The organism is Microbacterium sp. EB106-03-03-XG65 (genome assembly GCF_058791955.1).
Map to the genome: position 1 here is coordinate 2006877 of NZ_JBYTEB010000001.1, position 56513 is coordinate 2063389.

Here is a 56513-nt window from a genome sequence, read left to right on the forward strand (position 1 = left end):
CACCCGCCGCGCTGGTGCTGGTCGGTTTCGGCGGCTACGGAGTGCTCGAGCTCCTCCGGGCGCCCATCACGCAGACGCACGCGCGGAATGCCCCGCTGCCGCAGGGTGCCCGATGGGGCACCGTGCTCGTGGGGGTCGCCCTCGCGCTGCTGACCATGCTCGCCGCTGCGCCCGAAGGAGCGCTCAGCACGACTCTGCTGCTTCTGGTCGTGTTGATGATCGTCGCCTGGATCGCCGCAGCGCGGAGCGACATGGGCCTTCCGCAGGTCGGCGCTGCGTGGCGCTGGCCGCATCTGGCGGTGTTCGGTGTGTCGGCGGGCGCCCTGATGCTGCTCTCGCTGCTCGACGGGCTTCCCTCGCTGCTCGGTGTTCTCTCCGGTGCGGGCATGATCCTGCTCTTCGTCGCCGTGTCATTCGTCCGGGGGCATGGTCCGCGTGGCTGAGAGGCCGACCACTCCGCATCCGCGGACGCGGCTCGACGACAACTTCGCGTCTCCGATCCGTTTCTCGCTCATGGCGTCGCTCGGCGACGGTATCGACCTGGACTTCGCGACTCTCCGGGAGATCCTGCAGTGCGGCGACTCGCCTCTGAGCAAGGCGATCACGCATCTGCAGGCCGCGGGCTACGTCGTGGCGCGCAAGGGGAGCATCGGCAGTCGTCCGCGGACCTGGGTGTACTCGACGGCGGCAGGTCGAGAGGCGTTCGCGGGCCACCTCCAGGCGCTGCGAGAGATCGTCGCGCTCGGAGGGGGCCCCGCGTTATGACTCGAGTCAGGCTTTCGCGCCGACGAGGTCGGGGTGATGGATGGCCGCGACGTCGGGGTGTGCACGCAGACGCGACTTCATGGCGTTCTCACCGTACGTCGCGTGGATGGGGTTGCTCGGATCCTCGGTGACGCCTGTCGCCTCGGCCGCGAGGTCAGCCGGAAGGTCGAGGAGCGGCAGCTGCTGGTCGAGCGCGGGATTGAAGAAGAACGGGATCGAGATGCGCTCCTCGGGGGCCCGGGGAGAGATGACTCGGTGGTTCGTGGCTTTGAGGTAGCCGCCGGTCGCGTACTCCAGCAGCTCCCCGATGTTGACGACGAACGCGCCCGGGACGGGGGGAGCTGACACCCACTCGCCGTCTCGCTCGACCTGCAGCCCGCCCTTGCCCGGCTCGACCCAGAGCAGGGTGAGCACGCCGGAATCCTTGTGGGCGCCGACGCCCTGCTGGGGTTCCGGCTCATGGGTGCCCGGGTACCGCACGATCTTGATCAACGTCGAAGGGTCACGGAAAGGCTCGTCGAAGTACGTCTCGTCCGCGCCGAGGGTCGTGGCCCACGCGCGCAGCAGCTTGTGCGCGATCTCCGTCAGCGTGTCGTGCCATTCGGTGACGACCGCCTTGAGTTCCGGCTGCGCGGCCGGCCACAGGTTCGGACCGACCAGGCGATTGAAGGCGGGACCGCCCTCGATGGGCTCGCGCTCCGGGCCGATGTCGATCTGCTCGCGCCAATCGACCTTCCCCTGCGTCCGTTCGCCGCCGATTCTCGTGTAGCCGCGGAAGTGCGGGCTGTTCACGTTCTCGATCGCGAGCTTCTCCTCCTCGGGCAGCGCGAAGAAGTCGAGCGCCGCTCGGTGCAGCCGCGCCTCGAGCTCGGGCGAGATGCCGGTGCCGGTGAGGTAGAAGAATCCGACGTCGTGGGTCGCAGCGCGCAGATCATCGCGGAACCGTGCGGCGGCTTCGGGGCCGGCGTCGAGCTGAGACAGGTCGAGGATGGGGAGCGAGAGATCAGCCATGTCCCGAGCGTAAATCGGGTCTGGGGGAGTTCGGCGCAGTGTTGCGTCGGATTACCGTCGCCGGCGGATCGCGGGTGTCCGTGACAAGGGTCGGCCGAGTGCTATTCTCGGTGCGGTAAGGAATGCCTTACCTCACTTGTCTCAGAGGGTTCTCGCTCCGTGCTCGCCACTTTTCTCATCGGTCTTCGCGAAGGCCTCGAAGCCGCGCTCGTCGTCGGCATCCTCGTCGCATATCTGCGCAGGCTCGGTCGCGGTGACGCGCTGCCCAGGCTCTGGGCCGGGGTCGGCCTGGCGGTCGCTCTCGCACTCGGCATCGGCGCGATCCTGACCTTCGGCGCGTACTCGCTGACCTTCGAGGCGCAGGAACTGATCGGCGGGCTGCTGTCGTTGCTCGCGGTGGGCATGGTGACCTGGATGATCTTCTGGATGCAGAAGGCCGGGCGCACGATGAAGGCGACCCTCGAGGGCGGTCTCGACCGCGCGCTCACACAGGGCGGCATCTGGGCATTGATCGCGATCGGTTTCGTCTCGGTGGCGCGAGAGGGGATCGAGACGACCCTCCTGCTGTGGTCCATGGTGCAGTCCTTCGGCGATGCGCCGTCGGCGCTGCTCGGCGCTGTGCTCGGACTTCTCGCCGCGGTGGTGATCGGCTGGCTGCTCGCCCGTGGAGCAGTCCGCCTCGACCTTCGGCGCTTCTTCACGTGGACCAGCGGGTTCCTCGTCATCGTGGCGGCAGGGGTGCTCGCATACGCGGTCATGGACCTCCAGGAGGCAGGTGCGCTTCCGGGACCGTTCACCGCAGCGGCGCCGCTCGACGCAGCAACCGGGGCCGTCGCTCTGGGCTGGGCCGCCTTCCCCTTCGGGTGGGCCTTCGACGTCACGAATGTGATCGCGCCGGACAGCATCTGGGCGACGGTCCTGCAGGCGACCGTCGGCTTCATGCCCCGCATGACATGGCTCCAGGTCGGGGCATGGACGGCGTACATCGTCGTCGTCGGGCTCTTCTTCATCCGGGGGCTCCGGTCGCATCGGTCCGCCTCCCCGTACACGCAGCCGTCTCCCGGCCGGGAGGCGTCGGCATCCACTCTCACCCAGCAAGGAGCAGTATGACCACCTCTCGCCGAATCCTCGGTGCCGTCGCCGCAGCAGGCGCGGCCGCCCTCGTTCTCAGCGGCTGCGTCGCCAAGAGCGACGTCGCTGCGGGCGGAGCCTTCGACGTCTCGTCGACCGACTCCGAGTGCGCCGTGTCTGCGGCGACCGCCAAGAGCGGCACGCTCACGTTCGACGTGAAGAACGACAGCGCGCAGACCTCGGAGTTCTATCTGCTCGCCGAAGACGGCCTCCGCATCGTCGGTGAGGTCGAGAACATCGCACCCTCAGCGTCGCGGACCCTCACCGTGGTCGCGCAGCCGGGGCAGTACTTCACGCTGTGCAAGCCGGGCATGATCGGTGAGGGCGTCGGCAAGTCGGCGTTCACCGTGACCGGCGACCGGGTCGCCGTCGAGGGTGAGGATGCGGACCAGAAGCAGCAGGCCGTCGACCTGTACGCCGCCTTCGTGAAGGACCAGGTCGGTCAGCTCGTTCCGTCGGTCGACGAGTTCGTCGCCGCCTACGAGTCCGGCGATGATGAGGCCGCGCGGGCGCTGTTCCCCCAGACGCGCGCATACTACGAGCGCATCGAGCCCGTCGCCGAAGCGCTCGGTACGCTCGACCCCCGCATCGACTACCGCGAGGTCGACGCGGTGGCGGAGGGCCTCGACTGGACGGGCTTCCACCGCATCGAGAAGGACCTCTGGGTGCCGGCCGAGGATGCCCTCAACGCCGACGGCGAGACGCCCGCCTGGCAGGACTGGGCGCCGTCGACGACCGAGGAGCGCGTCGAGTACGGTGACCAGCTGACCGCCGACGTGCAGGAGCTCTACGACTACGTGCACTCGGACGACTTCACCGCGACGCTGGACGACCAGGGGATCGGCGGCATCTCGAACGGCGCCATCGCCCTGCTCGACGAGGTGGCGACGGGCAAGATCTCGGGCGAGGAGGACTGGTGGTCCGGCACCGACCTCTACGACTTCGCCGCGAACGTCGAAGGGTCGAAGATGGCGTTCTCGCTCGTGCAGAACTTCGCCACGGCGCAGGGCGATGAGGGTGCGGCGCTCGTGACCGAGATCGAGGGCGGCTACTCCGCACTCGAGGAATCGCTGGCGGCGCACGGCTCGCTCGCCGACGGCTTCGTGGGCTACGCCGAGCTCACGGATGCCGACAAGCGCGAGTTCACCGACCTCATCAATGCCCTCGCGGAGCCTCTCTCGCAGCTCACCGGCACCGTCCTCGACTGATCCGACGGACGCGGTCTCGCACATGAACGACAGCTCGAAGGATGCTGCACCTGCCGACTCCCCTGCGGAGTCGACAGGTGCAGCATCCTCGTCCACGGGTCTGAGTCGGCGGGGGCTCCTCGGACTGGCGCTCGGCGGCGGGGTCGCCTCCCTCGCGGTCGGAGTCGGAGCCGGGCTGTCGGCGGGTGTCGCGCTCGGCCGAGACAGGGCCGCAGCAGACGCTCAGCATGCGTATGACTTCTTCGGCACGCACCAGGCCGGGATCACGACTCCCGTGCAGGAACATCTGCACTTCGCCTCGTTCGACATGATGCCTCGCACCAGCCGTGAGGACCTGGTCTCGCTGCTTCAGGACTGGACCTACGCGGCGTCGCGGATGACGCAGGGGCTCGAGGTGAGCGCCACCGGTGCAGTCGGCGGCGACACGGAGGTGCCGCCGGACGACACGGGCGAGGCCCTCGGGCTGACCGCAGCCGGCCTCACGATCACTTTCGGCTTCGGCCCCACCCTGTTCGAGGACGACGAGGGAGACCGATACGGCATCGCGGCGCTGCGTCCAGATCGGCTCGAGAGGCTTCCCTCCTTCCTCGGCGACGATCTCGACCCGCAGGCCTCGCACGGCGATCTGTGCATCCAGGCGTGCGCGGATGATCCGCAGGTCGCCGTGCACGCGATCCGCAACCTGAGCCGCATCGCCTTCGGCCGTGCCAAGCTGCGCTGGTCTCAGCTCGGATTCGGCAAGACGTCACGCACGACCTCGACGCAGGCGACGCCACGCAACCTCTTCGGCTTCAAGGACGGAACCGCGAACATCCTCGCCGACGACTCCGCCGCCCTCGATGAGAGCGTCTGGCTCGGCCCTGAGGACGAGCCGGAGTGGATGGCCGGTGGCTCGTATCTCGTGGCGCGCAAGATCGCGATGCGGATCGAGACCTGGGATCGCGTACGTCTCTCCGAGCAGAACGCCATCGTCGGGCGCGACAAGGGGGAGGGCGCCCCGCTCTCCGGCGGCGACGAGTTCACCGCACCGGACTTCGGCACGTCGGCGATCGATCCGAACGCGCACGTGCGTCTTGCTCATCCGGATCAGAACGACGGCATCCGGATCCTGCGGCGTGGATTCAACTACGTCAACGGCAACAACGATCTCGGGCGACTGGACGCCGGGCTCTTCTTCCTGTCGTACCAAAGGGATCCCGCACAGTTCATCTCGTTGCAGCGTCGCCTGTCGACGGATCGGATGAACGAGTACGTCACGCACGTCGGGTCAGGGATCTGGGCGATCCCCGGTGGCTCGAAGCCGGGGTCGTTCGTCGGCGCCGATCTCTTCACCTGATGCGTGTCAGGGTCAGGACCGAAGGGTCTCCGCGACGAAGGTCGCGTATGCATCCGCGCCGAAGTGGTCGTCGGCGGTGATCGTGACGACTGCATCCTCGCTGAAGATCAGGAGCTGTCCGTACGCCCCGTGCAGACGCCACGCCCGGCCGGGGCCGTCCCAGCCCGCCAGCGCATAGCGCTCGTAGCCGGGGTTCTGGCCGGCGACGACCCAGCCGGAGTGCATCGCGTCGATGACCTCGGTCGGCACGAGTCGTCGGCCCTGCCATTCGCCACGATCACGGATCAGCCGACCGAGGCGTGCCATCTCCTCGGTGCGCAGCGAGATGCCGCTTCCGGCGACGATGCGTCCTCGAGGGCAGCGCTCCCACTCGATGTCGTCGAGACCGAGGGGGCTCAGGAGTCGGGGGCGCAGGTACTCGACGACGTCACCGGTTCGCGTCGCCAGGATCGCCATCGCGGTGTAGGTGCTGGCGTTCGAGTACTGGAAGACGTGGCCGCGCGACGGGCGCGACAGGAACTCGCGTGCGAGATCGGGCCAGTCGGTCATCATGGTCTCGGACCAGGCGAGGTCGATGCCGCTCGACATCGTGAGCAACCGCCGCAGCGTGAGGCGCTCGACGCCGTCTCCGAGGGTGAGGTCCGGTGCGTACTCGGCGATCGGCGCATCGAGTGAGACGAGTCCCTCCGCGGCGGCGATCCCGGCCGCGAAAACGCACACGCCCTTCGCCACGGAGTGGATCTCCTCGCGGACGTCGGAGGTCCACCGGTGCTCTGCGACGTCGGAGCCCGCGAGCACATGGAGCCCGTGAATCCCGAACCCGGACGCACCCGCGTGCTCCACGAGGCGGCCGCGGATCGTCTGGGCTCTCGTCACTCCTTCAGGCTAGCCGCTGCGTTGTGGCGGGGCCGACGAGAGCCGGTCGGGTCGCTGCGGTGACCCTCGCGTCGAGCGAGCTCGGGGTCCCGGAAGAGCCAGGAAGGGCGGGGTTCCACCAGCGGGCGGAAGAGCGAGCGCACGGGCTTGGTGGCGAGCGCCAGAGCCAGCACCACCGACAGCAGGGTCACGAGCGGCAGCCACAGCCACGTCGGGTCGAGGTCGCGCAGCACGCCGGTCTCGCGGAAAGGGTAGAGCACGAACGAGTGGAGCAGGAACACATACATCGTGTACTGGCCGAACCTCGTCCACCAGTATGTTCCGCGAGGGATGAGAGCGAAGAAGGCGGCACTCAGAATGACCGCCAGCAACATGAGCGCCACACGGACGCCTCCGGCCCACCATTGCTCTCCGCCGAGGTCTGCATACGCGTCCTCGTAGAACAGCCAGTGGCGCAGGTCGATCTTCTCCCAGACGTCGATCCAGCGCCAGGCTGCGAATCCCGCCGCGGCGAGGAGTGCGACGCTCACGACGCGGATCCACCACGGGCGGATCTCGAGGAGGCGGAGGCGGTTGACGATGTCGCGCTCGCGGAGCCACCAGCCGAGGGCGAAGAACGGCAGGAGCCCCAGCGTGCGAGAGAGCGAGAAGGTGCTGTCGACATTGGGCAGGTAGCCCACGCCGATCGAGATGATCACAGTCCACAGCAGCGGCCACCGCAGCAGTGCGAGGTAGGGGAGCACCAGACGGAAGATGCCGAGCGCCAACAGGAACCAGAGGGTCCAGGACGGTTTGGTGAAGTTCGGGTCGGCCTGACCCTCGACGAGCCATTTCGTGAGGGTCCACAGGAACTCGAAGATCACGTACGGCAGCAGGATGTCGGTGATGACCCTGGCCATCTGCACACGTGTCGGTGATCCGGACTTCGAGAAGTAACCGGAGATGATCGCGAACGCCGGCATATGGAAGGCGTACAGGGCGAGATAGGCCGCGAGCGCGATGTCGGAGTCGTAGGTGAGTCGCTGGATCGCATGACCGAGCACGACGAGCACGATGCACGCATACCGCGCGTTGTCCCAGAACGGGACGCGCGTGCGGGGCTTCTGGACGGATCCGGTGGCGGGGTTCGTCGTGTCGGCTCCGGCACTGTTCATCCTCTGAGGCTACTCGGGGAATAATGTTGCTCGCATCGCGTTGACTCAGATACATTCAAATGAATAGAACCGGATGCAGGGCACCCGATTCGGAGAAGACGGAGCAATCATGAGTGAGCAGGCAGGCGTCCCGGTGCAGTTCGGAATCATGTCGGTCAGCGACATCACCCGCGACCCGACCACCGGCGAGACGCCGAGTGAGCAGGAGCGGATCAAGGCGACCCTCGCGATCGCCAAGCACAGCGAGGAGGTCGGCCTCGACGTCTTCGCGATCGGCGAGCACCACAACCCTCCCTTCTGGTCCTCGAGCCCCACGACGTTCCTCGCCGCGCTCGCGGCTCAGACCGAGCGTCTGATCGTCTCGACGTCGACCACCCTGATCACGACCAACGACCCCGTACGCATCGCCGAGGAGTACGCGATGCTGCAGCACGTCTCGGACGGACGCATGGACCTCATGCTCGGCCGCGGCAACACGGGCCCGGTCTATCCCTGGTTCGGGCAGGACATCAGGCAGGGGCTCCCGCTCGCGATCGAGAACTACGCCCTGCTGCACAAGCTGTGGCGTGAGGACGTCGTGAACTGGGAAGGCAAGTTCCGCACCCCGCTGCAGGGCTTCACCTCGACGCCGCGCCCCCTCGACGGCGTCGCTCCGTTCGTGTGGCACGGATCGATCCGCACCCCGGAGATCGCCGAGCAGGCCGCCTATTACGGTGACGGCTTCTTCGCGAACAACATCTTCTGGCCCAAGGAGCACTACCAGCGTCTGATCGAGCTGTACCGCCAGCGCTACGCGCACTACGGACACGGCACGCCCGAGCAGGCGATCGTCGGACTCGGCGGCCAGGTGTTCATGGCTGCGAAGTCGCAGGATGCGGTCAACCAGTTCCGTCCGTACTTCGACAACGCCCCGGTGTACGGTCACGGGCCGAGCATGGAGGACTTCACCGAGATGACCCCGCTGACCGTGGGTTCGCCTCAGCAGGTCATCGACCGCTATGCCGCGATGCGCGAGCACTACGGCGACTACCAGCGTCAGCTGTTCCTGATCGATCACGCCGGACTTCCGCTCAAGACCGTGCTCGAGCAGCTCGACATCCTCGGTGCCGAGGTCGTGCCGGTGCTGCGCAAGGAGATGGCGAAGGATCGCCCGGCCTCGGTGCCGGATGCTCCGACGCACGGTGCCCGGGTGAAGGCCGAGTTCGGTGACGGCCCCACGCGCCAGGCTCGTCCGGGTGCGAACCGCGGTGACAATCTGACGGGTGACTCGCCCTACCAGGACTCTCCCGCCCCCGCGGGAGCAGCGTTCGGACTCAGCCGGAAGGGGGCCTGAGATGACCACTCGTCGAATCGCCGTCGTGTCCGCCGGGCTCTCGAACCCGTCGTCCACGCGCATGCTGGCGGATCGCCTCGCAGCGGAGACCGTGAAGGCCCTCGCGGGCCACGACATCGAGGCGAGCGTCGACGTGATCGAGCTGCGCGACTACGCCCACGACATCACGAACAATCTGCTCACCGGATTCGCGCCGCCCGCACTCGAGACCGCGATCAACACCGTGGTCTCGGCCGACGCTCTCATCGCCGTCACGCCGATCTTCTCGACGAGCTACAACGGGCTCTTCAAGTCGTTCATCGACGTGCTCGACCCGGACGCGCTCACGGGCAAGCCGGTGCTGATCGGAGCGAACGCCGGCACTGCTCGTCACTCGCTCGCGATCGACTACGCGATTCGTCCGCTCTTCGCCTACCTGCACGCCGACGCCGTCTCGACGGGCGTGTTCGCCGCGTCGAGCGACTGGGGTGGATCCGGCGACGACGTCGCACCACTCGCCAAGCGCGTCGAGAAGGGTGCGCGCGAGCTGGCCGAAGCGATCGCCAAGCGTGAGGTGGCTGCGATCGACGACCCGTACGACCCCGCCACGTATCTCGGGGAGGGCCGCTCGTTCGGCCACATGCTCGGCGGTCTCGCCGGAGAGTAGACCGGCGGCCCGGCTCGCGGGCCTCACGATGGGCCATGACGCCATCGACAATGTCCCTGGGGCATCGTACGGTGACGGCATGGCCCATCTGTCTGTGCTGGATGCTGCGCGACGAGCGCTGCGCGGATCCCTCCTCCTTCCGGGCGACGAGTCGTTCGAGGCTGCTCGCCGACCATGGAATCTCGCGATCGAACAGCATCCGGTCGGGGTCGCCGTCCCGGTCGATGTCGACGATCTGCGCATCCTCCTCGGCGCAGCGCGTGATGCGGGCGTCACGATCGCGGTGCAACCCTCCGGACACGGCGCATCCGGCGACCTCTCCGGTGCCGTGATCCTGCGGATGGCGGCATTCGACGAACTCGAGGTCGACCTCGAAGCCGGAACCGTGCGAGTCGGCAGCGGTGTCCGCTGGGGAGCCGTGGTCGAGGCGCTCGAGGGAACGGGCTGGGTCGCCCCGGCGGGAACGAGCCCGGTCGTCAGCGTCGCGGGCTTCACCCTCGGCGGCGGCCACTCGTGGTTCAGCCGCACAGCCGGGCTGGGGTCCGACAATCTGCGCGCGGTGTGGATGCTGCGCAGCGACGGCGTGCATGATCGCGTCGATGACGACACCGATCCGGAGGTCATGTGGGCGCTGCGGGGCGCGGGCGGGGTCGTGGGCATCGTCACCGCGCTCGAGATCGACCTGGTGCCCGCACCCGCCGTGTGGGGAGCCGAGTTCACCTTCGACGCCGCCGACGCGGGCGCGGTGATGCGGGCTGTCCGCGACCTCGCCGTCGACGCGCCCTCCGCACTCAACGTGTTCGTGAACTCGATGCGGATGCCCGATGTCCCGCAGCTGCCGGAGGAGATCCGCGGTCGCAGCTTCCTCACCGTGCAGGCGCTGTCGACGAACGGCCCGTCCGATGATCTGCTCGACGGAGTCAGGAGAGCCGGTGCGGTGCGCCGCGAGGTCTCCGGGGCCACGTCGCCGCGCACCGTCGCCGCGTCGAGCGGGGAACCCACCGATCCGGCCCCCGGACGGGGTGTGTCGGCCGCGCTCTCCTCGCTCGACGACGAGACGATCGATGAGTTGATGCGCTTCCGCGAGCAACCGGACCAGTGGCCGATCATGGGCATCGACATCCGGATGCTCGGCGGAGCGCTGGAGAATCCGAGACGCGCGGGGTTCGCGACGCTTCAGGGAGTCGAGTGGCTGATGCACGCTCTGGTGCCGGTCTTCCCGGGAGCACCGAGCGAGCCGGGGGACGTCAGCATCGCGGGGTTCAGTGAGGTGCTCGCGCGGGCGACGGCGCCGCAGACGATCCCCACCTTCCTGGGCCCGGGGCAGACCCTGGAGCGCTGCTCCGAGGCGGCGTCGGTCGCCCGCCTCCGTCGCGCTCGCGCGATCGCCGACCCTGGAGCCGTGCTGCACGAGGGACGCCTCCCGCGCTGACGGCGTGGACGGCGGGCTGCGACGAGGAGCGCGGAGAGCGGCCGCCGACGATCCGGAGCTCAGTCGGACCCGTCGGAGCGCCGATTCCACTCGTACTCCGTCTCGGGACGTCCGCGAGCGCCATAGCGGGCGCTGCGGAGGACGATTCCCGATGCAGCGAGATGCTCGAGATAGCGGCGTAGGGACACCCTCGACATCCCGAGTCGCTGAGCTGCTTCACTCGCGGAGAGAGCGCCGGCCGTGCGGAGCTCGGTGGTGACCTTCTGCAGCGTCGATTCGGAGAGCCCCTTCGGGAGCGGTATCGCTCGGGTCGTGCGACCGAGCAGTGCGTCGATCTCCGCCTGGGTCGCCTCACCGTCCGTGGATCGCGCCTTCTCGCGGTGCGCTCGGTAGGCCGTGAGACGTTCGTCGAACACCGCGAAGGAGAACGGCTTGACGAGATACTGATACACGCCGAGGGCGACCATCTGCCGCACGGTCTCCGCGTCCCGGACGCCGGTGATCGCGATCACATCGACCGACGCCGCACGGGCACGGAGCGCACGGAGCACGTCGATGCCCGAGCCGTCAGGCATCGTGATGTCGAGAAGGATGAGATCGAAGGGTTGTTCACGCGGTTGCTCGAGCACGGCGCTCACCGCGGCACGCGCTCGGGTGCTTTCGCCGGCCACGATGAAGCCGTCGATCCTCTCGAGGTACGAGCGGTGGAGCTCCAGCGTCAGAGCGTCGTCGTCGACGATCAGTGTGCGGATCACGGTGCGCGCCTCTTTCGCGTCGGGGGCAGAACGACTCGGAATGTCGTCGGGTCGCTCTCGACGTCCACGGTCCCGCCGGCCCCGAGAACGACGGATCGCACGAGTGCGAGTCCGACCCCACGCCCCTGGGAGCCTCCCGGTTTCGTCGAGAACCCATGCATGAAGATCCTCGCCCTCAGTTCGGGGGCGATCCCCGGCCCGCTGTCCGCGACGGCGAGCACGATGCCGCCGTCGATCGACGGCGCGAGCATCACCTGAACCCATCGTTCGGCTCCTGCGGATGCGGCATCCATGGCGTTGTCGATCAGATTGCCGAGAACGGCCACACTGTCGACGGGTGAGAGCGGCGATCGGGGAGTATCGGGATCGATCTGCAACCGCCAATCGATCCCACGCTCCCTGGCCTGCGAGGCTTTGCCGAGCAGAAGCGCGCCCACCGTGGGGTCACCGGCCTGTCGCGCAGTGACCTGATCGACGAGCGATTGACTCTGCCGTGACGTCTCGGTCAGTATCCCGATCGCCTCGTCGGCGCGTCCCAGCTCGAGCAGAGCGACCGCGGTGTGCATGCGGTTGCCGTGCTCGTGCGTCTGCGCCCGTAGGGCATCGCCCAGGGTCCGCAGTGATTCGTACGACGAGACGGCATCGCGCACCTGCCCCGGCGGGAGATCGCCCGCGATGCGCCGCGTGAACCGGCGGGCGGCCCAGGCGCCGAGCGCGCCGAGAGCGACGAGGCCGACGGTGATGCCGAGTGACAGGGGGAGGCGACGGATCAGGGTCTCGGAGATGGTCTCGGTCGTCACCCCGGCCGAGACCCAGCCGACCGGGTCGCCGTCGGATGCGAGCACAGGAACGATCGTGCGCACCGAGGGGCCGAGAGTGCCGGTGAAGACCTCCGTGAAGGTCCGGGGCGTGTCGGGGATCGTGCCGAGGTATCTCTCGCCGATCTGCTGCAGGTCGGGGTGGGTCACCCGGGTGCCATCCGGCGTCATGATCGTCACGAAGTCGAGATCGGCGCCGACGATGACGTCGAGTGCGTAGGGCTCGAGATTCCGAGTGGCCGCGTCGAGGTCGCCGGACTCCAGCGACTCGGTCACCAGCGGTGACGCGGCGAGTGTCACGGCCGCTGCCGCCGTGACGCGCTCGGCCTCTGCATGCGTGGTGCGCTGTGCATCGATGACCAGGAAGACGGCCACCAGGCCGCCGACGGCGATCGCCGCGACCAGAAGCACGGCGAACACCCGTGAGGCGATGCTGCGGGCGGGTCTCATCGCATCCTTCCGATCGGCGGTGATCGCGGAGGCCGACATATCGGTGGTGACCAATACGACCACAAATGGCGCTGCCGGGTGAAGTCCGCGACGGTGAGCTTACCGAAGGCGAGGACGCCCGAGGGCATGCGACGAAGACGTTCATGATCAAGGAGGAAAACATGGCCATCACGACAGGTTTCTCGCTTCCCGGTTTCCATTGGCGGCGCGGCAAGCACGCGTGGGACAGGCATACGTGGCTCTACGTCTCCGTGATCATCGCCGTGGTGCTCGGAGCCGCGGTCGGCCTCATCTGGCCCGAGGTCGGGCAGAGCCTCGAGCCGATCGGCAAGGGCTTCGTCTCGCTCATCAAGATGATGATCGCGCCGATCATCTTCTGCACGATCGTGGTGGGTGTCGGCTCGATCGCCAAGGCCGCGACCGTCGGCAAGATCGGCGGACTCGCGCTGCTCTACTTCATGGTCATGTCGACGTTCGCGCTGGCGATCGGCCTGGTGGTCGGCAACATCATCCACCCGGGTGCGGGCCTCGATATGGCGAACTCCACCTACGACGCGACCGAGACCGAGGCGAAGACCACCACGGAGTTCATCCTCGGCATCATCCCCACGACGTTCTTCTCCGCCTTCACCGGCGAGAGCGTGCTCCAGGTGCTCTTCATCGCCCTGCTCGTCGGCTTCGCGCTCCAGGGGCTCGGAGAGAAGGGGGCCCCGATCATGGATGCGGTCAAGAACCTCCAGAAGCTGGTGTTCCGCATCCTCGGGATGATCCTGTGGTTGGCCCCTCTCGGCGCCTTCGGTGCGATCGCGGCGGTCGTCGGGAAGACGGGCATCGCCGCCATCTGGAGTCTCGGCGTGCTGATGATCGCGTTCTACATCACCTGCTTCCTCTTCATCGTCGTGGTGCTGGGGACCCTGCTGTTCGCGGTGACCCGGGTGAACATCTTCAGCCTCGTGAAGTACCTCGCCCGCGAGTACCTGCTGATCGTCGGCACCTCGTCCTCGGAGTCGGCTCTTCCGCGCCTCATCGCCAAGATGGAGCACATCGGCGTCTCGAAGCCCGTCGTCGGGATCACTGTCCCCACCGGGTACTCGTTCAACCTCGACGGCACTGCGATCTACCTCACGATGGCCTCGCTCTTCATCGCGACCGGCATGGGGCAGCCGATGACGATCGGCGAGCAGATCGGCTTGCTGGTGTTCATGATCATCGCGAGCAAGGGGGCAGCCGGTGTCACCGGCGCCGGACTCGCCACGCTCGCGGGCGGCCTGCAGGCGTACCGTCCGGACCTGGTCGACGGGGTCGGCGTGATCGTGGGCATCGACCGATTCATGTCGGAGGGTCGGGCCCTGACGAACTTCACCGGAAACGCGGTGGCGACGCTGCTCATCGGCACCTGGACGCACCAGATCGACCGCGAGCGCGTGCGGCAGGTGCTGAGCGGCTCGCTGCCGTTCGAGGAGTCCTCGCTCGACGGCGTGGACGACCACGGCATGGCGAACGAGAGCGAAGCCGTCGACATTCAGGGGCTGAAGGAATCAGCCCTCGATGAGATGGCGGCGAAAGAGGAGCGGGCGCGCGCTCGTGCGGCGCGCAACTGACCGGCGGGCCGAGAAGAAGGATGCGGGAGTCGACCGTGGTCGACTCCCGCATCCGTGCGGTCAACCGCTCTTGCGTCGGAACTCGCGCCGCGTCTGCGGGGCGGGCGCGCCGTGGACGGCGGAATCGCCATCGAGGTGGGCCTCGCCCTGCCGGTGGTGCGCGTTCTTCTTCTCGAGCGCTTCCTTGAACTTGCGCTTCATCTCCTCGCTGGAGGAGGCGCCTTCTTCGGTGCTCATGCTCGCCAGCCTAGGGCACGGATCCCACGGTGGGAGGATCAGTCCCGCGCCCGTCGCGACACGAAATCGATCGCGGCGCCGAGCCCGAGGGCGACGAGAACCGACACCACGACGGCGACGAGGGGGCCGCCCGGCAGCAGGACGGCGACGAGGGCACCCACCGAGGCCTGGTACGCCGACCACCCGAATGCAGCGAGGGCCACGACAGGAACGTACCGTAGCGGGCTGATGCGGGACGCCCCCGCTACCAGGTTGATCGCCAGTCGGGCGAAGGGGACGAAGCGCGCGGTGAACAGCACGGTCGCCGTCCCCCCTTCCAGTTGCACTCGTGCCCAGGCGAATGCTCGGCGCACCCGTGGCGTGCGCATCCATCGCCACCGCTCGACGCCCACTCGGCGACCCACGAGAAAGCAGGTGACGTCTCCGGCGAGGGCGGCGGCACCGGCGCATACGATCACGACCCACAGGGGAGGATCACCCGTCGCGGACGCGAAGGCGCCGAGCGCGGTCACGGCGATCTCGCCCGGCACGACCACGAAGAGCGAGTCGCCGAACACCATCAGGGCCATGACCGCCAGGGCCCACGGGCCGGTGAGCAGTTCGTTGAGCACACCCCAACCGTGCTCGCCCGAGGTGAACGGGAACCGACGTCGGGATAGCCGGTGAAGAGCCGCCCAGCATCGGGTGAACTTCTGGTGCTCCGACCGGGTTCGCGCGTCGGACGGCATCGGAGGGATGCATCCTGAGGACGTGAGAGTCGCGATCGTGACAGAGTCCTTCCTTCCGCACATGAACGGTGTCACCGGATCCGTGCTGCAGATCCTCCGACACCTCGAACGCACAGGCCACGAGGCGCACGTGATCGCGCCGGATGCCGTCGGGATGCCTGCGGAGCTCCACGGAGCCCCCGTCGAACCCGCACCCAGCCTCGCGCTTCCGGGATATCGCAGCGTGCGCGTGGGGACCTCGTCCGCGCACCAGGTGGCGGCATCGCTGCGGCGTTTCCGGCCGGACGTCGTGCACCTCGCCTCACCCTTCGCCCTCGGCTGGCGAGGCGCGCTCGCCGCCGAGCACCTCGGGGTGGCCGCCGTCGCGGCCTACCAGACCGACGTCGCGGCATACACGCAGAGGTATCGCATGCCCGTGGCGACGGGGATCGCCGAAGCTCATATCGCGCGCCTCCATCGGCGGGCGACCATGACGCTCGCGCCGTCGGGAGACTCCGCACAGCAGCTCGCGGCGCTCGGGGTGGATCGCATCCGCCGATGGGGGAGAGGCGTCGACGCCGAGCGCTTCCAGCCCGAGCGGCGCAGCCCGACTCTGCGCGCAGAGTGGGGTGACGAGGTCGTCATCGGCTACGTGGGTCGACTCGCACCGGAGAAGCAGGTCGAGGATCTGGCGGTCCTTCACGCCATCCCCGGCACGCGCGTCGTGATCGTGGGCGACGGGCCGAGCAGGCCACGACTCGAGCTCCTGATGCCCCGTGCCCGCTTTCTCGGGCACCTCGAGGGGCACGAACTGGCGGCGGCGATGGCATCCTTCGACGTATTCGTGCACCCGGGAGAGAGCGAGACCTTCGGGCAGACGCTGCAAGAGGCACACGCCAGCGGGGTACCCGTCGTCGCCACCGGTCACGGAGGTCCCCTGGGGCTCGTGCGCATGGGGATCGACGGATGGCTGTATCGCCCGGGTGACGCCGACGACCTCCGTATGCGGGTGACCGACCTCGTCGGGGACGAGCGCAAGCGGCGGGCTTTCGGCGCGGCGGGACGCGCGGCGGTGCAGGGGCGGAGTTGGACGAACGTCTGCGACCAGCTGCTCGGACATTTCGAAGAAGCACGAGATCTCCGGCGCGTGGACGCGGGGCTTCGCGCTCGCCGCCTGACCCGCCCGGAACCCGGTGCCCGGGTGGAGGCGCGCACCTGGCGCCGCTACGTCGCGCTCGGCGACTCGCTCACCGAGGGATTGTGCGATCCCGGCCCGGACGGTGCGCTGCGCGGATGGGCGGACCGCCTCGCACTGCTGCTGGCGGCGCGGGGCGGACTTCATTACGCGAACCTGGCCGTCCGGTCGAAGCGCGTGCGCGATGTGTGCGGCCCTCAGCTGTCCACTGCGCTCGAGCTCCGACCCGATCTCGTGTCGATCCTCGTCGGGGCCAACGACCTCGTGAAGTCCACCGTGGACGTGCGCGCGCTCGCCGTCGATCTCGAGAGAGCGGTCATCCGACTCCGCGACACCGGCGCCGACGTGGTGCTCGTCACCCCGTTCTTGCCCCGCCGCAGGGCCGCGTCCCTCTACACCAGGAGGTTTGCGGCGTTCGCCACGGCCCTTTCCGGCATCGCTGGGCGCACCGGCGCGATCCTCATCGACACCGACCTGTACACGGCGCTTCCTGACCGCCCGAACTGGGGAGAGGACCTCGTGCACCTCAGCAGCCGTGGACACAGGTTCCTCGCCTACCAGGTCGGCGAGGTGCTCTCCGTGCCGCACGCCGATGCGCTCGGCGTGCTCGATGCAGCGCTGCATGAGAACGAGCCGATCGGAGCTGGACTCTGGTGGCGACGGCACGCACTGCCTTGGGTCTGGCGGCGGATGCACGGTCGGGCGGCCGGCGATGGGCGCGTCGCGAAGCACGACGACTACGTGTATCTCGGGAGATCGAGTGCTCCGCGCGACGTCAGCGTGAGCTGAGTCGCATGCGGTCGACGTGAGCGGCGAGCGGGATCAGCGCCGCCCCATGCCGTGGTACTTCCAGCCGGCGGCGCGCCACGCAGCGGCATCCAGGCAATTCCGACCGTCGACGATCACGCGTCCCGCCACGAGGGATCCGGCATGTTCGGGAGAGAGGTCTCGTCGGTAGTGATCCCACTCTGTGACGAGCACCACGGCATCCGCATCCTGCAGAGCTTCATCGCGCACCGTCGTGTAGCCCAGCTGCGGGTGCGCGACCCGCGCGTTCTCGACCGCCGCAGGATCAGTCACGATCACATCCGCGCCCAAGCCACGGAGTCGTACGGCCACATCCAGCGCCGGGGAATCTCTGATGTCATCGCTGAACGGCTTGAACGCTGCTCCGAGCACGGCGATCCGTCGACCGAAGACCAGGCCGCCGAGCGCATCGACGACGAGTTGCACCGCCCTGTCGCGGCGCCGGAGGTTGATGGAGTCCACTTCGCGGAGGAAGCCGACGGCCTCGCCGCGTCCGAGCTCCTCGGCCCGTGCCGCGAAGGCGCGGATGTCCTTCGGAAGGCACCCGCCGCCGAACCCGATGCCTGATCCCAGGTACCGGTGGCCGATGCGGGTGTCATGGCCGAGCGCATCCGCAAGCATGGCGACGTCGGCGCCCGACGCCTCCGCGATCTCGGCCATCGCGTTGATGAACGAGATCTTCGTGGCAAGGAACGCGTTGGCGGCGCTCTTGACCAGCTCGGCCGTGGCGAGGTCGGTCACGAGGAACGGCGTCCCTGCATCGACCGCAGGACGATACGCCTCTCGGAGCAGAGCGGCTGCCCGATCGCCGGCGCCTCCGTGCGCGACTCCCACCACGATCCGGTCCGGCGCGATCGTGTCCTGCACTGCCCATCCCTCACGGAGGAATTCGGGATTCCACACCAGAGTCGCACCGGTGGCGGCGATACCGTCTGTCAGCCGTTCCGCGGTGCCGACCGGCACGGTCGACTTTCCGGCGACGACATCGCCCGGGCGCAGGTGCGGCAGCAGTGAGGAGACGGCGGCTTCGACGAAACGGAGGTCCGCGGCGTGGCCGCCTGCCACTTGCGGAGTACCGACCGCGAGGAAGTGGATGTCCGCGCCGACCGCCTCCGACATGCAGCTGCTGAAGCGCAAGCGTCCCGATTCGAGCCCGTCCTGCAGGAGTTGCTCCAGTCGAGGCTCGAAGAACGGTGCTGTACCGCTGGCGAGCATCGCGACCTTCGCCTCATCGACGTCGATTCCGACGACATCGTGCCCGATCGAGGCCATGGCGGCCGCGTGGACGGCACCGAGGTAGCCGCAGCCGATCACTGACATGTACATGCTCCCAGACCATCGGACGCCTCTCGCACGGTGGTATCCCGGTCATGAACGGCGAGTGTCGGGGGAGTGTCCGATTCGGGTGATCGCGCATGACCGACGACTTTCAACGCCTCGCTGATAGGCTGGAGGAGGTCGTCGTATGTCGGCCGCACAACTTCATATCGACTCATGGAGCGATCGGCGGAGAGCTGGTCCCCTGTGGTGGGTTCCTCGGCGAGACGTCGGGTGGCTTTCTACTGGTGGCCAGCGCAGGTGAGATTCGCGGGAATGCCCGCGCGCCCGTATCCGGCCGGATCCGCTCCTTCATGAATGCGCTCGCGCGTCACACGGATTCGCGAGTCTAAACAAAGAAGGAGAGACCTCTTGGAAGGTCCTGAAATCACCGCCACCGAGGCCGTTCTCGACAACGGCCGCTTCGGCACCCGCACCATCCGCTTCGAGACCGGCCGCCTCGCGCAGCAGGCTCAGGGCGCAGTCGCCGCGTACCTCGACGGCGAGACCATGCTCCTCTCGGCCACCAGCGCCGGCAAGCACCCGCGCGAGGGCTTCGACTTCTTCCCGCTGACGGTGGACGTCGAAGAGCGTTCGTACGCAGCGGGCAAGATCCCCGGCTCGTTCTTCCGTCGTGAGGGTCGCCCGTCGACCGAGGCGATCCTCGTCTGCCGTCTGATCGACCGTCCGCTGCGTCCGTCGTTCGTCGACGGCCTGCGCAACGAGGTCCAGATCGTCATCACCGTCCTGTCGATCGCTCCCGGCGAGTTCTACGACGCCCTGGCGATCAACGCGGCTTCGGCCTCGACGCAGATCTCGGGTCTCCCGTTCTCGGGTCCTGTCGCCGGTGTGCGCCTCGCGTTCATCCCCGGTCACGGCGAGCACGCGGACCAGTGGGTCGCGTTCCCGACGGCCGAGCAGGTCAGCGAGGCCGTGTTCGACCTGATCGTCGCCGGTCGTGTCGTCACGAAGTCCGACGGCACCGAAGACGTCGCGATCATGATGGTCGAGGCTGAGGCCACCGAGGGCAGCTGGAACCTCATCAAGGCCGGCGCCACCAAGCCCGACGAGGCCGTCGTCGCGCAGGGCCTCGAGGCATCGAAGCCCTTCATCGCTCAGCTCGTCAAGGCTCAGGCCGAGCTCGCCGCGACCGCGTCGAAGGAGCCGGGTGTGTACCCGGTCTTCCCGCCGTACTCCAGCGAGGTCTACGACTTCGTGGCCGAGCGCTCCTACGACGACCTGGTGAACGTCTACCAGATCGCCGACAAGCAGGAGCGTCAGAGCAAGGACGACGAGGTCAAGGACCGCGTCAGGGCGCAGCTCATCGAAGCGGTCGAGGCCGGCAACCTGCCTGCCGGAGCCCCGCTCGAGTTCTCCGCGGCGTACAAGTCCGTCACGAAGAAGATCGTCCGCGGCCGCATCCTCACCGAGAGCGTGCGCATGGACGGTCGCGGCCTGGCCGACATCCGTCCGCTCGACGCCGAGGTGCAGGTCATCCCGCGCGTCCACGGCTCGGCGATCTTCCAGCGCGGTGAGACCCAGATCATGGGCATCACCACGCTGAACATGCTCAAGATGGAGCAGCAGATCGACTCGCTGTCGCCCACGACGAGCAAGCGCTACATGCACCACTACAACTTCCCGCCCTACTCGACCGGTGAGACCGGCCGGGTCGGTTCGCCGAAGCGTCGCGAGATCGGGCACGGCTTCCTCGCCGAGCGCGCACTCGTGCCGGTGCTGCCCAGTCGTGAGGAGTTCCCCTACGCGATCCGTCAGGTCTCCGAGGCTCTGAGCTCCAACGGCTCGACGTCGATGGGATCCGTCTGCGCGTCGACCCTGTCGCTGCTGAACGCGGGTGTGCCTCTGCGCGCAGCCGTCGCCGGCATCGCGATGGGACTCGTCTCCGATGAGGTCGACGGAGAGACGCGCTACGCCGCCCTCACCGACATCCTCGGTGCCGAGGACGCACTGGGCGACATGGACTTCAAGGTCGCCGGTACGAGCGAGTTCGTCACGGCCATCCAGCTCGACACGAAGCTCGACGGCATCCCGTCGTCGGTGCTCGCCGGCGCGCTGACCCAGGCTCGCGACGCGCGTCTCACGATCCTCAACGTCCTGAACGCCGCGATCGATGCTCCTGACGAGATGGCGCCGACCGCGCCCCGCGTCATCAGCGTGCAGATCCCGGTCGACAAGATCGGTGAGCTGATCGGCCCGAAGGGCAAGACGATCAACGCGATCCAGGATGAGACCGGCGCGCAGATCTCCATCGAGGAGGACGGCACCGTCTACATCGGCGCGACCGACGGCCCCTCGGCCGAGGCCGCCCGCGCCCAGGTCAACGCGATCGCCAACCCGACCAACCCGGAGGTGGGCGAGCAGTTCCTCGGAACCGTCGTGAAGATCGCGACGTTCGGTGCGTTCGTCTCGCTTCTTCCGGGCAAGGACGGCCTGCTGCACGTCACCGAGGTGCGCAAGCTCGCCGGTGGCAAGCGCGTCGAGAACGTCGACGACGTCCTGTCGGTCGGTCAGAAGATCCTCGTGAAGATCACGAAGATCGACGACCGCGGCAAGCTGTCGCTCGAGCCCGTGCTCGACGACGCTCCCGCAGCGGACGCAGCACCTGCTGAAGAGGCCGCCGCCGAGTAATCGCAGCGCTTCGATACGAGGCCCGGGTTCGTCCTCACGGACGGCCCGGGCTTCGTCGTATCCGATGTGACCAAACCGTTACGGGAAGTTCTCCCGCCGTTCCGCAGATTGGTCGGAGCATCGACGGTTCTCGAATACCCTCGAATTACGCACCGGGGGGTGCACCGATGGCAGTGACGCAGATCAGCTCGCGCTGATCGATGCGGGGGTGAGGAAATGCGGTTGTTCAGCGTAGGCGCAGGAACGACTCCCGAGCGCGCACACGCAGAGCCTGACACGCATCCCTCTGCGCCGATCCCGATCGTGGGCCCAGGGGTCGGCGAGGGCATCCGAGTCGCACTCGGCGAGACCGGCTTCGACATCTTCCCCCTGATGCTCGGCGCGGCCGAGTTCGGCTGGAACGTCGATCTCGAGACGAGCCACGGAATCCTCGATCGCTACATCGAGTTCGGCGGCAACGCGGTCCACACGGCAGACGGCTTCTCCGGTGGGCGCAGCGAGCACATCATCGGTCAGTGGCTGCGATCCCGCGGACTGCGCGACGACGTTCTGCTCAGCGTTCGCATCGGCGCCCATGCCGACAACCCGGGGCTCGGCTCGACGAACCTCGTCAGGGCCGTCGAAGGGTCGCTGACGCGCCTCGGGGTCGAGCGCATCGACGTGCTCTATCTCGACGCGACCCTCGACGCGACGACGAACCTCGAAGACACGCTCGCGACCGTCGAGTGGCTCGTCGAGGCGGGCAAGGTCGGCGCACTGGGTGCGTACGGCTTCGCGCCCGAGCGTCTGGTAGAGGCGCGGATTCTCGCTTCCGCCGGATACCCCCGCGTCGAAGTCATCGATTCTCCGTACAACCTCATCCGTCGCCAGGGTTTCGAGGGCGACCTCCGACTCGTCGCCGGGGCGCAGAACCTCGCGGTCACTCCTTCGCACGCGCTCGAGCACGGCTTCCTCTCAGGGCGCCACCGCAGCAAGTCATCGACATCTCGCGGCGTTCGCGGGGAACAGCTCCGGGGAAACCTGAATCGGCGGGGCGGCAAAGTGCTCAAGGCGCTCGATCAGGTCGCCGTCGAGCTCGATCTTCCGGTCGCGGCGGTCTCGATCGCCTGGCTTCTCTCGCAGCGGACGGTCGTCGCCCCGATCGTCAACACCTTCGCCGCCGAGCACGTCGATGAGCTGATGCAGGGTGCGGGGGCCGCGTTGTCGCGCGTGCAGATCGCCGACCTGACTCGAGCGGGCAACTGAGCGTCGACACACCGTTGTCACATACCTGGCATAGGGTGGAGTGATCCCGGAGGACGCTGTCGACGAAGCGAGCGAATGAGTGACGCACTACATATATCTGGTCAGGCACGGCGAGCATCAGGATGCCGAGCACGGCCTCACCGACGGCCCGCTCTCTCCGCGGGGGCAGCGCCAGGCCGAGTTGATCGCTGATCGCCTCTCGGGGCTGCCGCTCGACGCGGTGTGGCATTCTCCGCTGCTGCGCGCCAACGAGACGGCGCGCGCTCTCGCCGCGCGACTGCCGTCCGTCGATCCGGAGCCGACTGCTCTGCTGTTCGACTGCGTTCCCACCGGGATGACAGAAGAGACTCCCGCGGCCTACGAGCCGTTCTTCGGATCCATCACAGATGCCGAAGTCGAGGCCGGACGAGCGCAGATGTTCGACGCGGTCAACGAGTTCCTGGTTCGCAAACCGGGCGACGTGCATGAAGTCCTCATCACTCACAACTTCGTGATCTCCTGGTTCGTGCGAGAGGTTCTCGGTGCACCGGAGTGGCGCTGGATGACTCTGAACCAGGCGCATTGCGGGCTCACCGTCATCGCACAGAAGCAGGGACGCCCCTGGACACTGCTCACGCACAACGACACGGCTCACCTGCCCGTGGAGCTGCGCACGGGCATCCCCGATCAGATGCCGGTCTGAGCGGCTCGTCAGGAGTTGCGGCGGGTTCCGCCGCGCCGCGGGGGAGCGGGAGCTGGCACGCTGTCTCGAAATAGACTGAACGCATGACCACGCAGGTAGCACTCGTCGGCGGTACCGGAAAGCTCGGCTCGATCATCCGCACCGTGGTCGATGATCTCGAAGGATTCGAGATCATCCGCGTCCTCGACTCTCGGAGCGACCTCGCCGAGATGGACGGGGCTGATCTGGTCATCGATGCGAGCACTCCGCAGGTCAGTGTCGATGTCGTGCGGGCCGCTGTGGAGCGGGGCATCAATGTGCTCGTAGCCACCTCGGGATGGTCGGCCGAGCGCATTGCGCTCGTGAGACCGCTGGTGGAGGATGCCGGCACCGGAATCGTCTTCATCCCGAACTTCTCCCTCGGCTCGGTGCTCGGCTCAGCGCTCTCTGCGGCAGCCGCGCCGTTCTTCGGCTCGGCTGAGATCGTCGAGGCGCACCACGAGAAGAAGGTCGACTCGCCCAGCGGAACAGCGGTGCGCACGGCCGAGCTCATCGCGGCCGCACGAGCGGACCGCGGGCCGGTGAGCGCTCCCCATGCCGATCAGCGAGCTCGCGGTCAGCAGGTGGGCAGCGTCCCCGTCCATTCCCTTCGCCGACCGGGCGTCATCGCCAAGCAGGAAGTGATCCTCTCGGGCCCGGGCGAATCGCTGACCTTCACCCATGACACGGTCGAGCCCGCTCTCGCGTATGCGCCTGGCATCCGCATCGCCGTTCCCTTCGCTGCCGCGGCCACGGGGGTCGTCGTCGGCTTGGAGAGCATGATCGACATCGGTATCCGGCAGTGATGTCGCGCATCGGCGTCGCCCTCATGGCGGGCGCCCTGCTGGTCTATCTGGCCGTGTGCGTCTGGCTTGCCGTGATGTTCTTCGCCGTCGGAACACCCGTGTCGATCGGTATGGGTATCGCATTGATCGTGCTGGCCCCCATCGGCGGCTGGGCGCTCGTCCGCGAGATGCAGTTCGGGTTCGCCGCCGATCGGCTCGGGCGGGAGCTGGACGCGGAAGGCGGGATGCCGGAGGCCGAGACCGAGCTCACTCCGAGCGGCCGCATCGCGCGGGCCGATGCGGATGCGCTGATCGCTCGATATGCCGCAGATGCCGCTGCCGCGCCCGCCGACTGGCGCGCACGCTACCGCCTGGGAGTCGTGCAGGACGCTGCGGGGCGCCGCAAGGACGCTCGCAGCAGCATCCGCGAAGCGATCCGCCTCGCCCGGGGATGATCCCGGATCAGGCCAGCGTGGCCTCGAGCGTGATCTCGATGCCGGCGAGAGCCTGAGAAACGGGGCATCCGACCTTGGCCTCGGCCGCGATGGTCTGGAACGCCTCCGAGGTGAGGCCCGGTACCACGGCGTTCACGTTCAGGTGGCTTCCGGTGATTCCGACGCCGGGCTTGAAGGTCACGGATGCGCTGGTGATGACGCGCTCCGGGGGAGTGCCGTTCTCGGCCAGGGCATGCGACAGCGCCATGCTGAAGCACGAGGCGTGGGCAGCCGCGATCAGCTCCTCGGGCGTGGTGGTCGTGTCGCTGCCCTCACTGCGTGCCTTCCAGTTGATGGGGAAGGTGCCGAGTTTCGACGAGGAGAAGGCGACGGTGCCCGAGCCCTCCGCGAGGGATCCGGTCCAGGTGGTGGTTGCTTCGCTGGTGACGGGCATGATTCCTCCGGTTCTCGCGCGCCGCGGGATGTGCGCTCGCGTGTGGGGTCAGCCTATCGACCGCGCGCGTCCGGAGGAACCGGGCTCAGGCCGCGGACGCGGCGCGACCGAGGATGCCGGCGCGCTGCAACAGCAGGTAGAGCTGGCAGCCGAGGCAGAAGGAGAATGCGGCGTTGAGGAACGCGGCGACGAAGGCGGCAGCTGTCGCGATCGGGAGCGCCCACGGCACGCCCAGCAGGTGCAGCACCAATCCGATCGTGACGACGACCAGTCCGACGCCCTGCGCGAAGCGGGGCGGACGCGGATCCTCCAGGTCGGTCGGGGGAGCGAGGCGTGGTCGGACGAGCCGGCGGAACACGACACCCCACGGGGCCGACTTCGGCGAGACCACGCTCCACAGGAACAGCGCGGCGATCACGACCGTGAGCAGGAACGCCGGGTCCAGGGCGCGCTGGCCGGGCGAAGCGGCGACGATCGCCCACGTGTCGGAAGTCAGACCGGCCGAAGCGATCGGCTGGTACGCGAACCAGCCGAAGGACCTGGCCGTAGAGATGCCCGTGAGTCCGAGGAAGGTCGCCACGAGCAGCAGCACGGTCGTGATGGTGGCCGCGAAGCGCGGCCCGCGCGGGTCGATGCCTGCCGGAGTGGTCATCTGGGTTCTGGTCCTTTCAGCCTCAGACGGCAGCGAGTGCGTCTGCGAGGGCGTGTTGATGGGGCACGCCGTGGAATCGCGCGCGGACGGCTCCTGACGCATCGACGACGAAAGTCGTGGGGGTCTGCAGCACCTTGTACCGTGCCGACAGGTCCGGGCGATGAGTCAGATCGACCTCGACATGGTGCAGATCCTCCGCTGCGTCGGCGTAACCCGAGAGCATCCGTCGCACCTGCGGGCAGCGGGCGCACATCTCGGTGCTGAACTGGACGAGGGTGGCGCGAGCTCCCAGCGCGGCGCCTGGTGCATCTGCCGGATCGAATCGCAGATGTCGTCCGCTCTGGCGTCGTCCGTCGACGAGGCGCAGTGCGATTCCGGCCGCGGTGGCGAGCACGACGAGCGCTGCGGCGATTCCGAGGGCGATCGCGGGCGACATGGATCGAGAATACGGCTCGCTGCGGGGAAGAGGGTCGATGTGTCGCACCGTGACGATCGGGCCCGTGGACCCAGGGGCGGGTAGTCTGGCAGACATGAGCGCAGCCGTCCCGACGCCGTATGAAGATCTGCTCCGCGATGTGCTGGAGTCCGGCACGCACAAGTCGGATCGCACCGGGACGGGGACCACCAGTGTCTTCGGTCGACAGATCCGCTTCGACCTGGCGAAGGGGTTCCCGCTGATCACGACGAAGCGGGTGCACTTCAAGTCGATCGCCTATGAGCTGCTCTGGTTCCTGAGAGGCGATTCCAACGTCAAATGGCTGCAGGACAACGGCGTGACGATCTGGGATGAATGGGCCGATGCCTCGGGCGACCTCGGCCCCGTCTACGGAGTCCAGTGGCGTTCGTGGCCGACGCCTGACGGCAAGAGCATCGACCAGTTGAGCGAAGTGATCGAGCAGATCCGAACGTCGCCCGACTCTCGCCGTCTGATCGTGTCGGCCTGGAACCCGGCAGACATCCCCGACATGGCCCTCGCTCCGTGCCATGCGCTGTTCCAGTTCTACGTCGCAGACGGCAAGCTGTCGTGTCAGCTCTACCAGCGCAGCGCCGATCTGTTCCTCGGCGTCCCGTTCAACATCGCCTCCTACGCGCTCCTGACGCTGATGGTCGCGCAGCAGGTGGGGCTCGAGCCGGGTGACTTCGTCTGGACCGGCGGTGACTGCCACATCTACGACAACCACCTCGACCAGGTGCGCGAGCAGCTGTCTCGTGAGCCCTACCCCTACCCGACCCTCCGGCTGACCAGGACGCCCGACTCGGTCTTCGATTACACGTACGACGATTTCGCGGTCGAGGACTACCAGCACCATGCGCCGATCAGGGCGGCGGTCGCGGTATGACCTGGGTCGGCCTGATCTGGGCGGAGGCCCATGACGGCGTGATCGGAGCCGAAGGCGGCATGCCCTGGCATGTGCCCGAGGACCTGGCGCACTTCAAAGACGTCACCTCGGGTGCTCCCGTGATCATGGGGCGAAAGACCTGGGACTCCCTTCCCGAGCGATTCCGTCCGCTTCCTGGGCGGGAGAACATCGTCGTCACCCGCCAGCAGGATTGGCGCGCAGACGGCGCCCAGCGCGCGGCATCCGTCGTCGAGGCGGTGCGCGGCCGTGACAAGGTGTGGATCATCGGAGGCGCCGAGATCTTCCGACTCGTGATCGGCGACGCCGACCGTCTCGAGGTCACCGAACTCGACCTCGACGTCGACGGAGACGCCCACGCGCCGTCCAGAGCCGGATGGCGACGGGTCGATGAGGGGGAGTGGCAGACCTCCCGCTCCGGCGTCCGCTATCGATTCCTGGGTTACGAGCGCTGATGCCCACCGCGCTCATCACAGGAGCCAGTGCCGGCCTCGGCATGGAGTTCGCCCGCGAGCTCGCGCGCCGTCGAGCAGACCTGGTCCTCGTCGCACGGTCTGAGGACGCCCTCGAGAGAGTCGCGGCCGAGCTGCGCAGCGAACACGGCGTCGCAGTCGAGACCCTCGTCGCAGATCTGTCCGTCGACGCCGACGTAGACCGCGTCGCCCAGCGTCTCCGCGACGACGCCGACCCGGTCGATCTGCTGATCAACAACGCAGGTTTCGGGCTGCCGCTGCAGTTCGCCGACAACGATGTCGACGACGAAGTGCGCCATCTCCGTGTCCACGTCGAAGCGTCGATGCGCCTCATGCATGCGGCGCTGGGGTCCATGCGAGGCCGCGGCGGCCGCATCATCAACGTCGCCTCCGTCGCCGGCTTCATCTCTCGATCCACCTACTCGGCCTGCAAGAGCTGGCTCATCGGCTTCAGCCGCTGGGCGAATGTCGAGTACGCGTCTGACAGGGTGAGTGTGACCGCGGTGTGCCCCGGTTTCACGCACACCTCCTTCCACGAGCGGATGGGCCTTGCTCAGGGGAACGAAGGTGTCCCGGACTTCCTGTGGCTCGATGCGCGCGATGTCGTCCGTGAAGGGCTGCGCGACGCGGCGCGGGGCAGGGCGGTCTCGATCCCGTCGCTGCGGTACAAGGCGATCGTGGCGATCGCGAGCCTGCTGCCGAGTGCCCTGACCTCGGGAGTCGCTCGACGCGGCCGTGTCTGACACCGGAGCCCCGGGGCGTTCCGCGCGAGGCGGGTGGGCGTCGACTCAGTGGAATCTGCCCAGCCGGATACCGGCATAGGCGATCGCCGCCACGGTCTCCCCATCGGTGATGCGGCCGTCCGCGATCATCGCCAGGACATCCGCGAACGGCACCCAGGTGACGGCGTCGATCCCCTCCTCCGCACGGGTGTGCGTCGAGTCATCGGCCAGAGCGAGCGTCCGGGCGAGGAAGACGTGCTCGGGAGCGTGGGCGATCCCGTTCAGGGCATTCATGGTGCCCAGCGGCGTCCAATCCGCGGCGATGAACCCGGTCTCCTCGAGAAGCTCGCGCTGTGCGGCGACGAGCGGATCCTCGCCGTCGCTCCCTCCTGCCGGCACCTCGATCGAGACGCCGGTCGTGTAGCGCTCGAGCGTGACGAGGCAGACGCGGTCTTCGTCATCGATCGCGATCACGAAGACCGCCGGATGCTGCATGGTCACGACGCCGTATATCCCGTCACCGGCGGGGCCCGTGACCTGGTCCTCTCGTACCTCGATCCACCGATTCGCGTACACCGTCGAAGACCCGTGTGTGACCCATGCCATGCAAGAGAGCCTATGCGGATCCCTATGATCGACGGGCACGGTTCGCTCGGGCGTGCTGCGCGTCGACGACGACATCGTCGTGCTGCGCGGAGGCGCAATTCAGGCGCAGACGCGGATCACCGGAATCGAGGCCTTCCGGAAGCAGATGGACGAGGCGCACGTCGGGAAGCTGGTCGGTCTGGTGCTCCGAGACAACACCGCGATCGCTCACGGGGATGTCATCCGCGCCGCCTCGTCTGCGTGAGCGGTAGCCGAACCGATACGCTGGAGGGCATGACGCACTCGGGCAACCCTTTCGGACAGGTCCTCGTCGCGCTCGTCACTCCGATGACGGCCGACGGCGAAGTCGACTGGCCCGCCGTCGAGAAGCATATCGATGACGTCATCACCGCTGGTGCTGACGGCATCGTCGTGACGGGAACGACCGGCGAGACCTCCACTCTGACCGACCCTGAGAAGCTCAAGCTCGTCGAGATCGGCAAGTCGGTCTCCGCCGGCCGCGCGAAGATCATCACCGGCGGCGGATCGAATGAGACCGCTCATGCCATCGAGCTGTACAAGGCGAGTGAGAAGGCCGGGGCCGACGGCATCATGATCGTCACCCCGTACTACAACAAGCCGACCCAGGCGGGCATCCTGACGCACTTCCGTCTCGTCGCCGATGCGACCGATCTGCCGGTGATCCTCTACGACATCCCGGGCCGCACCGGCGTGCCGATCAAGTACGAGACCATCTTGCGACTCGCGAAGCACCCGAACATCCTCGCCGTGAAGGACGCCAAGGGCGACTTCTCCGAGGTCAGCCGCGTCTTGAACCAGACCGACCTCATGTACTTCTCCGGCGACGACGCGAACGTGCTTCCGCACCTCGCGATCGGCGCGACCGGACTGATCGGCGTGACCGCCAACGTCGCGGCGGCCCCGTACCGCACCATCATCGACGCGGTGAATCGCGGCGACCTCACGACGGCGACCGCCGAGCACAAGCGCCTGGAGCCGCTTGTGCGCGCCGTCATGACGCACGTGCCCGGCACAGTCGCGGCGAAGTACATCCTGCACGGACTCGGCCGCATCTCGAGCCCGCGCGTCCGTCTGCCGCTCGTCGGTCCGGAAGAGTGGGAGGCCGCCCTCATCGAGGACGAGCTCGATCTCGTGAAGGACGTTCCGGGCGCAGACTTCTCCAACTTCCGCCCCGACCGCAACGCGGCCGCGGGCGGTGCCCTGCCGAAGGTGCACGGCACAACCCGCTGACACCGGGCGCGGTGAGCCGCGTCACAACGAACGAACGGACGCGTGGAGTGTCCGACTGAGGAGACACCATGTCCATCCCGCTCGCAGAACCCGCAGCACTCGACGAGGGGACGCTGCGGGTCACCCCCCTCGGCGGCCTCGGCGAGATCGGCCGCAACATGACGATCTTCGAATTCGACGGCAAGATCCTGATCGTCGACTGCGGCGTGCTCTTCCCCGAGGAGCACCAGCCGGGCGTCGATCTGATCCTGCCCGACTTCGAGCCGATCAAGGGACGCCTCGACGACATCGTCGGAGTGGTCCTCACGCACGGTCATGAGGACCACATCGGCGCGGTTCCCTACCTGCTCCGCCTCAAGAGCGACATCCCCATCATCGGATCGGGTCTCACTCTCGCCCTCGTCGAAGCGAAGCTCAAGGAGCACCGCATCAAGCCCTTCACCCTGACGGTGAAGGAGGGGCAGCGCGAACAGGTCGGCCCCTTCGACCTCGAGTTCGTCGCGGTCAACCACTCGATCCCGGATGCGCTCGCGGTCGCGATCCGCACCCCCGCGGGGCTCGTCCTCGCGACCGGCGACTTCAAGATGGACCAGTTGCCCCTCGACGGGCGCATCACCGATCTCCGCGCGTTCGCCCGCCTCGGCGAGGAGGGCGTCGACCTCTTCCTCGTCGACTCGACGAACGCCGACGTGCCGGGCTTCACCCCGACCGAGCGCTCGATCGGCCCGGTGCTCGATCAGGTCATCGGCAAGGCACCTCGTCGTGTCATCGTCGCGAGCTTCTCCAGCCACGTGCACCGCGTGCAGCAGGTGCTCGACGCGGCGCACGCGCACGGACGTCGGGTCGCGCTGCTGGGTCGCAGCATGCTGCGCAACATGACCATCGCGGAGGACCTGGGATACCTCAAGGTTCCTGCCGGGCTCCTCATCGACTACAAGAAGGCTCGGGACCTCCCTGACGACAAGATCGTCTACATGTCGACCGGCTCGCAGGGTGAGCCGATGGCAGTGCTCAGTCGTATGGCGAATCTCGATCACGCGATCGAGCCGGGCCCCGGCGACACCGTCATCCTGGCGTCCAGCCTCATCCCCGGAAACGAGAACGCCGTCTACCGCGTGATCGACGGTCTCACCAAGCTCGGCGCGAACGTCGTGCACAAGGCGAACGCCAAGGTGCACGTGTCGGGTCACGCGGCCGCGGGCGAGCTCATCTACTGCTACAACATCCTCCGGCCGAAGAACGTGCTGCCCGTTCATGGTGAGTACCGCCATCTGATCGCCAACGCCAAGCTCGCGCAGGACACCGGCATCGACGCCGAGCGCACGATCATCGCTTCGAACGGAACGGTGATCGACCTGAAGGACGGAGACGCGCGCGTCGCCGGCCAGCTCGATCTCGGATTCGTCTACGTCGACGGCTCGACTGTCGGAGCGATCACGGATGCCGACCTCAAGGACCGCAGGATCCTCGCGGAGGAGGGGTTCGTCTCGGTCATCGTCGTGGTCGACGCCCAGACCGGGCGGATCATCTCGGGGCCCGAGATCCATGCGCGGGGAATCGCCGAGGACGACTCCGTCTTCGACGATGTCACGCCGAAGATCGTCGCGGCTCTCAGAGAGGCATCGGGCAACGGCGTGCGCGACACCCACGCGCTGTCTCAGGTGATTCGCAGGACGATCGGTCGCTGGGTCAACCAGAAGCTGCGACGTCGTCCGATGATCGTTCCGCTCGTCATCGAGGCCTGAGCCTCGGGTGGGCTGCGCACTCACAGCCCACCGACACGAGCCCGAAACGAGAGCGTCCTACCCTCAGGGCATGACGGACGCGTTCTCGATCCGGCCGGCCGTTCAGTCGGACGGAAGCTTTCTCGGCGACATGGTCGTCGAGGCGGCGAACTGGCGCGCGGGTGGGGCGCGTGCGCGGCATGAGATCCTCACCGCCGTCGAGCACCGCAGGTATCTCTCGGGATGGATGCGTCCGGCGGACGCGGGGTTCGTCGCCGTGGATCCAGGCGGGCGATCGATCGGCGCGGCGTGGTACCGGATGCTGTCGCAGGACGATCCCGGCTTCGGCTTCGTCGGCACCGCGGTGCCCGAGCTCATCATCGGTGTCCAGCCGATCTGGAGAGCGCACGGTGTCGGACGCACCCTACTGCGTCGGCTCCTGGTCCACGCCGCGGAGCAGGGGCATCCTCGGATCAGCCTCAGCGTCGAGCAGGACAACTTCGCACGGACGCTGTACCGCTCCGAGGGGTTCGTCGTCTCGAGCACGGCCTCGGGCCGCGACACGATGGTGCATCGGATGTCCTGAGTGCTGTCACATGCGTGAGCAAGACCGCGGAAGGCCGCGTCATTGCGGGCTTTTGTCTGTGGCTGGACGTAACGTGAGAGCATGGCCAGGAGCACCACGAAATCAGCGCGCGCGTCTGACAGCGCAGCGCCACGGCCCAAGCGCCAGACTGCACCCAAGGCCCAGGCCGCGCCGAAGAAGTACATCGACGAGATCGACAAGCCCCCGGTGATCGTCCGCGCCTGGAGCGCGATCGCGCACGGTGTCGGCGGGATGTTCCGCGCCTTCGGCCCGGAAACCCTCGAGAAAGACGACCGTCGCGACGGGTTCCCCCTGCTGCTGGTCGTCCTCGCCATCGCCGGCGCCGTGAACGAATGGTTCTTCATCGGCAACGAGGTCGCGACGAACATCAGCGCCTACTCGGTGGGACTCCTGATCGGTCGCATGGCTTTCATCTTCCCCGTCCTGCTGCTGTTCCTGGCCGGGTGGCTTTTCCGACACCCGTCCTCGGTGCACGACAACGGGCGGATCGGCATCGGTTTCGGGCTTCTGATGGTCACGCTCGCCGGCTTCTGCCACATAGCCGGAGGACTCCCGCAGCCGCAACAGGGGATGGTCGCTCTGAGCGCCGCCGGCGGGCTCTTCGGCTGGATCCTCGGTCAGCCGTTGAGCTACCTCACGACGATTCCGGCCTATATCGTCCTGTCTCTGCTGGCGGTTCTGAGCCTGCTGATCCTCACGAAGACGCCGCCGAACCGCATCGGCCAGCGCCTCGGTGACCTGTACGCCTGGATGTTCGACGCGGAGCGCGTCGAGAAGCCGGCGAAGGATGCCGCTGCGATCGACGAGGCGGACAAGGTCGACGATCCCGACGTGCTGCCGTGGTGGCGACGCAACAAGACGGGCCGTGAAGAAGACCCGGACGAGGGAACTCTCGGTTCTGACGACATCACGGCGCTCCTGACCACGACCGATGCCACCCCGGCGTACGACCAGGCAGTGACGGTCGTGAACCCCGCTGTGGCATCGGACGCCGCGACCGAGGTCCTCTCGGACGTGCGATCGGTCACCGATGCGCTCGCGGAGCAGCAGACCACGGCCCTGTTGGATGACGAGTCCGACACGGGCGAGATGCCTGAACTGCCGGGACTCGATGGATTCGGCACCGACGGCCCGGGGGAGAGGGGACCGCAGGCTCCGGTCGCCCCGTACATCCTGCCGTCGCCGGGTGTGCTCGCCGAGGGGCCGCCGTCCGTGGCACGGTCAGAGGCCAATGACCGTATCGTCGAACAGATCACAAGCGTCCTCTCGCAGTTCAACGTCGACGCCAAGGTCACGGGCTTCTCTCGCGGCCCCACGGTGACGCAGTACGAGGTCGAGGTCGGCCACGGCGTCAAGGTCGAGAAGATCCTTCAGCTGAGCAACAACTTCGCCTATGCCGTCGCGTCGAACGACGTGCGCATTCTGTCGCCGATCCCCGGCAAGAGCGCGATCGGCATCGAGATTCCCAACACCGATCGCGAGACGGTCGCGCTCGGCGACGTGCTGCGCTCCCAGGCCGCGCTGAAGAACACCCATCCGCTGACCATCGGCGTGGGAAAGGATGTGGGCGGGAACTTCGTCACCGCGAACCTCGCCAAGATGCCGCACCTTCTGGTCGCCGGATCCACCGGCTCCGGAAAGTCGAGCTTCGTGAACTCGATGATCACCAGCCTTCTCATGCGCGCCCGTCCGTCCGACGTCCGTATGGTGCTGATTGACCCGAAGCGCGTCGAGCTCACGAGTTACGCCGGCGTCCCGCATCTGATCACCCCCATCATCACGAACCCCAAGAAAGCCGCCGAGGCTCTCCAGTGGGTCGTGAAGGAGATGGACATGCGGTACGACGACCTCGCATCGTTCGGCTTCCGTCACATCGACGACTTCAACCGCGCCGTGCGCGCGGGAGAGGTCGAGGTTCCGGTCGGCAGCGAAAGAGTCCTGAAGCCGTATCCCTACCTTCTCGTCGTCGTCGATGAGCTCGCAGACCTCATGATGGTCGCGCCGCGCGACGTCGAGGACTCGATCGTGCGTATCACGCAGCTCGCCCGTGCATCCGGGATCCACCTGGTGCTCGCGACGCAGCGACCGAGCGTCGACGTGGTCACGGGGCTCATCAAGGCGAACGTTCCTTCACGTCTGGCCTTCGCCGTGACGAGCGTCACCGACAGTCGCGTGATCCTCGACAGCCCCGGTGCCGACAAGCTCATCGGCCAGGGCGACGCGCTGTTCTCGCCCATGGGATCGTCGAAGCCCTTCCGTCTGCAGGGTGCGTGGGTCGATGAGAAGGAGATCGATGCGGTCGTCAAGCATGTGACCCGCCAGGCGCGTCCGGATTACCGCTCGGACGTGGCGGAAGCGATGGAGCCGGCCAAGAAGAAAGAGGTCGACGAGGACATCGGTGACGATCTGGAGCTTCTCCTCGCGGCGGCCGAACTCATCATCTCGTCGCAGTTCGGATCCACGTCGATGCTGCAGCGCAAACTGCGCGTCGGCTTCGCGAAGGCGGGTCGCCTCATGGACTTGCTGGAGTCGCGCGAGATCGTCGGGCCCTCCGAGGGATCCAAGGCGCGCGACGTGCTGGCCACCGTCGAGCAGCTGCCGCAGGTGATGGCGAAGCTCCGCGGCGAGGACGCCCCCGCAGCCCCGTCGCCCTCATCCGGCGCCGCAGCACCTGTCGCGGGACCGGTCGCACACGACCCCGTCGATGCTCAGTTCGAGGGGCTCCCCGTGGTGGAGGCCGAGAGTGACGACGACGCCTGGGGATTGACGGGGCGCGACTGATGGCCATCCCACGGCAGTTGCCCAACGCGATCACGGTGGCGCGGATCCCACTCGCCGTGGTGTTCTTCGTGCTGCTGCTCCTCGGCGGCACATACGGCCTCAGCGACATCGCGGTGCGCTGGGTCGCCGCGATCCTCTTCATCGTCGCGATCTCCACCGATTGGGTGGACGGCTACCTCGCACGGCGTTACGAGATCGTCAGTGATTTCGGCAAGCTCTGGGATCCGATCGCGGACAAGCTGCTGACCGGCGCCGGATTCATCGGACTCGCGGTGCTCGGCGAGTTGAACTGGTGGATAGTGGTCGTGATCCTGGTGCGGGAGTGGGGGATCACGATCCATCGCCTGGTCGTGGCGAGGGAGCATGTCGTCGCCGCAGCATGGATGGGCAAGGTCAAGACCGCCGTTCAAGCCGTCGCCCTGTCGTGGGCGGTGCTCCCGCTGCACGTCGTCATCGGCCTCGGTCCGTGGGTGTTGATCACGACCGTTCTGATGGTCCTCGCGCTCATCCTCACCGTTGCGAGCGGCATCGACTACATCGTCGCGCAGGTGCGTGGAGCGCGTAGCCGGTGACCGTCGCCACCGCCCCTCTTGCCGCGCTCGCGGAACGCGGGTGGACGTTGGGCGTGGCTGAGTCGCTCACGGGCGGCGCGGTCTCGGCGGCGCTCGTCTCCGTACCCGGCGCATCCGCAGTACTCCTCGGTGCGGTCGTGGCGTATGCGACGCCGGTGAAGCATTCGCTGCTGGGCGTGGACGAGGCCCTGCTTCACTCCGGCGGTCCCGTGCAGGCCGATGTCGCGCTGCAGATGGCGGATGGCGTGCGCGCGGCTGTTCGCGTGGACGAACGGCCCGCAGACGTGGGGATCGCCACCACAGGGATCGCCGGCCCGGGTTCCCCGGACGGACAGCCGGTGGGCACAGTGCACGTCGCTGTGGTGACCCCGACGTCGATGCGGTGTCGATCGTTCGTCTTCCGTGGCGACCGCGACGAGATCAGAGCCCAGGCGACGGATGCGGTGCTGACTCTGCTCGACAGCGTGGTGCGGGAATAGTCGTCGGCATCGCATGGTTTATCTCTTCGTGCTCACACCGAAAGCACAGCGTCAAAAGGTAGGTTCTGTGAAGGTCAGTACGGCTAGACTGGCGATTCGACCGGGGGAAGCCCCGAGAGAGCGATCTGGGAGGAGGTTCCGATGATTCTCGTACGACAGGAAATCGGCGACGTGTTGAGAGACTTCCGCCTGCAGAAGGGACGCACTCTCCGCCAGGTCGCGAGCAAGGCCTCGGTTGCGCTCGGATACCTCAGTGAGGTCGAGCGGGGACAGAAAGAAGCTTCGAGCGAGATCCTCGCCTCTGTGGCTGACGCTCTCGACGTCCCCATCTCGACCATCATGCGCGAGGTCGGCGACCGCATCTCTGTTCTCGAGGGAATCCAGGTGTTCCCCGACGTCGTTCCCGACGACCTCGTGGCCTCGGTCGAACCCGAGCTCTCGCTCCACTGAACCGAAGCGTTCGTTCCGATGCGTCGAAGTGAATTCCTTCGCGCCGTCGACGCCGAGTTCGGATCGCGCGGGTCGTCGCTCATCAGCGACCTCGTGTTGACCCAGCTGGGTGGTCGCACCGCCGAAGCCGCCCTCGACGACGGCGTGCAGCCTCGCGACATCTGGCTCGCGCTGTGCGTCGAAGCCGAGGTGCCCCTGGAACGTCGTCACGGCGCCGGGCGCCTCGAGCCGCGCCGTCACTGACCCGTGGCCTTCTTCAGGGCCCGGGGCTGCCGACACGAGACATTCGGCGTGTCGTCGAATATCTGTTCGAAATCGGCGTAGTCTTCTGCACAAGTGGTTCAGAGTTTTCGTCATCCCCGTTACTTGGGTGCTCACGACGCAATGTCGGTGGCTCCTCGTACGGTGAAGACAAGCCGAAGAGCTATACGCCTTGTCGGAGAGTTCCGCCCAACCGGGAGGACCGCGACAGCCTACAGGCGGCCCCACGCGAGCATAAGGAGCACGTCATGCCATCACCCGCTGACCGCGAGAAGTCCCTCGAGACCGCACTCGCTCAGATCGATCGTCAGTTCGGAAAGGGCTCGGTCATGCGGCTGGGCAGTGACGAGCGTGCGCCCGTCGCCGTCATCCCGACCGGCTCCATCGCTCTCGACGTCGCACTCGGTGTCGGCGGCCTTCCGCGCGGCCGAATCGTCGAGATCTACGGCCCTGAGTCCTCCGGTAAGACGACGCTCACGCTGCACGCGATCGCGAATGCTCAGCGTGCCGGCGGCATCGCGGCGTTCATCGATGCCGAGCACGCGCTCGACCCCGACTACGCGCAGAAGCTCGGTGTCGATATCGACGCCCTTCTCGTCTCCCAGCCCGACACGGGTGAGCAGGCGCTCGAGATCGCTGACATGCTCGTGCGTTCCGGCGCGATCGACCTCATCGTGATCGACTCCGTCGCCGCCCTCGTGCCGCGCGCTGAGATCGAGGGCGAGATGGGAGACTCCCACGTGGGTCTGCAGGCCCGACTGATGTCTCAGGCCCTGCGAAAGCTCACGGGTGGGCTCAACCAGACCAACACGACGATGATCTTCATCAACCAGCTCCGCGAGAAGATCGGCGTGTTCTTCGGATCGCCCGAGACGACGGCCGGCGGAAAGGCACTGAAGTTCTACGCGTCGGTCCGCATGGACATCCGTCGCATCGAGACGCTGAAGGACGGCACCGATGCGGTCGGTAACCGCACCAGGGTCAAGGTCGTGAAGAACAAGATGGCACCGCCGTTCAAGCAGGCCGAATTCGACATCCTCTACGGGGTCGGTATCTCTCGCGAGGGCAGCCTGATCGACTTCGGCGTCGAGCACGGAATCGTGAAGAAGTCGGGCTCCTGGTACACCTATGACGGCGATCAGCTCGGTCAGGGTAAAGAGAACGCACGGTCCTTCCTGCTCAAGAACCCCGACGTCGCGTTGGCGATCGAGACGCAGATCAAGCAGAAGCTCGGGATCGGCGGCGCTGTCGAAGCCCCGGCTGACGAGCTGGCCGAGCGTCGCCCGGCCTGATCATGGTCAATCGTGAAGACGGGAGCGAGTCCGAGCGGCTCGCTCCCGTCATTCCACTCTTCGGAGCCACCGCGTCAGCCGTAAGCGACTCGTCGACTCCTCGACCGCCGGACACAGCTGACGCTGCAGGGGAGCCCGATGGTGCAACTGCGGTCGACTTCGCACGATGGCGTTCCGTATCGAAAGTCGAAGAACCCAGCGTCGGGGCGCGCGCGCTCGACGCATACACGGATTCCGACGGCTCTCCGAGCGATCGGCATCCTGCTCGCGGCGGGTCCCGTTCCGCGCCCCGACTGCGGGCGGTCGAGCGGACCGATCAGCACGACGGCGCCGGCTCGGCGCTCAGTGCAGCAGCGCTGCAGGAGACTGCAGAAGAGGTGCTCGTTCGAAAGCTGCGCACCCGCTCGCTGTCGATCTCCGAGGCCCGTCTCATTCTTCGAGGTTTCGAGCGCGAGGGCGGACGCCTCGACTCCGAGCAGATCGACGATGTGATCGATGATTTCTGTCGACGCGGCTACCTTGATGACCGTGTGTTGGCTGAGCAGCTGATCACGGCCGGCGTCGAGCGCAAGGGGCAGGGACGGGTCGCCCTGTCGCGGGCGCTGGCGCAGCGTGGCCTCTCCCGTGACGTGATCGATGCTGCGCTCTCCGATCTTCCCGACGACGACGCCGCGCGAGCCCTGGAGTTTGCGCGTGGCAAGGCGTCGTCCCTCGCTCGGCTCGATCACGACACGGCTCTTCGTCGCCTCGTGGGGCAGCTCGCACGTCGTGGCTACAACGGAGCGGTCGCGATGTCAGCGGCGAAGGCCGCTCTCGGCGAGGTGACCCGCGGCCACGCGACCTCGGGAGTGCGCTTCGTCGATTCGGACTGACGGGGTCTTGACGCGACGGTTGCGGCGGCAGTCGCTCGTAGAATGGGATCACCATGACTATCCCGCGCAGTGAACCGACGATCATCGCGTCGTCACCAGCATCAGTCGAGCCAGGTGGGCGTCAGCGCTCATATGAGGTGCGCACGTTCGGTTGTCAGATGAACGTCCACGACTCCGAGCGGCTGTCCGGCTCTCTCGAGAGTGCGGGGTACGTGCGTGCGACCGCTGGCGATGAGGCCGACGTCGTGATCATCAACACCTGTGCCGTTCGTGACAACGCGGCCGGCAAGCTCTACGGCACCCTCGGGCAGCTCGCCTCGGTGAAGAGACGCAAGGACGGGATGCAGATCGCCGTCGGCGGCTGTCTGGCGCAGATGGACAAGCAAGCCGTGCTCGACAAGGCGCCCTGGGTCGATGTCGTCTTCGGCACGCACAACATGGGATCGCTGCCCGGCCTGCTCGAGCGAGCCCGTCACAACGGCGAGGCGGAGCTGGAGATCCTCGAGTCGCTCGAGGTGTTCCCCTCGACGTTGCCGACCAAACGTGAGTCGGCACACAGCGGGTGGGTCTCGATCTCGGTGGGCTGCAACAACACGTGCACTTTCTGCATCGTGCCGAGTCTTCGCGGCAAGGAGAAGGACCGTCGACCCGGTGACATCCTGAACGAGATCCGGCTGCTCGTCGACGATGGAGCGATCGAGGTCACGCTGCTCGGACAGAACGTCAACTCCTACGGCGTCGAGTTCGGTGATCGACAGGCGTTCAGCAAGCTGCTTCGCGCCGTGGGAGAGATCGACGGGCTGGAACGCGTGAGATTCACGAGTCCGCACCCGGCGGCATTCACGGACGATGTGATCGATGCCATGGCGGAGACGCCCAACGTCATGCCCCAGCTGCACATGCCGCTGCAGTCGGGCAGCGATCGCGTGCTCAAAGCGATGCGCCGCTCATATCGGAGCGACAGGTTCCTCGGCATCCTGGATCGTGTCAGGGAGCGGATCCCGCACGCGGCGATCACGACCGACATCATCGTCGGATTTCCCGGAGAGACCGACGAAGACTTCGAAGACACCATGAGGGTCGTCGAGAAGGCCAGGTTCGCCAGCGCCTTCACCTTCCAGTACTCCATTCGCGAGGGAACGCCGGCGGCGACCATGGAGGCTCAGGTCCCGAAGGCGGTCGTGCAGGAACGGTACAACCGTCTGCTCGCGCTTCAGGAGCGCATCTCACTCGAGGAGAATCACGCGCAGATCGGCCGCGAGGTCGAAGTCCTCGTCTCGACGGGCGAGGGCAAGAAGGACGCAGAGACTCACCGCCTCACGGGTAGAGCACAGGACAATCGTCTCGTGCACTTCGAAGTGACTCCAGGGTCGGCCGTGCCGCGGCCCGGCGATGCCGTCATGGTCACCATCTCTCACGCGGCGCCCTTCCACCTGCTCGCCGACGATCCGACAGGCGCCCCGTTGCGTATCCGTCGCACTCGCGGCGGAGACGCGTGGGACCGAGGTCAGGCCGAGTCCTGCGCGGTACCGGCGCCGAGCAGTGCAGACGGTGGACCCCGGGCTGTCTCGCTCGGTCTCCCGACGCTGCGCGTGGGCGTGTGAGGCATCACCCTCGACGGCCGCGTCTGTGGGCCGTGGTCGGAGCGACCGGAACGGGCAAGAGCGATCTCGCTCTCGAGCTCGCAGAAGCGCTGCGCGACCGCGGCAACCCGGCGGAGATCGTCAACGCCGATGCCATGCAGCTGTATCGAGGCATGGATATCGGTACGGCGAAGGTCCCGGAGTCCGAGCGTCGCGGCATCCCTCATCACCTCTTCGACGTGCGGGAGGTCGATGAGGAGGCGGCGGTGGCGTGGTACCAGCCTCTCGCGCGAGCGGCAGTCGCCGACATCCAGACGCGGGGCGGAGACGCGATTCTGGTGGGAGGCTCGGGGCTCTATGTCTCCAGCGTCGTCTACGATTTCGCGTTTCCACCCCGCGATGCCGAGATCCGCGAGCGTCTCGAACGTGAACTCGAGTCGCAGGGCATCGACTCGCTGCTCCAGCGTCTGCGCGCGCGAGATCCTGAGACGGCTGCGCGGGTGGACCCCCGCAATGGGCGACGCGTCGTCCGAGCTCTCGAGGTGCTCGAGCAGGGGGGAACGACGCATGGCGCGGCATTGCCTGACCGGCCAAAATTATGGCTCTCGGATACTCGCATCCTCGGCCTCCGACTCGACCGGGCCGTGCTCGTCGACCGTCTCGACACCAGAGTCGAGCGCATGTGGCAGATGGGTCTCGTTGCCGAGGTCGACGCTCTGCGCGCACGCGGACTCGAGCGTGGTGTGACGGCACGGCGTGCGATCGGTTACGCGCAGGCCCTCGGACAGCTCGAGGGGCGGCTCACCTCCGAAGGGGCGATCGCCGAGACACAGGCGCTCACGCGGCGTTACGCGCGGCGACAGGTCTCGTGGTTCAAGCGCTATCCAGAGCTCACGTGGCACGACGCCCCCGCGCGAGCGCACGACCTTCTCGACTCCTGACGAGGGGCAGAGCTCGCGCGATGTCGGTGGTCGGTGGGAGCCTGAGTGCATGGCGACTCACTACTACACCGCATCCAGTCTCGACGGTTTCATCGCGACCGCCGAGCATTCGCTGGACTGGTTGCTCAAGCAGGAGATCGATGAAGGCGGCCCGATGGCCTACCCGGCGTTCGAGAAGAACGTCGGGGCGCTCGCGATGGGCGCATCGACTTTCGACTGGGTGATGCGACACGAGGAAGGTCGTTGGGGCTACGCGCAGCCGACCTGGGTCTTCACCCATCGCGAGGTCGAATTGCCGCCAGGGGCGGACGTGCGTCGGGTACAAGGCTCTGTGGAGGCACTGCACGATGAGATGGTCGAGGCCGCGGGCGGCAAAGACCTCTGGGTCGTCGGCGGCGGCGATCTCGCAGGCCAGTTCGCCGACGCCGGTCTCCTCGACGAGGTGTGGGTCCAGTTCGCCCCCGTCATGCTCGGAGCAGGCGCGCCGCTTCTTCCGAGGGTCCTCGACCTCGAGCTCATCGAGGTCGCCCGCAATCGCGACTTCATGTGCGGTCGCTATCGGGTCGTCAAGGCCGACGCGCTCCGCGGCCCGGGCTCCGCGAAGTGACCTGGGTGATCCGTCCGTTCGAGCGGAGCGACACCGACGCAGTGATCGGTCTCTGGGAAGAGGCACGGCTCACGCGACCATGGAATGACCCTCGTCTCGACATCGAGCGCAAACTCGCGTTCCAGCCAGAACTCTTCCTGGTCGCGACAGCCCGGGGAGGCGAGGCCGATTCCGCGATCGTGGGCAGCGTGATGGCAGGGTACGACGGGCACCGGGGCTGGCTCTACTATCTGGCGACCGCTCGCTCTCATCGCCATCAGGGCATCGCCCGCGCACTCGTGACGACCGCCGAAGATCTGCTCCTCGCGATGGGATGCCCCAAGGTGCAGTTGATGGTGCGGCAGGGCAACGACGGCGTTCTCGGATTCTATGAAGGGCTCGGATACGAAGAGTTCACGGTGTCGACGACCGGCAAGCGCCTCGTCATCGACCACTGACGAGAATCCCTAGACTGTTCGCATGGTCGCATTCACCAAGGGTCACGGCACAGGCAACGACTTCGTCATCATCGCCGACCCTGACGGAGCCCTGGAGCTGACGGCCGAGCAGGTCGCCGTGCTGTGCGACCGTCACTTCGGCATCGGTGCCGACGGCATCCTGCGAGTGGTCCGCTCCACAGCCATTGCCGAAGGCAGGGCGGCGCTCGATGAAGAGCCCGACGCGGAGTGGTTCATGGACTACCGAAACGCCGACGGTTCGATCGCCGAGATGTGCGGGAATGGCATCCGCGTCTTCGTGCACTACCTCGTACGCTCCGGGCTTGCGACCATCGAGCCGGGGTCGACGCTGCCCATCGGCACACGGGCAGGGATCCGCGACGTCACGCGCAGCGAGACCGGGTATCAGGTCGACCTCGGGGCGTGGAGGCTCTCGGGCGATGACCCCCTCGTGACGACGGAGGGCCTCGCGGTCACGCGGCCTGGCCTCGGAGTCGACGTCGGCAACCCCCATGTGGTCGTGGCTCTCGCGTCCGATGCCGAACTGGCATCACTCGAGTTGCACCGGGCGCCCGAGCTCGAGCCCCGCCTGCCTGCCGGAGCGAACGTCGAGTTCGTCGTGCCCGGAGAGCCTCTCGTCCGGGATGGCATCGGTCACGTGCGGATGCGGGTGTCGGAACGCGGCGTGGGCGAGACGCTCAGCTGCGGCACCGGCGTCGCAGCGACGGCACTCGCGGTGCGGTACTGGGCGGGGGAGAAGGCGCCGAATCACTGGCGGGTCGAGGTGCCGGGCGGCACGCTCGGAGTTCGCATGTTCCCTGCAGAAGACGGCGAGCACGTCGCCCTGTCAGGTCCCGCACAATTGGTCTTCAGCGGCGAAGTCGACCTCATCTGACGACGCGGTCCGGCTCGGACCAGCGGGTCACCGCACCAGTGGTCACCCGAGTTCGGTCAGCGCGATCGGCTCGGTGGGCGGGGATCCGTGCTTTCGGACCTTCAACACTCGGTAGCCTTTGGCCGTCGCGGTGCGGTGCACGCTGAATCCCGGCTGGAACGTCGCCGCGATCCACCGCTGCAGTGAGTCGGCTCCCAGGTTCCGCTGGACGACGAGCCACGCGTCACTGCGTTGATCCAGCCGGGGGATCCATTTCTCCAGGAGCCCATGCAGCTCGCTCTTGCCGACACGGATCGGCGGATTCGAGCGGATGGTGCGGAAGCTCACGGCATCGGGAACATCGCCGGGCAGTGATGCGTTGACATTGGTGAGGCCCAAAGCCTTCGCGTTTCGGCGGACCAGATCGAGGGCTCGCTCGTTGACGTCGACCGCCCACACCGTGGCGTGCGGGGCCGCGAGTGCCATCGACAGCGTGATGGGACCCCACCCGCTGCCGAGGTCGAGAAGATTGCCACCCGGCGGGACAGGTGGCATGTTGGCGAGTAGGACGGCAGTACCGGCATCCAGCCGATCCGGGCTGAAGACGCCGCCAGCAGTTGTGACGTCCAGCTCACGGCCTGCAAGCGTCACACGGAGCGCGCGCAGGTTCTCGGGGCTTGCCGGGGCCGCGGTGAAGTAATGGTCGGACCCCATACCGTGAGCGTAGCGGACAGCGCGGGCTAAGGTTAAGGCTCGCAACAAAACCCAGAGACAAGGACCGGATGACGGACAGCACCACACCCACCACAGACGACGCAGCAGTCGAGCGCGTGCTCGCCAATGCCGCGAAGCGCACAGAGCCTCGTGTGTTCGGGGCAGCTCAAGCGCTTCAGGACTCGTCCACGGCGTCGCATGCGTCGTTCGACGGTGATCAGTGGGACCTCGAAGACCGACACGCTCTGCGTCGTGTCGGTGGTCTGTCGACCGAGCTCGAGGACGTCACCGAGGTCGAGTACCGCCAGTTGCGTCTCGAGAACGTCGTGCTGGTGGGTGTGTACCCGCAGGGCGCACAGGAAGATGCGGAGAACTCCTTGCGCGAGCTCGCTGCGCTGGCCGAGACGGCAGGGGCGGTCGTGCTCGACGGAGTTCTGCAGCGGCGACCACATCCGGACGCTGCGACGTACATCGGGCGCGGCAAGGCGCAAGAGCTCAAGGACATCGTCGCCGCCACCGGCGCGGACACGGTCATCGCGGACACCGAACTCGCCCCCAGCCAGCGCCGTGCGCTGGAGGACGTCGTCAAGGTGAAGGTGATCGACCGCACCACAGTGATCCTCGACATCTTCAGCCAGCATGCCAAGAGCCGCGAGGGCAAGGCACAGGTCGAGCTCGCACAGCTCGAGTACCTTCTGCCGCGTCTGCGTGGCTGGGGTGACTCCATGAGCCGTCAGGCGGGTGGGCAGGTCGGCGCGGGCGGGGCCGGAATGGGCTCCCGTGGTCCCGGTGAGACGAAGATCGAGCTCGACCGTCGTCGCATCCGCACCAAGATGGCTCTCCTTCGTCGGCAGATCCGCGACTTCGGCCCGGCGCGAGAAGCCAAGCGCGCCGAACGCAAACGCAACACGATTCCCTCCGTGGCCATCGCCGGATACACCAACGCCGGCAAGTCGAGCCTCCTCAACGCTCTCACGAGTGCAGGGGTGCTGGTGGAGAATGCACTGTTCGCGACGCTGGACGCGACCGTCCGCCGCTCCGAGACGTCCGACGGGCGTGTGTACACGCTGACCGACACGGTCGGCTTCGTCCGCAACCTTCCGCACCAGCTCGTCGAGGCCTTCCGTTCGACGCTGGAAGAGGTCGGCGATGCTGACGTCGTGCTGCACGTCGTCGACGGGTCACACCCCGACCCCGCAGGCCAGCTGCAGACCGTGCGCGACGTGATGGGCGACGTCGGTGTTCGTGACATGCCCGAGCTCGTGGTGTTCAACAAGGCTGATCTGATCGACGACGACGAGCGTCTCGTACTGCGAGGCCTCGAGCCCAAGGCGCATTTCGTCTCGTCGCGGTCGGGCGAGGGTGTCGAAGAGCTTCGAGCGGCCATCGAAGAGGCGCTTCCGAAGCCCGCGGTCGAGGTGCACGCGGTGATCCCTTATGACCGAGGTGATCTGGTCGCGGCGATTCACGAGACCGGAATGCTGCTGGCGGTCGACCACAGTGAGCAGGGCACCGTCGTGCACGCGCGTGTGTCGGAGCGGCTCGCCGCCGATCTCGCGCCGTTCTCCGTCGACGCCTGACCGCTTCGATCAGCGAGCGAGGAAGCGCGCCTCGACGGTGGTCGAGATGACGATCTCGTCGGGCTCGTACTCCATCGACGGGCCTCCCGCGTCAGACTGCTGGAGCATCGCCCCGCGCGCCTTGGCCATGCCGGCGAACGGCTGGGTGGCCGCGGGAGCGATCAGACCGGCATCCGCGATCTCGACAGGTGTGACCGTGGCGAGTCCGAGCGCCGTGGCGTATGCCTGTGCGCGCGCGACAGCGACTCCGACCGCCTCGGCCGCGACCTCGCGCTCGATGCGCTGAGTGGTCTCGCCCGTGAGATGCCAATCGACCCATCCGACCTCGACGCCTTCCCAGGGCGAAATGTCCGTCACCCAGAGCGAGAGTTCGGATGCCTCGACGAAGGTCGCCGTCAGATCGATGCTGGCGTAGTAGACCGGGTCGAGACGCTTGCCCTCGTTGTTCCACGGGCGTTCGGCGCGCGCGGCGAGTTGTTTGCTCGTCCAGTCGACGACGATGCCGGTCTCCCGCCGCGCGGTGATGCTCTCGCGCACAGGCTGGGCGAGCTGCATGACGCGGTCGACCACGACAGCGCGATCTGCGCCCTCGGCGCGGACGCTGACACGAATGGTGGCGCGTTCCGGCGCGATTCGCGCCTCGTGCTCGCCGCGGACTGTGACGGTGACTTCGCTCATGGGCCGACTCTACGCCAGCGCTCTCTCGCCCCATGGAATGGCGGAGGCCTCAAGAACGTTGTAGTCTGTGATGCTCGGGCACTTCTGGTTCCCGGGTTGTAAAACTCCACAGTGTGACAGCGGCTCCTTCGAAAGAAGGACCACGGGGCTGATCGGTTTCGACAGCGCCTGTGAATCCACGAGAAGCGGGCCGAGGATGCAGAGTTATCTCGTAAACGCTCTCTGCAAAACAATAGTTGCCGAAACCAAGCGCAACGACTTCGCCCTCGCTGCATAAGCGAGCCCGATAGTCCGTCAGGCCGTATGTGATTCCGGTACGGATCCTGGCGTCATTTAGGAATCTTGCTGCGTGATGGCGTCTGGACGTCACGTGGGACTCTTCCCAGGCTGGGCTTGTCGACTTAGGTGTCTGTGACAAAGGTCGGAGCCGAGCAGAACGTCTGCACAGACTGCGCCCGGAGAAGGCGTGGAGACTCAGCGTTGGACGGGGGTTCGATTCCCCCCAGCTCCACAAATGGTGTCAAACATGTGTATCACCACTTTTGATGTGGGGATTCAGAACGTTGGGCATCATGTGTATCATCCGAGACACCAAGTTCCTCGTCTCGGAGAACGGTCGCTGTCACCAGTGGAAAAGTCATCGCACGCGCGGTCCACCTCTCTGTTCGTCAGGGTGGTGGACCGCGCGCGCGTCTCTGACATCAGTGTCGAGGGTGAGGTCATACCAGCGTCCGCGCTCCGAGACATTCTCGATGTACAGCGGATCCCGGACGGAACGCCCTTCATCTCAGACGGCGCAGGCCGCTTCGAAACCGTCCGTCACGCCAATTCCTATCTGCTCGATGCGGCTCGTCAGCGTGCCTACCCCATGCGCACCTTGCGTGGCAATCATGCCGCCGCTCTCGCGCGGTTCCTCCACTTCGTGCGAGAGACGACGTCCGACGCAGACCTGACCGACGCCACCATCGAGCATCTCAACGACTACCGGAAGCGTCGACTCGTTTCGCTGGCAGGGAGTTCATGGAACGCGGAGCTCGGGAATATCGCTCTCTTCTTCGCATACGCCAAAGAGAAAGGTTGGATCGGGGTCGACCCGGTGCCGCGCTGGGGCGCGATACAGCGCAACACGTTGAAGTCACCCGAGAACACCACGCGAAGAATTCGTTTTCTTACTGAGGACCAGCTCGCTTTCTTCCTCAATCATGGGCTTCGGGGGGATTCGATTCCAGATGATCGACCCGAGTACCCCGAACGCGATTACACCTTCGGCCTCATACTCGTCAGCACCGGTCTTCGCCGTGAAGAAGCCACTTACCTCCTCGACTTAGATATTCCGACGAACCTCGCTCGCGGAAGCCACATCTTCGAACGAATTGGTAAGGGAGGCAGACCGCGTGACGTTCACATCATTGACCACCTCGCGGACGTCGTCGACCACTATCGACGCGGTGAGCGCGAGTACATGGTGGAACGCGCCCAACTCACACTTCGCCGCCGCCGTCGTAACGGCATGCTTACAATCGCCGAGCCTGTTCCCACGGCGAACGGTACCAAGCTTCGCATCGAAGGCCGCTTGATCCGTCCCGAACAACTTCCAAATGAGACGCGCCGCACTGCCGTCTGGATCCGCGATGACGGCGTTATCGACCCACTTGCATTGCTCCTCGTGGAAGGCGGGCGTGCCCCCGCCATCGACCGATTCAACCGTCTCTTCGCGGACGCCAACAATCGCATCGCAAGCCTCGGGCCGCACGAGAGCGCACCACCCGCGCACCTTGCTGTAACCCCGCACGTGCTCCGCCACACTTTCGCCGTCCGGACGCTCGCTACGCTGATGCGTGAAGGACGGAACACTCGCGATGACCCGTACGCGTTGCTCGCGAGTCCACTCCTCGTCGTGCAAGAGCTACTCGGACACGCCGACCTGACGACTACGCGTCGTTACTTGTTTCACGCCGAAAGGTACACGGACCAAATTCCGAGTGCCCTACGAGAGAGCATCCTTCGTCTCGTGAGAGGTCTGTGAGAATGCTCGAGTTCGTGGCGGAGTACTCAACGCCCTACGGGATTGGTCGCGCATACTTGAGGCCGGCGACCACCGATGCGCCCGAGCTGGTGACAGCATTGGCCCGTGCGTGGGTCGACGTTGTCAAGAACAATCCAACGGCCGTGGGAACGCTCCGTGTCGCAATTCTTCGGCTGGCAAAGCATTGTGGTACACAGGTTGGCTTCGACGCATCGAAACACTCGCTCGAGCACCTGCGGCGGCGGCATATCGACTCATGGGAGAGCACGTTGGTCGAGTGGCAAGCTGCGCGCCCCACGGACAATCCCTATCGAGTCGCGTTGGCCATGTTCGCCCTTCTCCGGTTCATCGAGGACCACCAGCCTGGAACCCTCCATCCCGAGGTTTACACGCGAGTTTTGCAACCGACTCGGCTGAGGCACATTCGGAACGATCCGATGCCCGATTTCTCGGATGACGAACTCTCTCGGATCAAAGCTGGAGTTCGCAAACTCACGTGGAGTGACGACGGTTGGGCTACAGTCGCCTCCGCCGACGTCCTAATCGCATTCGAGGTTGCACTGTGCATAGCCTCCGGCGAGCCGCCCGAAGTGATCCGGGCGCTCAAGCTCGATGATGTCGTCGCGACTTCGGCTGATCCCCGAAGCTCGGGTATGAACACTGAGCAGATGGCACGGGCGCACCTGGCCGATAGTTATACGGTCGTCCTCCGCAAGCATCGAGCACACCTGGTCGAAGAAGTGACGTGGACCCGGAAGCGGGAACCCACGACCCTGCGCTACCTCGACGCCGTAATTGCACTCGGAGCGCCGTTACGACGGGCTACCGGACTCCGAGGCCTATGGATCATGAAGAATGGGTCTGGTTCTGTTCAGTTGGCACAGTGGGGCCGGCCAGAGCTAAAACTGAGCTCCTGGTTCGATTCCCACGTGGAAGGCGTAGTATCGGCCCCCCACGACACCCGCCGCTTCCGCAAGTCCGCCATCGCAGCCGAGATCATCGCCGAGCCCGAACGTCATCTTCGTTCTCAGCGAAGACACACGGAAAGCGTTCTGTTCGACCACTACACCAACAGTCCCGCGCTCTTGCTCGATGTCGGGCAAAGGTTTGTGAGGTCAGTGTCTGAGCTACATGAGCGAGCTCTCGGACCGACGATTGATACGGGTGTCGGTGTCGTGGAGCTTAGTCCGACGACCGGCGAGGTCGCGAGTGTCGACCAAGCCGCGTTGCCGGATACTGTCGGGGGCGCCCTGGCCAGCTGTCGCGACCCGGAGGACTCCCCTCATGCGCCGCAAGGAGTGGTGTGTCCGATGGCTCGCATGGGTACCTGTTTCACCTGTCCGAATGCCGTCATCACCGTCGAACACCTTCCAGCAGTGATCCTCGTGAACTCGGTCTCCGCTCCCGATGCGGCCGCTGACCCGACGACGTGGCAGCAAGTGTGGGGCTATATCTACCGAGCCACAACCATCATCCTGCAGCTGTTCCCACACGATGTGGTCGATGATGCGCGGTTGCATACCGACGATGTCCTTGTGGATCTAGGGCTTCGACAGGAGTTGAGAGGGCCAACTAATGCCTGAACCCACGGCTGAATCATCCAGCGGGCCGCCGTCGTCAATCTCTCCGCATGACTTCATTCACGATGCCATTCCCGACGGATCGAGGTTTGGTGATGAAGCCTGGGACTACCAGGAGATCCGGCCCGCTGGTCATCCGACCCGGTGGGTGAGGTTCTCGAGAATTCCCGCCGGATATCGGTACGACGTCAAGTTGTACGCGTTGTTGCAGGGACGGCCACATCACCCTGTAGCGGTTGATGCCGGGGTGTCGATTCGACGCGACGTGGGGACCATGGACGCTGTCTTAGACGTAGTCGACAGACTTGCCGTGCTGACTGCCTGGGGGCAATCGAAAGGACTGGCCACCTTCAAGGACTGGAACGAGAAGCATGCAGACGACTTCTTGACCGACCTCCGCTCAGGCAAGCATCGCGAAGGCGGAAGTCCCAATGCACCTAGGGCACTAGCTTCCCACGTGTCCATCTTGAAGAAACTGGCGAGACTCGCGCCCATCGCGCAACATCCGTTGCAGTTCGAGCCTTGGCCCACGCATAGCGCTACGCATGTTGCGAACGATGTCAGTCCAGGTGGCAACAAGACATTGCCGCTGCCGTGGGAGACGTGGCAACCGCTGCTTGTTGCTGCCGACACGGTCGTGACGCAACTCACACCGCTCATCGTGGACATGCATCGCGCCTTTCGAGACGCGCGGCCGCACACTGATCTTCATCGTGGTCTCTATAGCCGTCGCGCCGTGGAAGCCTTGCAAGCCCGACTCGACAGCGGGTATCTGATCCCGCTGAACACCGGCGTCGGACGAGCCAAGTGGCAACGTCGAGGTTCCGTCAACTCCTCTCAGATCTGTCGAAGCCTGAACATCAGCCAGAATCTGTTCAAGCCATCCAACAGGAACTACTCGCATGAACTTATCCGACTCATCGACGACGCCGTTGATGCGGGGCGCACCGAGTATGGGGGACTGATCCCGGTCGAGGGAACCTGGGCAGGCGAAATCGGCCTCTCGGAGGCTGAGCACCTTCCGGGCGTTCTTCGGGCCGCATGCTATGTCTTGATCTCCAGTCTGTCCGGGATGCGCGATAGCGAGCTGCAGGCCCTTCGCCGTGATGCTTTCGACATTTCGGCGGTCATTCCGTCGGTGAACTCGATGACGTACAAGGGCCAGGACGTGCTCGGGAAGGCGCGGTCATGGTGGGTGCCTTCGATAGTTCAGGTGGCGGTAGACGCGCTTGAGCAACTCAGTTTCACCGGACGATTGTTCTCCCGCAGCGGAAAGACCGGAGAGGGCGGGGAGGAGGGGGAGTATCCCTTCGCTCGCGATCTGAAAAGCTTCATCGCTTTCGTCAACGCCGAACCTGAGGATCGCATTGGGAGGGGTATCGATCTGAGGCTCAAGCCAATCGTGCTGCGACCACGGCATGCCATCAACGCCACGTCCCTGAGGCGCACACTCGCTGTCTACGCAGCCACGTACCCTGGGGTAGAGATCGGAGTGGGTATTCAGCTCGGTAAGGCTTCACTTCGAGCGACGAGCGGCTACGTACGGGACCAGCATCACGCGGCGACGACAGCAATCACCGATGAGAGAACCAAAGCTGTCCGGCACGACTTGAAGCGAATTCTGTTCTCCGGTACCCCAATCGCAGGACCCTCCGGAGACTCTCTCGAAGACCTTCGCGTCCAGGTCATCGCAGACCCGAAGCGGGCAGACCAGCTCATCGCTCGGGTGGCCCAGAACTACACACTCGGCGTTGTGAACGACTGTGCTTACCGGGAAAAGACGGCCGCTTGCGGCCCGGGCGGGCCCAAGATTGCTGACCATGTCTGCTTCACTGCGGACTGCTCGAACGCGGTTCTTCATCAAGCACACGTCCCAGTCTTGGAAATGCAGCTGGAACGACACGACCGCGCATTGGACGCACCCAACCTGCATCCGATTTTGGAGGCGAACTTGCGGCGCGGTCGGGCCAAGATCGCGAAGGAGCTGCGAGTGCTAGCTCCGCCAGAAGACATGGAGGCACCCGAATGAAATCGAGCAGCATCTCCGTGAGCGACGACGTCCTTCGCCGCATCGCCGACGCCATCGACGAGATCGCTAGCAACGACGAGCTACAGCGCACCAAACGGCAGATCGAGAAACTGGCGGGCTTGTCACATCCCACGGTTGCCCGGGCATTCGCCCAGGATCTGAGAGAAGAGACGCGCTTTGCTATCAATGCGCGGTTCGCCGAGTTGAACCCAGTCAACAAGGGACTGTCGCCGAAGCAACAGGCCGCGAAGCGAGAGAAGCAGGATATCGAGGCGGCCCAGGAACGCATCGCCGATCTCGAGTTCGAGCGCGACGCGCACCTGCAGGCTCTCTACGCGTATTTCGTCGCTAGCGCCCCAGCAGAGCCTTCGCCAACAGTGGTTCCTATCAATCGGGCGGTCCGGAAGGCGCACGGGCGATGAGCGGGCGGACTGGCGCTATTGTAGGCGTGCAACGTACCTGGTTCCTAGACGCTTGAAGTTCTCCTCCCTAACGTGCCTGACCGTGGTGCCGATAAACCGTCTCAGCACCTCGTGGTGTGAATTGTCGTGCGGGAAGTTCGGTCTTCCGCTACCCCCGCTGGCAACGCGAGCGTAATCTCCTCCAAGGCCAATGAGGATCTGACGAGCATCGTCCAGGTCGACGAGCGTTTCACTGTTAGCCAGGAGTGCCACAATCTGCTCGTGCCACGCGCCTGCTTGATGCAGCGCTGTTATGCGAGCAATGCGAAGTCTCCAACGTTGGGATACAAGCACGGAAGCGATGGCGCGCGCCTCGGCTCTGGTCGCCGTCGTCAGGAACGCCGGAAGACCGGATACGACGGCGATCCTCGCCTTCTGTCCAGGAATCTTGCTGCTCAAGAACGACGCGATCCAGCGAGCCGGCAAGACCGCTGGGGCAACGAAGCTGGAGAACCGCTTCGACGACTTGATGGTTCGCTCGAGCGTGGGCCAGTCGACCATAAGCGCGGTGCCGAACGCGCTCGCGTCATCCTCCAAGAGTCGCGCGGTAAGAAGCCGCGCGACGAGATCGCCGCTCTCGGGAGTGAGTGAGGACGGTTCCAACTTGCCGGTTTCCAGCGTCGACACGGTGCGCACACGGGCGAGAGTTGAGGGGATGACGTCCTTCGCCTGCAGGATGGAATGCGCCAGCTCTACACGTGTCGCTGTCTCAAGCTTCGTCGGCTCAAGGATCTTGCGAGGGCTCAGCAACTTGGCGAGATGTTCATCGACACCGTATTGCTCTGCGTACGCAGCGACGTTGACCGCTGATGGCGCCACCCTCTGGGCACGAACGATCTCGGGCCAGGCATCAACCTCGAACGCCGAGAGATCTGGTACCTGCATCGGAAGCGTCGCTGCGAAGACCGCTGCTAGCTTCTCGCGGTCCACCGCGTGTACGTCTTGGATCAGCGGAACTAGCTGCGCGACGTTCTTCACCGTGGCCACGGAATGCGATTTGGAGTGCACCAAAGCCGCGTAGTCCGCCACGTTTTGCAGAATGTGGTCGTAGAGATCGCGGTTCGTTCGACGTAGCGTGCCGAGGTCGATATTCCCGCTAGGCACGAAGGTGCGGAGGTTGACCATGGTCACGGGGAACAGACCGAGCGATAGCACGGCGTCCCGGGCATCGGAGGAGAGCGGAGTCAGATCGGGGATCTGGATCCCGTAACCGTCGAGCAGTCCGACGACGAAGGCAGCATGTGCCGGCGACGCGGGAGTCGAAAAGCTCGTGAGCTGCCGATAGTTCTCCGCGATAAACGCTGCAACGGGCGGGCTGGAGGCCTGACTATCTTTCCGAATCTCTGCAAGCACAGCATCAAGAACGACTAGGCGGGAGCCTTCGGCGATTGCAGTCGAAGTCGCCGCGTAGTGCGTTACATCCCGCCAATGGGGAACCATTGTCGCGAGGAGTGCGCCCGGAGAACCGCCCCGAGCCATGTAGGCATCGAGGAACTCAAACCTCGCGTCTCCCATCTGTCCGAGTTGCTGACCTACTCGAGCAGCTGCCGCGGGGCGTTCCCGCAGCAGATAGTCGACAAAGTCGATGTTCAGGACGCTCGCATCGTTGAAGAGATCGGCTCGGTCATTCTTGTCAGCCTTCTGTTCACGAAGGATCTGCTGAACGTCGCGCTTGCTGAGCGGATAGTTGGTGTCGGGCACGCCGGGTCCGATGCATCGGTAGATGTACTCGCGCGCGGCCTTGCTGAGATGCTTCCCGTAGTAGTTCGACGCGTACAGGGCAAAGTGGGACGTAATGTACCCGTCGCGTACGAGTTCGCGTGACATCTCGGACAGCAAGATAGCGGAGACGAGGTCTGCGAAGCTGGCTTCCGTTCTTTCGCCTAGATTCACCCGCAAGCGGGTTTCCTCTTCGGCGGTGAGATTCAACTTATCGGCGGGGATCGTCAAGTCTCGGCGTGTATACAGTTGCGCCCAAGTGTGGTGCCGCAACAGCGCGACCGTTTCGACGAGGCTTCGCTCCTGGGTCTCAGCGAGCTTATTATCTTGCGTCGCCCAGTCAGCCGGATTGACGGGTGTTTCCAGGAGACGCGTCAAGCTCTCGGTGGAGAATGTGAAGGCTGTCGATGTCCCGTTGCTGCGGTTCAGGTTCAGCACGAGTTCGTCGTCCTCAGCGACCGATGCCCACCCAGACGGGGTTGTGATGACGTCCTCGATCTCAGGGTCCAAGGCCACCGTGATGGTGCCCGGAGCTGATTCGTCGAGGACTTCCCGAATCACATGAAGACGTTCTCCGAGCACGCGAGCTCGCTCATCGGCGGTCGGCATTGGACGGCTAGCCGTTCGATACTCAGCGAGTCGTTTGGTCGCCAGGGGGAGCGCTTGCGCGATGAGCGCGCGCCAGGCGACGTATAGGTGGTCCAGGGAGCTATCGCGGTGTCGGATGCTCTCGAAGTCCGCGAGATGTGTGTTCTTAAACAGCACGATGGCGAAGACCAGGTTGTCGTTGATGTCCGGGAGGGCACGCTTTGAGACGACGAGCTCCTGACGGTACACCTCGAACTCGTTGCGAACATTGTGGATCATTCGCATGTCGGCGACGTGCCTGGCGGCCAGTCGGATCAACGCCGGCTTGATCTTGAAGTCCGGGCTCTTCATGGCCTTGGACATAACGTCTCGCGCGTTGTCCGGGCTGATGAACGGCACGACAGGGATGACCACGTCAAAGAACTTGGTGCGGCTGGCTCGCTTCAGTGCCTCCTTGACGCGGTCGGAGAGCTGCGCGCTAACGTCCGTCTCCGGTGCTTCGCCGCCGATCTTCTCGAACACGCTGTCGCGGATCGCGTAGACGAAGACGATGCGCCGCTTGAGCTGATGAGACTCGTTCAACAAGTTGTTCAGCGCACGTAGGGTGTCGAAGATCTCGGCGTCTTCGAACCGGTCGATGTCCTCGATGAGCACGAGCTTGGTCCCAGTCGCCTCGAAGAAGTAGACGATCTCGTCAAGGTATGCGTCGAAGTACGTGTCGGATTTCTTAGCCAGCGTCACGGTCGTGATTGCCGCGTTCACCGAAGCGCTCATGAGCGGTCGCGAGCGCACGACGAGGGCGGCAAGCCATGTTGCGCCCACAATAAGCACCGTCGCGACCGTGTATGCGAGAGCGTGGCGCCACCACCCATCGAACCAACTTGTGATGAGGGGGTGCAGTGGGCCAAGAGCGAAGAGGATCAGCGCAATACTCAGCCCGATGGCTAGGGCGCTTCGCAGCCCACGGAACCGGGGCGGCACGCTCGCACGGTGAAACCGCGTTCGCGGAACTTCGTGCACAGCTGTTCGGTACAGGAGTTGCTTGACGATCTCCTTCTGGATGAGGTTCACCTGTGAGGTTGGTGACGAAACCTCCTCATCGCCGTCGTCCGTGCTTCGTGGCGCGATAGTCGAGAGAGCGAGGGTGACGGTCTGCTCACGATATTTGGGATGTTCTTTGAGGTACTGAAGAACACTGCTCTTACCGGTACCGTATGCGCCAGTCAGCGCGATGTTCCGACTGCCACCGTGAGCGATAGCGCGTTCGAGGAGGTCGAAGTACAACTGGTGTCGAGATGCATCAAACTTCGGAGCAAGACTTCCCAGACGTAAAATCTGCCCCGTCCGAGGAGGGGAGTCCTGCGCGTGGTCATCGTCGGCTGAGGTGGCGATGAGGTTGTCGGACATGGCCACATCGTATTCTCAGCGCGGCATGAGACAGCGTAATGAGGTCAGTTGCGTCGTATACCGGTGTTGAAAGGACCTCATCGCTGGGCGCGACGAGAGAAGTATTGACCTGCCAGCGCACGTTTCGGCCCGGAGATGCCGGC

Annotated in this window: 53 protein-coding genes, 1 other RNA gene and 1 pseudogene (1 of these 55 only partly in view); 40 read left to right on the top strand and 15 right to left on the bottom strand. The window is 66.1% G+C overall.

Annotated elements, in window-relative coordinates; genetic code table 11:
* Together AC3WS6_RS09385 and AC3WS6_RS09390 are read left to right on the top strand one after the other, a co-directional pair.
* Positions 1 to 443, top strand: the 3' portion of a protein-coding gene (locus tag AC3WS6_RS09385; protein ID WP_492500760.1) for a hypothetical protein. The gene continues 436 nt to the left of window position 1, outside the view; 443 of the gene's 879 nt are visible here — the last part of the coding sequence; the start codon falls outside the window, past its left edge; the stop codon is at positions 441 to 443.
* Positions 427 to 765 (top strand): transcriptional regulator, encoded by a 339-nt coding sequence (locus tag AC3WS6_RS09390; protein ID WP_492500761.1) that lies wholly within the window; start codon positions 427 to 429, stop codon positions 763 to 765. The genes AC3WS6_RS09385 and AC3WS6_RS09390 overlap by 17 nt, the downstream gene beginning before the upstream one ends.
* A gap of 6 nt (positions 766 to 771) precedes the next feature.
* Here the strand turns inward: AC3WS6_RS09390 and AC3WS6_RS09395 are convergent, their stop codons facing one another.
* On the bottom strand, positions 772 to 1776 hold the full coding sequence (locus AC3WS6_RS09395; protein WP_492500762.1) for an isopenicillin N synthase family dioxygenase: 1005 nt from the start codon (positions 1774 to 1776) through the stop codon (positions 772 to 774).
* 159 nt (positions 1777 to 1935) lie between these two features.
* On the opposite strand from AC3WS6_RS09395, the gene efeU reads away from it, so the two are divergent.
* The 3 genes from efeU to efeB are packed head-to-tail and all read left to right on the top strand — an operon-like array spanning position 1936 to position 5451.
* Positions 1936 to 2886, top strand: a complete 951-nt coding sequence (efeU, locus tag AC3WS6_RS09400) for an iron uptake transporter permease EfeU (protein WP_492500763.1) — start codon at positions 1936 to 1938, stop codon at positions 2884 to 2886.
* Positions 2883 to 4115 (top strand): iron uptake system protein EfeO, encoded by a 1233-nt coding sequence (efeO, locus tag AC3WS6_RS09405; RefSeq protein WP_492500764.1) that lies wholly within the window; start codon positions 2883 to 2885, stop codon positions 4113 to 4115. The genes efeU and efeO overlap by 4 nt, the downstream gene beginning before the upstream one ends.
* A gap of 22 nt (positions 4116 to 4137) precedes the next feature.
* On the top strand, positions 4138 to 5451 hold the full coding sequence (efeB, locus tag AC3WS6_RS09410) for an iron uptake transporter deferrochelatase/peroxidase subunit (protein ID WP_492500765.1): 1314 nt from the start codon (positions 4138 to 4140) through the stop codon (positions 5449 to 5451).
* A gap of 12 nt (positions 5452 to 5463) precedes the next feature.
* Here the strand turns inward: efeB and AC3WS6_RS09415 are convergent, their stop codons facing one another.
* Together AC3WS6_RS09415 and AC3WS6_RS09420 are read right to left on the bottom strand one after the other, a co-directional pair.
* Complete coding sequence (locus AC3WS6_RS09415; RefSeq protein WP_492500766.1) at positions 5464 to 6327, bottom strand: serine hydrolase domain-containing protein; 864 nt, start codon at positions 6325 to 6327, stop codon at positions 5464 to 5466.
* Positions 6324 to 7481, bottom strand: a complete 1158-nt coding sequence (locus AC3WS6_RS09420; protein WP_492500767.1) for an acyltransferase family protein — start codon at positions 7479 to 7481, stop codon at positions 6324 to 6326. Before AC3WS6_RS09420 ends, AC3WS6_RS09415 begins: the two co-directional genes overlap by 4 nt.
* A 109-nt stretch (positions 7482 to 7590) precedes the next feature.
* Between AC3WS6_RS09420 and AC3WS6_RS09425 the strand changes: the two genes are divergently transcribed.
* The 3 genes from AC3WS6_RS09425 to AC3WS6_RS09435 all read left to right on the top strand — a co-directional run bounded on the left by AC3WS6_RS09425 (position 7591) and on the right by AC3WS6_RS09435 (position 10892).
* Entirely contained in the window at positions 7591 to 8814 is a 1224-nt protein-coding gene (locus AC3WS6_RS09425; protein ID WP_492500768.1) for an LLM class flavin-dependent oxidoreductase, read from the top strand.
* A 1-nt stretch (position 8815) separates the two neighbouring features.
* Complete coding sequence (locus AC3WS6_RS09430; protein WP_492500769.1) at positions 8816 to 9460, top strand: FMN reductase; 645 nt, start codon at positions 8816 to 8818, stop codon at positions 9458 to 9460.
* Between the two features lie 79 nt (positions 9461 to 9539).
* On the top strand, positions 9540 to 10892 hold the full coding sequence (locus tag AC3WS6_RS09435) for an FAD-binding oxidoreductase (RefSeq protein WP_492500770.1): 1353 nt from the start codon (positions 9540 to 9542) through the stop codon (positions 10890 to 10892).
* 59 nt (positions 10893 to 10951) lie between these two features.
* Here the strand turns inward: AC3WS6_RS09435 and AC3WS6_RS09440 are convergent, their stop codons facing one another.
* Both AC3WS6_RS09440 and AC3WS6_RS09445 read right to left on the bottom strand, forming a co-directional pair.
* Positions 10952 to 11647, bottom strand: coding sequence for a response regulator (locus AC3WS6_RS09440; protein ID WP_492500771.1), 696 nt, complete (start codon positions 11645 to 11647; stop codon positions 10952 to 10954).
* Positions 11644 to 12915, bottom strand: coding sequence for an ATP-binding protein (locus AC3WS6_RS09445; protein ID WP_492500772.1), 1272 nt, complete (start codon positions 12913 to 12915; stop codon positions 11644 to 11646). Before AC3WS6_RS09445 ends, AC3WS6_RS09440 begins: the two co-directional genes overlap by 4 nt.
* Before the next feature lie 161 nt (positions 12916 to 13076).
* Between AC3WS6_RS09445 and AC3WS6_RS09450 the strand changes: the two genes are divergently transcribed.
* Positions 13077 to 14516 carry a cation:dicarboxylate symporter family transporter gene (locus tag AC3WS6_RS09450; RefSeq protein ID WP_492500773.1) on the top strand — a complete coding sequence of 480 codons (1440 nt, stop codon included), beginning with the start codon at positions 13077 to 13079 and terminating at the stop codon, positions 14514 to 14516.
* Positions 14517 to 14576: 60 nt separating this feature from the next.
* On the opposite strand, the gene AC3WS6_RS09455 is transcribed toward AC3WS6_RS09450, so the two are convergent.
* Both AC3WS6_RS09455 and AC3WS6_RS09460 read right to left on the bottom strand, forming a co-directional pair.
* Positions 14577 to 14753, bottom strand: a complete 177-nt coding sequence (locus AC3WS6_RS09455; RefSeq protein ID WP_091232420.1) for a DUF5302 domain-containing protein — start codon at positions 14751 to 14753, stop codon at positions 14577 to 14579.
* Positions 14754 to 14791: 38 nt separating this feature from the next.
* Positions 14792 to 15364 carry a DedA family protein gene (locus AC3WS6_RS09460; RefSeq protein WP_492500774.1) on the bottom strand — a complete coding sequence of 191 codons (573 nt, stop codon included), beginning with the start codon at positions 15362 to 15364 and terminating at the stop codon, positions 14792 to 14794.
* Positions 15365 to 15518: 154 nt separating this feature from the next.
* On the opposite strand from AC3WS6_RS09460, the gene AC3WS6_RS09465 reads away from it, so the two are divergent.
* Complete coding sequence (locus AC3WS6_RS09465) at positions 15519 to 17444, top strand: GDSL-type esterase/lipase family protein (protein ID WP_492500775.1); 1926 nt, start codon at positions 15519 to 15521, stop codon at positions 17442 to 17444.
* A 33-nt stretch (positions 17445 to 17477) separates the two neighbouring features.
* Here the strand turns inward: AC3WS6_RS09465 and AC3WS6_RS09470 are convergent, their stop codons facing one another.
* A complete protein-coding gene (locus tag AC3WS6_RS09470; RefSeq protein ID WP_492500776.1) occupies positions 17478 to 18788 on the bottom strand; it encodes a UDP-glucose dehydrogenase family protein in 1311 nt (436 codons plus the stop codon).
* Positions 18789 to 19151: 363 nt separating this feature from the next.
* Here AC3WS6_RS09470 and AC3WS6_RS09475 point away from each other — a divergent pair, with 363 nt between their 5' ends.
* The 5 genes from AC3WS6_RS09475 to AC3WS6_RS09495 all read left to right on the top strand — a co-directional run bounded on the left by AC3WS6_RS09475 (position 19152) and on the right by AC3WS6_RS09495 (position 24613).
* Entirely contained in the window at positions 19152 to 21428 is a 2277-nt protein-coding gene (locus tag AC3WS6_RS09475; RefSeq protein WP_492500777.1) for a polyribonucleotide nucleotidyltransferase, read from the top strand.
* Between the two features lie 216 nt (positions 21429 to 21644).
* A complete protein-coding gene (locus AC3WS6_RS09480; RefSeq protein WP_492500778.1) occupies positions 21645 to 22673 on the top strand; it encodes an aldo/keto reductase in 1029 nt (342 codons plus the stop codon).
* A 79-nt stretch (positions 22674 to 22752) separates the two neighbouring features.
* Complete coding sequence (locus tag AC3WS6_RS09485; protein ID WP_492500779.1) at positions 22753 to 23355, top strand: histidine phosphatase family protein; 603 nt, start codon at positions 22753 to 22755, stop codon at positions 23353 to 23355.
* A gap of 83 nt (positions 23356 to 23438) precedes the next feature.
* Positions 23439 to 24179: a 4-hydroxy-tetrahydrodipicolinate reductase gene (dapB, locus tag AC3WS6_RS09490; RefSeq protein WP_492500780.1), complete on the top strand. Its 741-nt coding sequence runs from the start codon at positions 23439 to 23441 to the stop codon at positions 24177 to 24179.
* Positions 24179 to 24613 carry a hypothetical protein gene (locus AC3WS6_RS09495; protein WP_492500781.1) on the top strand — a complete coding sequence of 145 codons (435 nt, stop codon included), beginning with the start codon at positions 24179 to 24181 and terminating at the stop codon, positions 24611 to 24613. The genes dapB and AC3WS6_RS09495 overlap by 1 nt, the downstream gene beginning before the upstream one ends.
* Positions 24614 to 24620: 7 nt before the next feature.
* Here the strand turns inward: AC3WS6_RS09495 and AC3WS6_RS09500 are convergent, their stop codons facing one another.
* From AC3WS6_RS09500 to AC3WS6_RS09510, 3 genes are all read right to left on the bottom strand, one after another.
* Positions 24621 to 25046: an OsmC family peroxiredoxin gene (locus tag AC3WS6_RS09500; protein ID WP_492500782.1), complete on the bottom strand. Its 426-nt coding sequence runs from the start codon at positions 25044 to 25046 to the stop codon at positions 24621 to 24623.
* Between the two features lie 85 nt (positions 25047 to 25131).
* On the bottom strand, positions 25132 to 25698 hold the full coding sequence (locus AC3WS6_RS09505; protein WP_492500783.1) for a DUF4395 domain-containing protein: 567 nt from the start codon (positions 25696 to 25698) through the stop codon (positions 25132 to 25134).
* A gap of 22 nt (positions 25699 to 25720) precedes the next feature.
* Positions 25721 to 26134, bottom strand: coding sequence for a thioredoxin family protein (locus tag AC3WS6_RS09510; protein WP_492500784.1), 414 nt, complete (start codon positions 26132 to 26134; stop codon positions 25721 to 25723).
* A 94-nt stretch (positions 26135 to 26228) separates the two neighbouring features.
* On the opposite strand from AC3WS6_RS09510, the gene AC3WS6_RS09515 reads away from it, so the two are divergent.
* The 3 genes from AC3WS6_RS09515 to AC3WS6_RS09525 are packed head-to-tail and all read left to right on the top strand — an operon-like array spanning position 26229 to position 28272.
* Positions 26229 to 27038: a thymidylate synthase gene (locus AC3WS6_RS09515; protein WP_492500785.1), complete on the top strand. Its 810-nt coding sequence runs from the start codon at positions 26229 to 26231 to the stop codon at positions 27036 to 27038.
* Positions 27035 to 27511, top strand: a complete 477-nt coding sequence (locus AC3WS6_RS09520; protein ID WP_492500786.1) for a dihydrofolate reductase — start codon at positions 27035 to 27037, stop codon at positions 27509 to 27511. Before AC3WS6_RS09515 ends, AC3WS6_RS09520 begins: the two co-directional genes overlap by 4 nt.
* Positions 27511 to 28272 carry an SDR family NAD(P)-dependent oxidoreductase gene (locus AC3WS6_RS09525; RefSeq protein WP_492500787.1) on the top strand — a complete coding sequence of 254 codons (762 nt, stop codon included), beginning with the start codon at positions 27511 to 27513 and terminating at the stop codon, positions 28270 to 28272. Before AC3WS6_RS09520 ends, AC3WS6_RS09525 begins: the two co-directional genes overlap by 1 nt.
* A 45-nt stretch (positions 28273 to 28317) precedes the next feature.
* Here AC3WS6_RS09525 and AC3WS6_RS09530 read toward each other — a convergent pair whose 3' ends face one another.
* Positions 28318 to 28857, bottom strand: a complete 540-nt coding sequence (locus AC3WS6_RS09530) for an NUDIX domain-containing protein (protein WP_492500788.1) — start codon at positions 28855 to 28857, stop codon at positions 28318 to 28320.
* Between the two features lie 43 nt (positions 28858 to 28900).
* On the opposite strand from AC3WS6_RS09530, the pseudogene AC3WS6_RS09535 reads away from it, so the two are divergent.
* The 16 genes and pseudogenes from AC3WS6_RS09535 to dapF all read left to right on the top strand — a co-directional run.
* A pseudogene (locus AC3WS6_RS09535) lies at positions 28901 to 29101 on the top strand (EF-Tu/IF-2/RF-3 family GTPase); the annotation flags it as partial.
* A 29-nt stretch (positions 29102 to 29130) separates the two neighbouring features.
* Positions 29131 to 30108, top strand: coding sequence for a 4-hydroxy-tetrahydrodipicolinate synthase (gene dapA, locus AC3WS6_RS09540; protein WP_492500789.1), 978 nt, complete (start codon positions 29131 to 29133; stop codon positions 30106 to 30108).
* A gap of 68 nt (positions 30109 to 30176) precedes the next feature.
* The gene (locus tag AC3WS6_RS09545; protein WP_492500790.1) at positions 30177 to 31853 is read left to right on the top strand and encodes a ribonuclease J; all 1677 of its coding nucleotides are present in this window, start codon (positions 30177 to 30179) and stop codon (positions 31851 to 31853) included.
* Between the two features lie 70 nt (positions 31854 to 31923).
* Positions 31924 to 32418: a GNAT family N-acetyltransferase gene (locus tag AC3WS6_RS09550; RefSeq protein ID WP_492500791.1), complete on the top strand. Its 495-nt coding sequence runs from the start codon at positions 31924 to 31926 to the stop codon at positions 32416 to 32418.
* Positions 32419 to 32499: 81 nt separating this feature from the next.
* Positions 32500 to 35220, top strand: coding sequence for an FtsK/SpoIIIE family DNA translocase (locus tag AC3WS6_RS09555; RefSeq protein WP_492500792.1), 2721 nt, complete (start codon positions 32500 to 32502; stop codon positions 35218 to 35220).
* The gene (pgsA, locus tag AC3WS6_RS09560; protein ID WP_492500793.1) at positions 35220 to 35792 is read left to right on the top strand and encodes a CDP-diacylglycerol--glycerol-3-phosphate 3-phosphatidyltransferase; all 573 of its coding nucleotides are present in this window, start codon (positions 35220 to 35222) and stop codon (positions 35790 to 35792) included. Before AC3WS6_RS09555 ends, pgsA begins: the two co-directional genes overlap by 1 nt.
* Complete coding sequence (locus AC3WS6_RS09565; protein ID WP_492500794.1) at positions 35789 to 36271, top strand: CinA family protein; 483 nt, start codon at positions 35789 to 35791, stop codon at positions 36269 to 36271. Before pgsA ends, AC3WS6_RS09565 begins: the two co-directional genes overlap by 4 nt.
* 141 nt (positions 36272 to 36412) lie before the next feature.
* Positions 36413 to 36721: a helix-turn-helix domain-containing protein gene (locus AC3WS6_RS09570; protein ID WP_067114945.1), complete on the top strand. Its 309-nt coding sequence runs from the start codon at positions 36413 to 36415 to the stop codon at positions 36719 to 36721.
* An 18-nt stretch (positions 36722 to 36739) separates the two neighbouring features.
* Complete coding sequence (locus AC3WS6_RS09575; RefSeq protein ID WP_492500795.1) at positions 36740 to 36964, top strand: DUF3046 domain-containing protein; 225 nt, start codon at positions 36740 to 36742, stop codon at positions 36962 to 36964.
* Positions 36965 to 37230: 266 nt separating this feature from the next.
* Entirely contained in the window at positions 37231 to 38274 is a 1044-nt protein-coding gene (recA, locus tag AC3WS6_RS09580) for a recombinase RecA (RefSeq protein WP_201469557.1), read from the top strand.
* Between the two features lie 377 nt (positions 38275 to 38651).
* Positions 38652 to 39146, top strand: a complete 495-nt coding sequence (locus tag AC3WS6_RS09585; RefSeq protein ID WP_492500796.1) for a regulatory protein RecX — start codon at positions 38652 to 38654, stop codon at positions 39144 to 39146.
* 53 nt (positions 39147 to 39199) lie between these two features.
* The gene (gene miaB, locus AC3WS6_RS09590; protein ID WP_492500797.1) at positions 39200 to 40750 is read left to right on the top strand and encodes a tRNA (N6-isopentenyl adenosine(37)-C2)-methylthiotransferase MiaB; all 1551 of its coding nucleotides are present in this window, start codon (positions 39200 to 39202) and stop codon (positions 40748 to 40750) included.
* Positions 40751 to 40782: 32 nt separating this feature from the next.
* Entirely contained in the window at positions 40783 to 41670 is an 888-nt protein-coding gene (miaA, locus tag AC3WS6_RS09595; RefSeq protein ID WP_492500798.1) for a tRNA (adenosine(37)-N6)-dimethylallyltransferase MiaA, read from the top strand.
* Positions 41671 to 41719: 49 nt separating this feature from the next.
* On the top strand, positions 41720 to 42277 hold the full coding sequence (locus tag AC3WS6_RS09600; RefSeq protein WP_492500799.1) for a dihydrofolate reductase family protein: 558 nt from the start codon (positions 41720 to 41722) through the stop codon (positions 42275 to 42277).
* 5 nt (positions 42278 to 42282) lie between these two features.
* Positions 42283 to 42714: a GNAT family acetyltransferase gene (locus AC3WS6_RS09605; RefSeq protein WP_492500800.1), complete on the top strand. Its 432-nt coding sequence runs from the start codon at positions 42283 to 42285 to the stop codon at positions 42712 to 42714.
* A gap of 22 nt (positions 42715 to 42736) precedes the next feature.
* A complete protein-coding gene (gene dapF, locus AC3WS6_RS09610; RefSeq protein WP_492500801.1) occupies positions 42737 to 43609 on the top strand; it encodes a diaminopimelate epimerase in 873 nt (290 codons plus the stop codon).
* A 42-nt stretch (positions 43610 to 43651) separates the two neighbouring features.
* On the opposite strand, the gene AC3WS6_RS09615 is transcribed toward dapF, so the two are convergent.
* Entirely contained in the window at positions 43652 to 44302 is a 651-nt protein-coding gene (locus tag AC3WS6_RS09615; RefSeq protein ID WP_492500802.1) for a class I SAM-dependent methyltransferase, read from the bottom strand.
* 68 nt (positions 44303 to 44370) lie between these two features.
* On the opposite strand from AC3WS6_RS09615, the gene hflX reads away from it, so the two are divergent.
* Positions 44371 to 45882: a GTPase HflX gene (gene hflX, locus AC3WS6_RS09620; RefSeq protein ID WP_492500803.1), complete on the top strand. Its 1512-nt coding sequence runs from the start codon at positions 44371 to 44373 to the stop codon at positions 45880 to 45882.
* A gap of 9 nt (positions 45883 to 45891) precedes the next feature.
* Here hflX and AC3WS6_RS09625 read toward each other — a convergent pair whose 3' ends face one another.
* The gene (locus AC3WS6_RS09625; RefSeq protein ID WP_492500804.1) at positions 45892 to 46560 is read right to left on the bottom strand and encodes an SIMPL domain-containing protein; all 669 of its coding nucleotides are present in this window, start codon (positions 46558 to 46560) and stop codon (positions 45892 to 45894) included.
* 144 nt (positions 46561 to 46704) lie between these two features.
* Between AC3WS6_RS09625 and ssrA the strand changes: the two genes are divergently transcribed.
* From ssrA to AC3WS6_RS09650, 5 genes are all read left to right on the top strand, one after another.
* Positions 46705 to 47074: a transfer-messenger RNA gene (ssrA, locus tag AC3WS6_RS09630) on the top strand.
* 12 nt (positions 47075 to 47086) lie between these two features.
* Entirely contained in the window at positions 47087 to 48586 is a 1500-nt protein-coding gene (locus AC3WS6_RS09635; RefSeq protein ID WP_492500805.1) for a tyrosine-type recombinase/integrase, read from the top strand.
* Positions 48587 to 48588: 2 nt separating this feature from the next.
* Positions 48589 to 50169: a hypothetical protein gene (locus tag AC3WS6_RS09640; RefSeq protein ID WP_492500806.1), complete on the top strand. Its 1581-nt coding sequence runs from the start codon at positions 48589 to 48591 to the stop codon at positions 50167 to 50169.
* Complete coding sequence (locus AC3WS6_RS09645; RefSeq protein ID WP_492500808.1) at positions 50162 to 52195, top strand: hypothetical protein; 2034 nt, start codon at positions 50162 to 50164, stop codon at positions 52193 to 52195. The genes AC3WS6_RS09640 and AC3WS6_RS09645 overlap by 8 nt, the downstream gene beginning before the upstream one ends.
* Positions 52196 to 52212: 17 nt before the next feature.
* Positions 52213 to 52617: a hypothetical protein gene (locus AC3WS6_RS09650; protein WP_492500809.1), complete on the top strand. Its 405-nt coding sequence runs from the start codon at positions 52213 to 52215 to the stop codon at positions 52615 to 52617.
* A gap of 15 nt (positions 52618 to 52632) precedes the next feature.
* On the opposite strand, the gene AC3WS6_RS09655 is transcribed toward AC3WS6_RS09650, so the two are convergent.
* A complete protein-coding gene (locus AC3WS6_RS09655) occupies positions 52633 to 56370 on the bottom strand; it encodes a YobI family P-loop NTPase (protein ID WP_492500810.1) in 3738 nt (1245 codons plus the stop codon).
* Between the last annotated feature and the right edge of the window lie 143 nt (positions 56371 to 56513).

Excerpts from the sequence above, each read along its gene's own strand:
- AC3WS6_RS09505 (WP_492500783.1), bottom strand. The coding sequence starts at position 25,698 with ATGACCACTCCGGCAGGCATCGACCCGCGCGGGCCGCGCTTCGCGGCC.
- AC3WS6_RS09450 (WP_492500773.1), top strand. The coding sequence starts at position 13,077 with ATGGCCATCACGACAGGTTTCTCGCTTCCCGGTTTCCATTGGCGGCGC.
- AC3WS6_RS09550 (WP_492500791.1), top strand. The coding sequence starts at position 31,924 with ATGACGGACGCGTTCTCGATCCGGCCGGCCGTTCAGTCGGACGGAAGC.
- AC3WS6_RS09625 (WP_492500804.1), bottom strand. The coding sequence starts at position 46,560 with ATGAGCGAAGTCACCGTCACAGTCCGCGGCGAGCACGAGGCGCGAATC.
- dapA (WP_492500789.1), top strand. The coding sequence starts at position 29,131 with ATGACGCACTCGGGCAACCCTTTCGGACAGGTCCTCGTCGCGCTCGTC.
- AC3WS6_RS09500 (WP_492500782.1), bottom strand. The coding sequence starts at position 25,046 with ATGCCCGTCACCAGCGAAGCAACCACCACCTGGACCGGATCCCTCGCG.
- AC3WS6_RS09480 (WP_492500778.1), top strand. The coding sequence starts at position 21,645 with ATGCGGTTGTTCAGCGTAGGCGCAGGAACGACTCCCGAGCGCGCACAC.
- AC3WS6_RS09495 (WP_492500781.1), top strand. The coding sequence starts at position 24,179 with ATGTCGCGCATCGGCGTCGCCCTCATGGCGGGCGCCCTGCTGGTCTAT.
- AC3WS6_RS09455 (WP_091232420.1), bottom strand. The coding sequence starts at position 14,753 with ATGAGCACCGAAGAAGGCGCCTCCTCCAGCGAGGAGATGAAGCGCAAG.
- hflX (WP_492500803.1), top strand. The coding sequence starts at position 44,371 with ATGACGGACAGCACCACACCCACCACAGACGACGCAGCAGTCGAGCGC.
- AC3WS6_RS09390 (WP_492500761.1), top strand. The coding sequence starts at position 427 with ATGGTCCGCGTGGCTGAGAGGCCGACCACTCCGCATCCGCGGACGCGG.
- AC3WS6_RS09555 (WP_492500792.1), top strand. The coding sequence starts at position 32,500 with ATGGCCAGGAGCACCACGAAATCAGCGCGCGCGTCTGACAGCGCAGCG.
- AC3WS6_RS09420 (WP_492500767.1), bottom strand. The coding sequence starts at position 7,481 with ATGAACAGTGCCGGAGCCGACACGACGAACCCCGCCACCGGATCCGTC.
- AC3WS6_RS09545 (WP_492500790.1), top strand. The coding sequence starts at position 30,177 with ATGTCCATCCCGCTCGCAGAACCCGCAGCACTCGACGAGGGGACGCTG.
- AC3WS6_RS09430 (WP_492500769.1), top strand. The coding sequence starts at position 8,816 with ATGACCACTCGTCGAATCGCCGTCGTGTCCGCCGGGCTCTCGAACCCG.
- AC3WS6_RS09470 (WP_492500776.1), bottom strand. The coding sequence starts at position 18,788 with ATGTACATGTCAGTGATCGGCTGCGGCTACCTCGGTGCCGTCCACGCG.
- AC3WS6_RS09530 (WP_492500788.1), bottom strand. The coding sequence starts at position 28,857 with ATGGCATGGGTCACACACGGGTCTTCGACGGTGTACGCGAATCGGTGG.
- AC3WS6_RS09635 (WP_492500805.1), top strand. The coding sequence starts at position 47,087 with ATGTGTATCACCACTTTTGATGTGGGGATTCAGAACGTTGGGCATCAT.
- AC3WS6_RS09645 (WP_492500808.1), top strand. The coding sequence starts at position 50,162 with ATGCCTGAACCCACGGCTGAATCATCCAGCGGGCCGCCGTCGTCAATC.
- dapF (WP_492500801.1), top strand. The coding sequence starts at position 42,737 with ATGGTCGCATTCACCAAGGGTCACGGCACAGGCAACGACTTCGTCATC.
- recA (WP_201469557.1), top strand. The coding sequence starts at position 37,231 with ATGCCATCACCCGCTGACCGCGAGAAGTCCCTCGAGACCGCACTCGCT.
- miaB (WP_492500797.1), top strand. The coding sequence starts at position 39,200 with ATGACTATCCCGCGCAGTGAACCGACGATCATCGCGTCGTCACCAGCA.
- AC3WS6_RS09520 (WP_492500786.1), top strand. The coding sequence starts at position 27,035 with ATGACCTGGGTCGGCCTGATCTGGGCGGAGGCCCATGACGGCGTGATC.
- AC3WS6_RS09655 (WP_492500810.1), bottom strand. The coding sequence starts at position 56,370 with ATGTCCGACAACCTCATCGCCACCTCAGCCGACGATGACCACGCGCAG.
- AC3WS6_RS09445 (WP_492500772.1), bottom strand. The coding sequence starts at position 12,915 with ATGAGACCCGCCCGCAGCATCGCCTCACGGGTGTTCGCCGTGCTTCTG.
- AC3WS6_RS09515 (WP_492500785.1), top strand. The coding sequence starts at position 26,229 with ATGAGCGCAGCCGTCCCGACGCCGTATGAAGATCTGCTCCGCGATGTG.
- efeO (WP_492500764.1), top strand. The coding sequence starts at position 2,883 with ATGACCACCTCTCGCCGAATCCTCGGTGCCGTCGCCGCAGCAGGCGCG.
- AC3WS6_RS09615 (WP_492500802.1), bottom strand. The coding sequence starts at position 44,302 with ATGGGGTCCGACCATTACTTCACCGCGGCCCCGGCAAGCCCCGAGAAC.
- AC3WS6_RS09510 (WP_492500784.1), bottom strand. The coding sequence starts at position 26,134 with ATGTCGCCCGCGATCGCCCTCGGAATCGCCGCAGCGCTCGTCGTGCTC.
- efeB (WP_492500765.1), top strand. The coding sequence starts at position 4,138 with ATGAACGACAGCTCGAAGGATGCTGCACCTGCCGACTCCCCTGCGGAG.
- AC3WS6_RS09575 (WP_492500795.1), top strand. The coding sequence starts at position 36,740 with ATGCGTCGAAGTGAATTCCTTCGCGCCGTCGACGCCGAGTTCGGATCG.
- AC3WS6_RS09640 (WP_492500806.1), top strand. The coding sequence starts at position 48,589 with ATGCTCGAGTTCGTGGCGGAGTACTCAACGCCCTACGGGATTGGTCGC.
- AC3WS6_RS09395 (WP_492500762.1), bottom strand. The coding sequence starts at position 1,776 with ATGGCTGATCTCTCGCTCCCCATCCTCGACCTGTCTCAGCTCGACGCC.
- AC3WS6_RS09600 (WP_492500799.1), top strand. The coding sequence starts at position 41,720 with ATGGCGACTCACTACTACACCGCATCCAGTCTCGACGGTTTCATCGCG.
- AC3WS6_RS09425 (WP_492500768.1), top strand. The coding sequence starts at position 7,591 with ATGAGTGAGCAGGCAGGCGTCCCGGTGCAGTTCGGAATCATGTCGGTC.
- AC3WS6_RS09435 (WP_492500770.1), top strand. The coding sequence starts at position 9,540 with ATGGCCCATCTGTCTGTGCTGGATGCTGCGCGACGAGCGCTGCGCGGA.
- dapB (WP_492500780.1), top strand. The coding sequence starts at position 23,439 with ATGACCACGCAGGTAGCACTCGTCGGCGGTACCGGAAAGCTCGGCTCG.
- AC3WS6_RS09525 (WP_492500787.1), top strand. The coding sequence starts at position 27,511 with ATGCCCACCGCGCTCATCACAGGAGCCAGTGCCGGCCTCGGCATGGAG.
- AC3WS6_RS09570 (WP_067114945.1), top strand. The coding sequence starts at position 36,413 with ATGATTCTCGTACGACAGGAAATCGGCGACGTGTTGAGAGACTTCCGC.
- pgsA (WP_492500793.1), top strand. The coding sequence starts at position 35,220 with ATGGCCATCCCACGGCAGTTGCCCAACGCGATCACGGTGGCGCGGATC.